Source organism: Streptomyces sp. NPDC015532, from assembly GCF_043078065.1.
In the GTDB taxonomy this organism is placed as follows: domain Bacteria; phylum Actinomycetota; class Actinomycetes; order Streptomycetales; family Streptomycetaceae; genus Streptomyces.
In genome coordinates this window covers 651,761-709,431 of the sequence record NZ_JBIBSY010000001.1, presented here as the reverse complement: position 1 = coordinate 709,431, position 57,671 = coordinate 651,761, and the positions used below count along the sequence as shown (strand labels likewise).

Annotated in this window: 42 protein-coding genes, 3 tRNA genes and 2 pseudogenes (1 of these 47 cut by a window edge); 27 read left to right on the top strand and 20 right to left on the bottom strand. The window is 72.4% G+C overall.

The genetic code is table 11. From position 1 onward, the window contains the following. Positions 1 to 404 carry the end of a beta-galactosidase gene (locus tag ACF07B_RS02955; RefSeq protein WP_392177532.1) on the top strand. 2,605 nt of this gene lie to the left of the window's left edge, so only the last 404 of its 3,009 coding nucleotides appear in the window; its start codon lies beyond the left edge, outside the window; it ends in the stop codon at positions 402 to 404. Here the strand turns inward: ACF07B_RS02955 and ACF07B_RS02950 are convergent. Further along, the gene (locus ACF07B_RS02950) at positions 391 to 1,893 is read right to left on the bottom strand and encodes an alpha-N-arabinofuranosidase (protein WP_392177531.1); all 1,503 of its coding nucleotides are present in this window, start codon (positions 1,891 to 1,893) and stop codon (positions 391 to 393) included. The genes ACF07B_RS02955 and ACF07B_RS02950 overlap by 14 nt on opposite strands. Positions 1,894 to 1,916: 23 nt before the next feature. On the opposite strand from ACF07B_RS02950, the pseudogene ACF07B_RS02945 reads away from it, so the two are divergent. Beyond that, positions 1,917 to 2,390: pseudogene (locus ACF07B_RS02945) on the top strand (IS200/IS605 family accessory protein TnpB-related protein); the annotation flags it as partial. Between the two features lie 18 nt (positions 2,391 to 2,408). Here the strand turns inward: ACF07B_RS02945 and ACF07B_RS02940 are convergent. From ACF07B_RS02940 to ACF07B_RS02930, 3 genes and pseudogenes are all read right to left on the bottom strand, one after another. Then, a pseudogene (locus ACF07B_RS02940) lies at positions 2,409 to 2,645 on the bottom strand (sugar transporter); the annotation flags it as partial. A 240-nt stretch (positions 2,646 to 2,885) separates the two neighbouring features. Further along, entirely contained in the window at positions 2,886 to 3,785 is a 900-nt protein-coding gene (locus tag ACF07B_RS02935) for an SMP-30/gluconolactonase/LRE family protein (protein WP_392177530.1), read from the bottom strand. After that, positions 3,782 to 4,555, bottom strand: a complete 774-nt coding sequence (locus ACF07B_RS02930; protein WP_362402563.1) for an IclR family transcriptional regulator — start codon at positions 4,553 to 4,555, stop codon at positions 3,782 to 3,784. The genes ACF07B_RS02935 and ACF07B_RS02930 overlap by 4 nt, the downstream gene beginning before the upstream one ends. Positions 4,556 to 4,910: 355 nt before the next feature. On the opposite strand from ACF07B_RS02930, the gene ACF07B_RS02925 reads away from it, so the two are divergent. Further along, positions 4,911 to 5,546, top strand: a complete 636-nt coding sequence (locus tag ACF07B_RS02925) for a hypothetical protein (protein WP_392177529.1) — start codon at positions 4,911 to 4,913, stop codon at positions 5,544 to 5,546. On the opposite strand, the gene ACF07B_RS02920 is transcribed toward ACF07B_RS02925, so the two are convergent. Further along, complete coding sequence (locus ACF07B_RS02920; RefSeq protein WP_392177950.1) at positions 5,536 to 6,411, bottom strand: RimK family alpha-L-glutamate ligase; 876 nt, start codon at positions 6,409 to 6,411, stop codon at positions 5,536 to 5,538. The genes ACF07B_RS02925 and ACF07B_RS02920 overlap by 11 nt on opposite strands. Before the next feature lie 252 nt (positions 6,412 to 6,663). On the opposite strand from ACF07B_RS02920, the gene ACF07B_RS02915 reads away from it, so the two are divergent. Next, the gene (locus tag ACF07B_RS02915; protein WP_392177949.1) at positions 6,664 to 7,764 is read left to right on the top strand and encodes a MerR family transcriptional regulator; all 1,101 of its coding nucleotides are present in this window, start codon (positions 6,664 to 6,666) and stop codon (positions 7,762 to 7,764) included. Between the two features lie 36 nt (positions 7,765 to 7,800). Here ACF07B_RS02915 and ACF07B_RS02910 read toward each other — a convergent pair whose 3' ends face one another. After that, positions 7,801 to 8,445 (bottom strand): toxin-antitoxin system, toxin component, encoded by a 645-nt coding sequence (locus ACF07B_RS02910; RefSeq protein ID WP_392177528.1) that lies wholly within the window; start codon positions 8,443 to 8,445, stop codon positions 7,801 to 7,803. 298 nt (positions 8,446 to 8,743) lie between these two features. Between ACF07B_RS02910 and ACF07B_RS02905 the strand changes: the two genes are divergently transcribed. Both ACF07B_RS02905 and ACF07B_RS02900 read left to right on the top strand, forming a co-directional pair. After that, a complete protein-coding gene (locus tag ACF07B_RS02905) occupies positions 8,744 to 10,315 on the top strand; it encodes an acyl-CoA synthetase (protein ID WP_392177527.1) in 1,572 nt (523 codons plus the stop codon). Beyond that, positions 10,308 to 11,699 (top strand): carboxyl transferase domain-containing protein, encoded by a 1,392-nt coding sequence (locus tag ACF07B_RS02900; RefSeq protein ID WP_392177526.1) that lies wholly within the window; start codon positions 10,308 to 10,310, stop codon positions 11,697 to 11,699. Before ACF07B_RS02905 ends, ACF07B_RS02900 begins: the two co-directional genes overlap by 8 nt. Before the next feature lie 241 nt (positions 11,700 to 11,940). On the opposite strand, the gene ACF07B_RS02895 is transcribed toward ACF07B_RS02900, so the two are convergent. Further along, positions 11,941 to 15,579 (bottom strand): S8 family serine peptidase, encoded by a 3,639-nt coding sequence (locus tag ACF07B_RS02895; RefSeq protein WP_392177525.1) that lies wholly within the window; start codon positions 15,577 to 15,579, stop codon positions 11,941 to 11,943. Between the two features lie 430 nt (positions 15,580 to 16,009). Here ACF07B_RS02895 and ACF07B_RS02890 point away from each other — a divergent pair, with 430 nt between their 5' ends. The 7 genes from ACF07B_RS02890 to fxsT all read left to right on the top strand — a co-directional run bounded on the left by ACF07B_RS02890 (position 16,010) and on the right by fxsT (position 27,511). Further along, the gene (locus tag ACF07B_RS02890; protein ID WP_369482129.1) at positions 16,010 to 17,047 is read left to right on the top strand and encodes a rod shape-determining protein; all 1,038 of its coding nucleotides are present in this window, start codon (positions 16,010 to 16,012) and stop codon (positions 17,045 to 17,047) included. A gap of 25 nt (positions 17,048 to 17,072) precedes the next feature. Next, entirely contained in the window at positions 17,073 to 18,722 is a 1,650-nt protein-coding gene (locus tag ACF07B_RS02885; protein ID WP_392177524.1) for a GAF domain-containing protein, read from the top strand. 173 nt (positions 18,723 to 18,895) lie between these two features. Next, positions 18,896 to 19,090 (top strand): hypothetical protein, encoded by a 195-nt coding sequence (locus ACF07B_RS02880; RefSeq protein WP_392177523.1) that lies wholly within the window; start codon positions 18,896 to 18,898, stop codon positions 19,088 to 19,090. Positions 19,091 to 19,233: 143 nt separating this feature from the next. Continuing rightward, positions 19,234 to 21,390 carry a radical SAM/SPASM protein FxsBH, inactivated beta-hydroxylase extension form gene (fxsBH, locus tag ACF07B_RS02875; protein WP_392177522.1) on the top strand — a complete coding sequence of 719 codons (2,157 nt, stop codon included), beginning with the start codon at positions 19,234 to 19,236 and terminating at the stop codon, positions 21,388 to 21,390. Continuing rightward, complete coding sequence (locus ACF07B_RS02870; protein ID WP_392177521.1) at positions 21,387 to 22,160, top strand: AAC(3) family N-acetyltransferase; 774 nt, start codon at positions 21,387 to 21,389, stop codon at positions 22,158 to 22,160. Before fxsBH ends, ACF07B_RS02870 begins: the two co-directional genes overlap by 4 nt. A gap of 108 nt (positions 22,161 to 22,268) precedes the next feature. Continuing rightward, positions 22,269 to 23,582 (top strand): TIR-like protein FxsC, encoded by a 1,314-nt coding sequence (locus ACF07B_RS02865; protein WP_392177520.1) that lies wholly within the window; start codon positions 22,269 to 22,271, stop codon positions 23,580 to 23,582. After that, the gene (fxsT, locus tag ACF07B_RS02860) at positions 23,579 to 27,511 is read left to right on the top strand and encodes an FxSxx-COOH system tetratricopeptide repeat protein (RefSeq protein WP_392177519.1); all 3,933 of its coding nucleotides are present in this window, start codon (positions 23,579 to 23,581) and stop codon (positions 27,509 to 27,511) included. Before ACF07B_RS02865 ends, fxsT begins: the two co-directional genes overlap by 4 nt. A gap of 111 nt (positions 27,512 to 27,622) precedes the next feature. On the opposite strand, the gene ACF07B_RS02855 is transcribed toward fxsT, so the two are convergent. After that, entirely contained in the window at positions 27,623 to 28,561 is a 939-nt protein-coding gene (locus ACF07B_RS02855) for an alpha/beta fold hydrolase (protein WP_392177518.1), read from the bottom strand. Between the two features lie 159 nt (positions 28,562 to 28,720). On the opposite strand from ACF07B_RS02855, the gene ACF07B_RS02850 reads away from it, so the two are divergent. From ACF07B_RS02850 to ACF07B_RS02820, 7 genes are all read left to right on the top strand, one after another. After that, entirely contained in the window at positions 28,721 to 29,515 is a 795-nt protein-coding gene (locus tag ACF07B_RS02850; RefSeq protein ID WP_392177517.1) for an SDR family NAD(P)-dependent oxidoreductase, read from the top strand. 202 nt (positions 29,516 to 29,717) lie between these two features. Continuing rightward, positions 29,718 to 31,013 (top strand): hypothetical protein, encoded by a 1,296-nt coding sequence (locus ACF07B_RS02845; protein ID WP_392177516.1) that lies wholly within the window; start codon positions 29,718 to 29,720, stop codon positions 31,011 to 31,013. 527 nt (positions 31,014 to 31,540) lie between these two features. Beyond that, positions 31,541 to 31,777, top strand: coding sequence for a hypothetical protein (locus tag ACF07B_RS02840; protein ID WP_392177515.1), 237 nt, complete (start codon positions 31,541 to 31,543; stop codon positions 31,775 to 31,777). Between the two features lie 321 nt (positions 31,778 to 32,098). Continuing rightward, positions 32,099 to 33,445: a GH25 family lysozyme gene (locus ACF07B_RS02835; RefSeq protein WP_392177514.1), complete on the top strand. Its 1,347-nt coding sequence runs from the start codon at positions 32,099 to 32,101 to the stop codon at positions 33,443 to 33,445. Positions 33,446 to 33,483: 38 nt separating this feature from the next. After that, a complete protein-coding gene (locus ACF07B_RS02830; RefSeq protein WP_392177513.1) occupies positions 33,484 to 33,873 on the top strand; it encodes a hypothetical protein in 390 nt (129 codons plus the stop codon). 33 nt (positions 33,874 to 33,906) lie between these two features. Further along, positions 33,907 to 34,320, top strand: a complete 414-nt coding sequence (locus tag ACF07B_RS02825) for a hypothetical protein (protein WP_392177512.1) — start codon at positions 33,907 to 33,909, stop codon at positions 34,318 to 34,320. Positions 34,321 to 34,364: 44 nt separating this feature from the next. Beyond that, positions 34,365 to 35,144, top strand: a complete 780-nt coding sequence (locus tag ACF07B_RS02820) for a D-Ala-D-Ala carboxypeptidase family metallohydrolase (RefSeq protein WP_392177511.1) — start codon at positions 34,365 to 34,367, stop codon at positions 35,142 to 35,144. Between the two features lie 325 nt (positions 35,145 to 35,469). Here ACF07B_RS02820 and ACF07B_RS02815 read toward each other — a convergent pair whose 3' ends face one another. From ACF07B_RS02815 to ACF07B_RS02800, 4 genes are all read right to left on the bottom strand, one after another. Continuing rightward, complete coding sequence (locus tag ACF07B_RS02815; RefSeq protein ID WP_392177510.1) at positions 35,470 to 36,555, bottom strand: helix-turn-helix domain-containing protein; 1,086 nt, start codon at positions 36,553 to 36,555, stop codon at positions 35,470 to 35,472. Between the two features lie 659 nt (positions 36,556 to 37,214). After that, positions 37,215 to 37,291, bottom strand: a tRNA-Ile gene (locus ACF07B_RS02810). Between the two features lie 165 nt (positions 37,292 to 37,456). Further along, a tRNA-Asn gene (locus ACF07B_RS02805) sits at positions 37,457 to 37,529 on the bottom strand. A gap of 5 nt (positions 37,530 to 37,534) precedes the next feature. Then, positions 37,535 to 37,607: transfer RNA gene (locus ACF07B_RS02800), tRNA-Asn, on the bottom strand. A gap of 144 nt (positions 37,608 to 37,751) precedes the next feature. Here ACF07B_RS02800 and ACF07B_RS02795 point away from each other — a divergent pair. The 4 genes from ACF07B_RS02795 to ACF07B_RS02780 all read left to right on the top strand — a co-directional run bounded on the left by ACF07B_RS02795 (position 37,752) and on the right by ACF07B_RS02780 (position 43,414). Continuing rightward, positions 37,752 to 38,057 carry a YtxH domain-containing protein gene (locus ACF07B_RS02795; RefSeq protein WP_329299508.1) on the top strand — a complete coding sequence of 102 codons (306 nt, stop codon included), beginning with the start codon at positions 37,752 to 37,754 and terminating at the stop codon, positions 38,055 to 38,057. Between the two features lie 71 nt (positions 38,058 to 38,128). After that, positions 38,129 to 39,583 (top strand): FGGY family carbohydrate kinase, encoded by a 1,455-nt coding sequence (locus ACF07B_RS02790; RefSeq protein WP_362402617.1) that lies wholly within the window; start codon positions 38,129 to 38,131, stop codon positions 39,581 to 39,583. 169 nt (positions 39,584 to 39,752) lie between these two features. Further along, complete coding sequence (locus ACF07B_RS02785) at positions 39,753 to 41,486, top strand: ABC transporter ATP-binding protein (RefSeq protein WP_392177509.1); 1,734 nt, start codon at positions 39,753 to 39,755, stop codon at positions 41,484 to 41,486. After that, positions 41,486 to 43,414 (top strand): ABC transporter ATP-binding protein, encoded by a 1,929-nt coding sequence (locus tag ACF07B_RS02780; protein WP_392177508.1) that lies wholly within the window; start codon positions 41,486 to 41,488, stop codon positions 43,412 to 43,414. The genes ACF07B_RS02785 and ACF07B_RS02780 overlap by 1 nt, the downstream gene beginning before the upstream one ends. A gap of 117 nt (positions 43,415 to 43,531) precedes the next feature. Here the strand turns inward: ACF07B_RS02780 and ACF07B_RS02775 are convergent, their stop codons facing one another. The 5 genes from ACF07B_RS02775 to ACF07B_RS02755 all read right to left on the bottom strand — a co-directional run bounded on the left by ACF07B_RS02775 (position 43,532) and on the right by ACF07B_RS02755 (position 50,945). Next, entirely contained in the window at positions 43,532 to 44,848 is a 1,317-nt protein-coding gene (locus tag ACF07B_RS02775; RefSeq protein WP_384233535.1) for an RNA polymerase sigma factor, read from the bottom strand. A gap of 225 nt (positions 44,849 to 45,073) precedes the next feature. Further along, the gene (gene dnaG / locus ACF07B_RS02770; RefSeq protein WP_392177507.1) at positions 45,074 to 46,978 is read right to left on the bottom strand and encodes a DNA primase; all 1,905 of its coding nucleotides are present in this window, start codon (positions 46,976 to 46,978) and stop codon (positions 45,074 to 45,076) included. A gap of 144 nt (positions 46,979 to 47,122) precedes the next feature. Next, positions 47,123 to 48,388, bottom strand: a complete 1,266-nt coding sequence (locus ACF07B_RS02765; protein WP_369482115.1) for an NAD(P)/FAD-dependent oxidoreductase — start codon at positions 48,386 to 48,388, stop codon at positions 47,123 to 47,125. A 93-nt stretch (positions 48,389 to 48,481) separates the two neighbouring features. Continuing rightward, entirely contained in the window at positions 48,482 to 49,942 is a 1,461-nt protein-coding gene (locus ACF07B_RS02760; protein ID WP_392177506.1) for a deoxyguanosinetriphosphate triphosphohydrolase, read from the bottom strand. Between the two features lie 82 nt (positions 49,943 to 50,024). Continuing rightward, complete coding sequence (locus ACF07B_RS02755; RefSeq protein WP_369482113.1) at positions 50,025 to 50,945, bottom strand: sirohydrochlorin chelatase; 921 nt, start codon at positions 50,943 to 50,945, stop codon at positions 50,025 to 50,027. Between the two features lie 283 nt (positions 50,946 to 51,228). Here ACF07B_RS02755 and ACF07B_RS02750 point away from each other — a divergent pair, with 283 nt between their 5' ends. Both ACF07B_RS02750 and ACF07B_RS02745 read left to right on the top strand, forming a co-directional pair. Beyond that, on the top strand, positions 51,229 to 51,942 hold the full coding sequence (locus ACF07B_RS02750; RefSeq protein WP_369482141.1) for a vancomycin high temperature exclusion protein: 714 nt from the start codon (positions 51,229 to 51,231) through the stop codon (positions 51,940 to 51,942). Between the two features lie 109 nt (positions 51,943 to 52,051). After that, on the top strand, positions 52,052 to 54,373 hold the full coding sequence (locus ACF07B_RS02745) for a molybdopterin oxidoreductase family protein (RefSeq protein ID WP_392177505.1): 2,322 nt from the start codon (positions 52,052 to 52,054) through the stop codon (positions 54,371 to 54,373). A gap of 85 nt (positions 54,374 to 54,458) precedes the next feature. On the opposite strand, the gene ACF07B_RS02740 is transcribed toward ACF07B_RS02745, so the two are convergent. The 3 genes from ACF07B_RS02740 to cutA all read right to left on the bottom strand — a co-directional run bounded on the left by ACF07B_RS02740 (position 54,459) and on the right by cutA (position 55,687). Then, positions 54,459 to 54,638 carry a hypothetical protein gene (locus tag ACF07B_RS02740; protein WP_392177504.1) on the bottom strand — a complete coding sequence of 60 codons (180 nt, stop codon included), beginning with the start codon at positions 54,636 to 54,638 and terminating at the stop codon, positions 54,459 to 54,461. 246 nt (positions 54,639 to 54,884) lie between these two features. Further along, entirely contained in the window at positions 54,885 to 55,364 is a 480-nt protein-coding gene (locus ACF07B_RS02735) for a gamma-glutamylcyclotransferase (protein ID WP_392177503.1), read from the bottom strand. Further along, on the bottom strand, positions 55,361 to 55,687 hold the full coding sequence (cutA, locus tag ACF07B_RS02730) for a divalent-cation tolerance protein CutA (RefSeq protein ID WP_369482109.1): 327 nt from the start codon (positions 55,685 to 55,687) through the stop codon (positions 55,361 to 55,363). The genes ACF07B_RS02735 and cutA overlap by 4 nt, the downstream gene beginning before the upstream one ends. A gap of 175 nt (positions 55,688 to 55,862) precedes the next feature. Here cutA and ACF07B_RS02725 point away from each other — a divergent pair, with 175 nt between their 5' ends. Continuing rightward, positions 55,863 to 57,506, top strand: a complete 1,644-nt coding sequence (locus ACF07B_RS02725) for a M4 family metallopeptidase (RefSeq protein WP_392177502.1) — start codon at positions 55,863 to 55,865, stop codon at positions 57,504 to 57,506. Positions 57,507 to 57,671 lie beyond the last annotated feature (165 nt).

Genomic DNA, 57,671 nt, shown 5'->3' with positions numbered 1-57,671 from the left:
CCGTCGGCCTCCCGCGAGCCGAGCGGCGCCAGGGTGTCACCTGGTACCGCACCGGATTCCGGCTCGGTGTGGACAGCGGGGTGGACGCGTCGATCGGGCTCACCCTCACGGACGATCCGTCCCGCGCCTATCGTGCCCAGATCTTCCTGAACGGCTGGAACATGGGCCAGTACATCAACGACGTGGGCCCGCAGCACACGTTCGTCCTCCCCAACGGGGTGCTGCGCACCCGGGGGCACAACACCCTGGCCCTCGCGGTGCTGTCGGACGGGACCACACCCGCCGGCCCCGGCCGGGTGGAACTGACGCTGCTGGGCAGCGCGGCCGGAGGAGTGCCGGTGACACCGGTCGCCTCCCCCGGCCCCACGACCGCGCGGGAGCGGGAGCGCCCTACACGAGCCTGATCACGTTCCAGGACAGCGGTTCCAGGACGGCGCCGAGCGTGCCGTCCCGGAGCGTGGTCCCCTCGACCGGGTGCGGGGTGACCCGCTCCGGGTCGTGCAGGCTGTTGACGGCGTCCGGGTCGGCGTCGGCGAGCGCGCTGTGCTCGACGACCGTCGTCAGCCCCATCCGGTTCAGGGCCACTTCGAGCGGCAGCGGCTCGGCCTGGCTGCGGTTGACGGCGAAGACGGTCACCGAGCCGTCCTCCGCGCGTACCGCGGTGGCGTGCAGCAGGTCCACCTCGCCGTGCTTGCGGGTCGCGTACGTCGGCGAGTCCACCCGGACGTCGAGGACCTGCCCGCGTCCGTGGGCCGAGGCCTGCGCGAACGGGTGGAACGTCGTCTGCCGCCAGGCGGGGCCGCCCGGTTCGGTCATGATCGGCGCGATGACGTTGACGAGCTGGGCCAGGCAGGCGACGCGCACCCGGTCCGCGTGCCGCAGCAGCGCGATGAGCAGCGAGCCGACGACCACCGCGTCGGTGACGGTGTAGACGTCCTCCAGCAGGCGCGGGGCCTCCTGCCAGTCCTCGACCGGATGCGGGTTGGGACGGCTCTGGTACCAGACGTTCCATTCGTCGAAGGAGAGGTTGATCTTCTTCGTGGACTTCAGCCGTGCGCCCACGTGGTCGCAGGTGGCCACCACGTTCTCGATGAACGACTCGGTGTCGACGGCGGAGGCGAGGAAGGAGTCCCGGTCGCCGTCGGTCTCCTCGTAGTAGGCGTGCAGGGAGATGTGGTCGACGAGGTCGTACGTCTCGGCGAGGACCGTCGCCTCCCACTCGGCGAAGGTCGCCATGCCCTGTCCGGACGAGCCGCACGCGACGAGTTCGAGGCCGGGCTCGATCTGCCGCATCGCTCGGGCGGTCTCGGCGGCGAGCCGGCCGTATTCCCGCGCGCTCTTGTGGCCGGTCTGCCAGGGGCCGTCCATCTCGTTACCGAGGCACCACAGCCGGATGCCGAAGGGGTCCTTGTCGCCGTGCGCGATCCGCCGGTCGGAACGGGCGGTCCCCGAGGGGTGGTTGGCGTACTCCTGGAGCGCCAGGGCCTCGGCGACCCCGCGGGTGCCGAGGTTGACGGCCATCATCGGCTCGGCCTGCGGGCCGATCTTCCGTACGAAGCCGATGAACTCGCTGAGCCCGAAGCGGTTGGACTCGGTGGAGCGCCAGGCGAGGTCGAGGCGGCGCGGCCGCTCCTCGGCGGGGCCCACCGAGTCCTCCCAGTCGTAACCGGAGACGAAGTTGCCGCCGGGGTAGCGGACGGCCGTGACACCGAGCTCGCGGACGAGCTCCAGCACGTCGGTCCGCAGGCCGTCGGCGTCGGCCGCCGGGTGGCCGGGTTCGAAGACGCCGGTGTAGACGCAGCGGCCGAGATGCTCGACGAAGGAACCGAAGAGACGGGGGTCGACCTCGCCGATGGTGAAGGCGGGGTCGAGGGCGAAGCGGGCGGTGCGCATGGTGTCCTTTCGGGGCGCCTTGGGTGGGGTTGGGTGGTGCGGGTGGGCTGCGGGCGGTGGGGGCGTCGTTCGTGGTGCCCGGCCCGTCGGGTGTGACGGTCCGGGACCGGCTCAGGTGCCTCACCGCCCAGGACGAGACGGTGCTGCGGCTGGTCGGCGACCACCTCGGTCCGCCGGCGTCCCGGGACCTCAAGTTGCGGTGTGCGGCCGGTCTGGAGCACGACAACGACGGGTGGGCGTCGCGCAAGCGGGAGCTGACCGGGCTGTCGTCGTCGCGGTGGGCGGGGTCGTTGACGAAAGCCACGCATGACCAGTGGGCGTTGGCCCGGCGCGGCCAGGCCGCGCACATCCAGCAGCTCGAAGCCGGGGTGAACACAATCCGGCACCGGCTGTCCCTCCCGCTCGGCGAGAAGGGCAGCAAGCGGCTTGCCGGTGGTTGTCGGAGTCGGCGGGAGTGGCACACCAAGACGCGTCGGCTGCGGGTACTGGAGGACCGGCGGGCATCCGGTTTTGGAAACGGCGGAGTCCTTGACCGCGATGTCCGGATGTTCCTTGCGGAAGGCGTCCGTCATCGCGACCTGATTGATTCCGTCGCCTCCCGTGAAGAGGTTCCAGTACCGGACCCGGGTGCTCGCGCCCGAGGCGAGCGCGTCCGCGCCGGTGCCCAGTGCGGCGAATCCGAGGCTGCCCGCGACCGTCAACCCGCCCACCGTGGACAGGAGTTGCCTGCGCGTCAAGCCAGGTCGTCCCATACCGTGGCCCCACTGTTCGACATTTCGGAGGATGACCGCATGTTCGAACGGGACCGTAGATAGGAAGCGCTTTCTCGTCAATGGTTCGCGCAAAAAACGGTGCGCTCGAAACGGCGGCGGCTGCGCGGGAGAGCGGGCACCGGAGAAGGCGGGCGCGAGAAGGACGAGTCCCCGCCCGGTGGTCGTCAACCGGGCGGGGACTCGGGGGCGTTCGGCTGTCGGGCGGACTCCGGCGTGCGGCTATCCGGCGAACTCCGGCTGCGGCAGACCCTTGCCCGCGCCGGGGACGACGAGCAGGGAGCCGGACATCGGGTGCGGTGCCGCGAGGCCCGTACGCGCGGTGGTGATGTAGAGATCGGTGAGGTCGGCGCCGCCGAACGCGCAGGCGGTGGGGCGCCGGACGGGCAGTTCGAGAACCCGGTCCAGCGCGCCGTCCGGCGTGTAGCGGCGGACCGCTCCGCCGTCCCAGAGGGCGACCCAGACGCCACCCTCCGCGTCCACCGTCAGACCGTCGGGGAATCCGTCCTCCACGGTGGCGAACGGACGCCTGTCGACCGGCAGTTGATCGTCCCCGATGTCGAACACGTCGATGCGGCGGGTCGGCGAGTCGATGTAGTAGACCCGGCGGCCGTCGGGGGCCCAGCCGATGCCGTTGCTGACGCTCACGTCATCGAGGAGGGGCCGGACCGTGCCGTCGGGGGCGATCCGTGCGAGCGTGCCGCCGCCGGGCGCCTCGTCGTAGCGCATGGTGCCGCACCACAGCGAGCCGTCGGGCGCGACGGCCGCGTCGTTGGCCCGCCGGCCGGGCACGGGCTCCCGGTGCAGCCAGCGGAACGAGCCGCCGGCCGGTGCCGTCCCGGTGGATCCCCCGGCCGCCGCGGCGGACTCGCCGGACTCCGCCGGACCGTACAGACCCACTCCGTCACGGAGGTTGACGACCAGTCCACCCCCGGCCCGGGGCTTGGCCGCACCCACGTGCTGTTTGGTGGCCAGCACCGTGCGGCGGCCGGAGACGGGGTCGTAGGTGTGGATCCGGGAGCCGAGGACGTCCACCCAGACGAGCCGCCCCGCCCGGGCGTCCCAGGTCGGGCCCTCGCCGAGCGCCGCGTGCGCCCGGACCGCGACCTCGACGGCACTCACCGCGCGTTCCGGTGGCCGAGCCGCTCGGACAGTTCCGCGGCGCCCTTCACCGCGAGCTGCTCCAGTTCGACGCGGCGCTCGTCGCTCCAGCGGATCATCGGCACGGAGATCGACAGCGCGGCGACGACCTGTCCGGCCCGGTCGCGCACGGGGGCGGCGACACAGCTCACGTCCGGGTTGGACTCGCGGCTCTCCACGGCGATCCCGCGCCGGCGGATCTCGACGAGGGCCTCGCGCAGGGCGCCCGGCTCGGTGATGCTGTTCGGGGTCATCGCCACGAGGTCGGCGTCGTCCGGGACGCGCGAGGTCAGCTCCGGCCCTGAGAGGGAGGCGAGCAGCATCTTGCCGACGGAGGTGCAGTGCGCGGGAAGCCTGCGGCCCGCCGCCGAGACCATGCGCACCGCGTGCGTGGAGTCGACCTTCGCGATGTAGATGACATCGGTGCCTTCGAGGATCGCCACGTGTACGGTCTCGTCACAGGTCTCGGCGACGGAACGGGCGACCTGCTGACCCTCGGCCGCGAGGTCGAGCTGCTCGGCGTAGCGGCTGCCGAGCTGGTACGGGCGCACGCCGAGCCGGTAGCGTCCCGGCTGGCCGGGCACCTGCACGATGTACGAGCGGGCGGCGAGCGTGGTCACCAGCTCGTGCACGGTCGTGCGCGGCAGCTGGAGCCTGCGCACGATGTCGGGGGCGGAGAGCGTCCCGTCCCCGTCGAGAAAGAGCTCCAGTATGTCCAGAGCCCGGGTCACGGCAGGTACGAGGCGTCCCACAACCGGCCCCTCTCTTTTGTTCGAAATTTCAACAGACGATCGGGATGACGAACACAGGCTAGTCATTCGCCCGGGGGCGGGCAATGGTTTGCGGTCCCCCCGCTCGCCCGCCCCCACGCCGGCTCACGACGATCCGCGCCCCGGCGACACGAACGGTTCCTGCCGGACCTGCCCGGGCCCGACCGTCCGGGCCCGGGCGGACCCGGGCCCGGGCGGCCGAGCGGCTTGGGCCCGGCCGAGCCGGTCGAGCTTGACCGAACCTGGTCAGGCCTGACCGGGTCAGGCCTGACCTGGCCGGCCATGCGGGGGCCTTCGCGTTCCCTCCCCGGCCCCGACGGGGGACGGGTGCGCGACCATGGAGCGCATGCCGGCCAAACGCCCCGCCACCCCCTTCACCCCGCTCTCATTCCAGCTCGTCCTGCTGCGCCGCATGGCCGACCACAATCCCGACCTGGTCGAGGACGCCCGTCACGAACTGGGGGTGTCCATCGCGGACATGCGCGAGGCCAACCGGCGCTGGCAGGCGATGCTGCGCACCCCGCACGCACGGTCCGCCGCCTCGCGCTACCGCTCGGTCCTCGGGGCCCCCGAGTCCGCGCGCGAGCGCCGGATCGGCGATCTGACCTGCGAGGCCCTGCAATGGCCGGTGCCGCTGTGGCCCGGTCTGCGCTTCGAGGTCCTGCTCGCCCCGAACGGCGTCGCCTGGAACGAATGGCTGGTCCGGGCCCCGGGCGCCCCCGCCCCGGCGCTGGAGACCCTGGAGGACCTGGCCCCGTGGTGCTGCACGGTCGACGAGGCGGCCCGCGCCTTCGCCCCCGCCCGGCCCCTGGAGGGCACGGCCCCCACCCGGTGGGGTCTGGCGTTCACAGCGCCCGACGCCTCGGGCGTACCGCACGCGTGCGCGGCGGAGTTCACCTGGGGGCTGCTGCAACGGGTGGGCGTCAAGGGCCCCGTGGACGAGGGTTCCGGGACGAGCCCCCTCAGAGGGTGACGGCCTCGATGATCCGGTCCACGACGACGGGCAGCGATCCGGGGTGGAGCCACAGGAAGAGGTTCGGCTCGACGAGCTCCAACTCCATCAGCCAGGGCTCGCCGTCGGCGCCGTCGACAAGGTCGACCCGGGCGTAGAGCACGCTGTCCGCGCCTCCCGGAACGGCGGCCAACGCCCTTTCGGCGACGGCCAGTTCGGCTGCGGTCGGCTCCCAGACCTCCAGGCGCGGGTGCGGCGTCTTGTCCCCGTCGTACGGCGTCCCCGGCTCCAGCACGGCCCCCTTGCGACTGGCGTGCAGCAGCCGTCCGCCGAAGAACTGGAGCGCCCGCTCGCCCCGGGTGTCGATGTCCGTCACGTACGGCTGGACCATGGCGGTCAGCCCTTCGGCGTGCATCCGCGCGAGCTGCGCGAGGGCCGTCTCCCGCTCCTTCGGCGTGTACCGGGCGGCATAGCGCGCCCCCGCCCCCGCCGTGGGCTTCACGACGAAGTCGTGCTCGCCGGGCAGGTCGACCGGGTCCCCCGGCGCGAGATACCGCGTCGGCACGACCGGCACCCCCGCGTCCGCCAGCTCGCCGAGGTACCGCTTGTCCGTGTTCCAGCGCACGACCGGCGCCGGATTCATCAGCCGCGTGAGCCCCGCGCACCGCTCCGCCCACCCCACGAACTCCGCCACACGCCGGCTGTAGTCCCAGGTCGACCGGATCAGCGCCAGATCGAACCGCGCCCAGTCGACCGCGGGATCGTCCCAGTGCACGATCTCCGCCGCCGCCCCGGCGTCCTCCAGGGCTTCCCTCAGCACCGGCAGATCCCGGTCCGCGCCGGGCTCCGCGCCCGGGTCGTAGGTGACGAGCGCGATACGGGCCACTACGGACTCCTCCTCGTACGGCACCGGCACCTGCGCACGGCGACGGTGCACGGCATCGGGCGCACCCCGTCGGTACGCCGTCCCGGGGCAACCCCGCCGCAGCGTAACAACCGCCCGCGCCCCCCGACGGGCCGCACTTGACCTTCACCATGGGGCAGGGCCCAGCATCGGTGACGCAACGACGAGGAACCAGAATCAGGGCCGGGACCAGGTACGACCCGGACACGGGAACGACGGGGTGGACGTGTGGACATGCTGACGATCGGTGCCTTCGCGAAGGCCTCCCGGCTGTCGCCCAAGGCGCTGCGGCTCTACGACGAGCTGGAGCTGCTGCGCCCCGCCCGGGTGGACCCCGAGACCGGTTACCGCTACTACGCGGCCGAGCAGCTCCACCGGGCCCGGCTGGTCGCGTGGCTGCGGCGGCTCGGCATGCCGCTCGCCCGCATCCGGCGGGTGTGCGCCCTGGAACCGGGGCCGGCCGCGCGGGAGATCACGGCGTACTGGGCAGAGGTCGAGGCCGAGACGGCCGCCCGCCGGGATCTGGCCGCGTTCCTCGTGAACCATCTGTCACCGTCCCCAGGAAAGGACACCAGCATGCTGGAACTCCGCTACTCCGCACACTCCGACACCGGTCTGGTCCGTGCGGCGAACCAGGACAGCGTCCACGCGGGCGCCCGTGTCCTCGCGGTCGCCGACGGCTGCGGGCCGGGCGGCGCCCCCGCGAGCACGGCGGCGGTACGGGCCCTCACGTTCCTGGACGACGAGCCGCTGTCGGCCGGCGGCGTGCTCAACCTGCTGGAGGACGCCGTGGAGGGCGCGGCACAGGCCGTGGCGGACCTGGTGCCGCGACACGCCACGGACGGGACCCCGGACGGAGACGGCACCGGCAGCACGCTCACCGCCCTGGTGTGGACCGGCTCCCAGCTCGCGCTCGTCCACATCGGGGACTCCCGGGCCTATCTCCTGCGCGAGGGCGGGCTGCTCCGGATCACCCACGACCACACGGTGGTCCAGTCGATGATCGACGAGGGCCGCCTCACCCCGGAGGAGGCGACCACGCATCCGCAGCGCGCCATCCTGCTCAAGGCGCTGGGCAGCGACGCGAACGTACCCGATCTGCGGCTGCACGACGTCCGGCCGGGCGACCGCTACCTGCTCTGCTCGGACGGCCTGTCCACCGTCGTGCCGGACGAGGGGATCGAGCGGCTTCTCGCCTCCGCCACCGATCCCGACGCGGCCGTCCGGGCCCTGATCGGGGCGGCGAACGACGCCGGCGGCCCGGACAACGTCAGCTGCGTCGTCGCGGACGTGGTCGAGGCGGCGGCCCGTCCGGGCGGACTCCGGTTCAGCTAGGACCTGCCGGACCGGACAGGTACGGGGACCCGTGGGTCAGTCCTGGGGCCTGCGGTAACCGAGGGAGGTCTCGATGGCGCGGCCCACCGGGTCGACGGGGGCGCTGTCGCCGGGGCCGGTCACCCAGGTGCGGAAGACGCTCGCCAGTTGCAGGCCGAAGGCCTCGGCCTGAGCCTCGTCCGCCTGACGTGATCCGTCGCGGGCGGCGACGGCGCGGGCGACCTCCTGCCGGAACGGCGTCGCCCGGGGACCGGAGTCGTGCCAGCCGGAACGGTCCGAGAGGGCCGCCCGTGCGACGGCCCTGGCGCCGTCCACGTGGTGGTCTCGGTGGCCTTCCTTCATGTGCCACAACTCGTGCCCCAGGATGACGAGTTGCTGCACCGTCTCGGCGCGCTCCTCGACGACGACGAGGTCGAAGTCGCCGAACTCCATCCACAGACCGGTGACTTCGATCTCGTCGGGGAAGCGCTCGAAGCGGAGCTGGACCGGACGGCCGCCCCGGCGCCGGCTCATCTCCTCGCAGAGGGCCTGCGCCAGCTCCCGCATGTCGACGGGCGTATCGATCCTTCTGCGCAGTACCCGGCCGAGCTCCACCGCGAGCGCCCGCATCTCGGAGCGGGCTCCGCGCGGACGCAGCGCCGCCACGAACCTTCCGACGGAGCCGGACGGCCTCGTCGTCATCGCTCCGCCCCCTCGCCGTCGGGCAGGACGCCGGGAAGGTGCGACGGGGACTCACTCACCAAAGGTCTCCCGGCAGTTGACTCGTCAAGTTGTGACGCGAGGCCGACCCTACGTGTCCGGGTCCGTCCACGCCACGGTTCCCCGGCGATCGTTCCCGGTTTGGGAACGATCCTTACGGCGCCTGCGCGCCCCCTCCACGTCCTCGGCGCGATCGTGCGGCAGGCAGCCCGAACCCGGAGCCCGATCGTGTAGGAAGAGCCTGTCCCTCCCGGTGAAGTCCTCTCGGCAAGGAGTCCTCGTGTTCTCCCTCTTCCCGGCCCTGGTGGGCGGTTCGGTCGCGGACCGGTCCGCGCTGCGCTTCGGCGACCGGTCCCTGACGTACGCGGAACTGGCCGCCTCCGCTCAAGCGCTGGCCGCAGGGCTCGGCGGTGCCGGGAGGGTCGCCGTCTGGGCGACGCCGACCCTGGAGACGGCCGTCGGCGTCGTCGCGGCGCTGCTCGCCGGGGTGCCGGCCGTGCCGCTGAACCCGAAGTCGGGGGAGACGGAACTCGGCCACATCGTGGGGGACAGCAGGCCGTCCCTGGTGCTCGCGGCTCCGGGGGACGTCCTTCCCGCTCCGCTCGGGACGCTGGACCGTATCGACGTCGAGGTGAACGCGAAGGCCGATGGGAAGGCGGACACGGGGGCGGCGGCCGGGGTAGCGGGTGGCGCGGGGACCCGGGGCTCCTCCGCGCCCGCCGGGCCCATCGCCTCCGCCGCGGCCCCCGGGACCGTCACCGACCCCGCCGCCCCCGCCCTGGTCGTCTACACCTCCGGCACCACCGGTCCGCCCAAGGGCGCGGTCATCCCGCGCCGGGCGATCGCCGCGACCCTGGACGCCCTGGCCGACGCCTGGCAGTGGACCGGCGACGACGTGCTGGTGCACGGCCTGCCGCTGTTCCATGTGCACGGGCTGATCATCGGCATCCTGGGCCCGCTGCGGCGCGGCGGGTCCGTGCGGCATCTGGGCCGGTTCAGCGCGGAGGGCGTGGCGCGGGAACTGGACGCCGGGGCGACCATGCTGTTCGGGGTGCCGACGATGTACCACCGGCTCGCCGAGGCGCTCGGCGATGACCCCGGGCTCGCCGGGGCGCTGGGCCGGGCGCGGCTGCTGGTGTCGGGCTCCGCGGCGCTGCCCCCGCACGACCACGAGCGGATCAGGGCCGCGACCGGTCGCGGGGTCGTCGAGCGGTACGGCATGACGGAGACCCTGATGAACACCAGCGTGCGGGCGGACGGGGAGGTCCGCCCCGGGACGGTCGGTGTGCCGCTGCCCGGCGTCGGTCTGCGGCTCGTCGAGGAGGACGGGACGACGATCGCCTGGTACGAGGCCGACGGGACCCCGGCCGGGGCGTACGACGGCGGGAGTGTCGGCGAGATCCAGGTACGCGGGCCGAATCTCTTCACCGAGTACCTGAACCGGCCCGACGCCACCGCCGCCGCGTACACGGCGGACGGCTGGTTCCGCACGGGTGACATGGCGGTCCTCGACCCCGACGGCTCGGTCCGTATCGTCGGCCGCAAGGCCACCGACCTGATCAAGAGCGGCGGCTACAAGATCGGCGCGGGCGAGATCGAGAACGCGCTCCTCGAACACCCCGGGGTGCGCGAGGCCGCCGTCGCCGGCGAACCGGACGCCGACCTCGGTGAGCGGGTCGCGGCCTGGATCGTCCCGGTGGACCCGCACGCGCCGCCGTCCGCGGACGCGCTGGCCGATCACGTCGCCCGCCGGCTGGCCCCGCACAAACGGCCCCGCACCGTGCGTTTCCTGGACGAGCTGCCCCGCAACGACATGGGCAAGATCCTGAAGCGGGAGCTGCCGCGTGACTGAACGGATCTCGGCCCGTGAGGCCATCGCCCTGGTCACCGACAGCTTCGCCGAACTCCCCTCGCCCGAGGGCACGTTCCCGCCCGACGGCCCGCTCTCCTGGCAGGGGTACGGCGAGGCGCGGGCGTACGCGGCGGACCGCACCGGCGAGGAGGAGTCCGTCGTCTGCGGCACCGCGACCTTCGGGACGGCGAGTTTCGGCACGACGATCGACGGCAGGCCTCCGCTCGGTCCGGTCACCGCCGTCCTCGTCGCCTTCGAGTTCGGCTTCCTCGGCGGTTCCCTCGGAGAGCGCACCGGGGACCGGCTGGAGGCGGCCTACGACCATGCCCGTACGCACCGGCTGCCCGTCGTCGCGCTCGTCGCCACGGGCGGCAGCCGGATGCAGGAGGGCATGCTCGCGCTGACCCAGCTCCAGCGGGTGGCACGGCAGTCGGCGCTCACCAGGGAAGCGGGACTCGCGCAGATCGCGGTCCTGCGCGACCCCACGACGGGCGGCGGCTGGGCCACGCTCGGCGCGGGCGCCGATGTGACCCTGGCGCTGCCGGGCGCCCAGGTCGCCTTCGCGGGTTCCCGGGTCCGCCCGCCCGACGCGGACCCGGCCGCGTACACGGCCGAGGCGCAGGTCGCGGCGGGCTCGGTCGACGCCCTCGTACCGCAGGACGGGCTGCGGGAGGCGCTCGCCCTGTGGCTGGACCTGCTCACCCGGCCCTCCACCGGGGCGGCGCCGGTCCCGGCCGCGCTGGGCGAGACGACCGATCCGCCCGCGACCGGCTGGGACGCGGTACAGCGCGCCAGGGCCGCCGAACGCCCGCGCGCCGAGGCCTACTTGGATGCCTATTTCACCCGCCGGGCGGCGATCGGCGGCGACCGCTGCGGCGGCACGGACGACGGCGTGCTGTGCGGCTTCGGCCGCGCGTACGACGGGCGGACCGTCGCGTACGCCGCACAGCGCGGGACCCCGACCCGTCCCGCCGGGTACCGTACGGCCGCCCGGCTGATCCGGATGGCCGGGCGGCTCGGCATCCCGGTCCTGACGCTGGTGGACACCCCGGGCGCCGCGAACGACGCGCTCGCGGAGCGGCAGGGGGCCGGCGCGGCGATCGCGGACCTGTTCGCGGCGGTCGCCACGGCCCGGACGCCCGTCACCACGCTGGTGATCGGCGAGGGCGGTTCGGGCGGTGCGCTGGCGCTGGCCGCTCCGGGCAGCACCTGGGCCACACCGGACAGTTACTTCTCCGTCATCGCGCCGGAGTCGGCGGCCGCCATCCTCAAGCGTCCCGCCGCCGAGGTCCGGGCCACGGCGGCTCAACTCCGGCTGCGGCCGCAGGATCTGCTGGACCTGGGAGTGATCCGGGGCATCTCGCCACACCTCCCGGGAGGCTGAACCGCACCTCCCGGGAGGCCGAGCCGCACTGTCCAGGAGGCTGAGCCGCAACCCCCCGGGAGGCTGAACGGACGGCCGCCGTCGGCTCCTCCCTCCCAAGAGGAACCGACGGCGGCCTGCTCGACGGGCCGTCATCACCGGTGACGGCCTGGTGCGGGGCGAGCGCGCGGCGGCCCACCCGTTCGCGGTGGTGTGCCGGACGGCGGGCTCTCCCCCGGGGAACCCGCCGCCCGGCGGCCGGTCACCGGACGCCCACCGCCCGGACGGTCTCCTGGCCGACCGTGCCGCCCCGGTCGTCCCGGGCAAAGGCCCGCAGCGACACGAACGCGGCGTCGCGCGGCACGTTCAGCGTGCCGTTCCAGCGGGCCTTGCCGCCGCCGGTGAGCGGGACGCTCTTCCAGGTCGTCCCGTCGTCGTAGGACACCTCCAGCTTTCCGCCGCCGATCGTTCCGGTGTCCGGCGCGCCCTTCACGTACTCGGCGTAGACGCTCACCGGGACGCGGCCGCCGCGCACGTCGCCCGCGAGGTCCGTGTCGAGGTCGTAGCCGAGGTTGATGAGCGGGAGGAAGGTGTAGTGGTCCTCGGGGGTGGCCGCCGACCGGACGGTCCACTCGGTGTGGCCCTTCGTGGAGAGCCTCCAGCGCTCCGGGTCGAGGGTCGTGTCCGTGACGACCTTGTAGGTGTGCTCGTCGGCGGGCGCGTCCCAGACGTATCCGGCGGAGCTCTTCCCCTGATCGACCAGGACACCGTCCTGATAGACCTCGGTGAACTGGGTCATCCCGGTGTCCTCGCTCCACACGTCGCCGAAGCCGGTGTGGTCGGGGCCGGAGTCGCCCCAGCCGGGCGTGTTGAACTGGATCTGGTTGCCCGCGCGTTGCTGGCCCCAGCCCAGTCCGGTGCCGAGCCAGGGGTGCCAGACCGGCTTGAACCAGTTCAGGGTCTCGTGGGTGCCGCCCCGGTAGGGGACCAGGCCGCTGCGCTCCTCCAGCGCGCCCTCCCCGACGTTGACGGACTCCATCCAGGTCTGTCCGGGGCCGGTGGAGACGTAGTCGGTCCGCTCGGCCGGGTAGTCGATCCGCTCCTGGAAGCCGAGGCCGACGGGGAACGGGTCGGCGATCGAGTAGCGGAACTCGCTGCCCGAGACGGGCTTCGCGGCGTGGAACCTGGTGTCCAGCACGGCCAGTTCACCGCGCTTGGGTTCGTAGGTGAGACTGCGGTCCGGCACGGCGTTCCGGTAACCGTGCGAAAGGTCGTACACGTAGGGCGTGTTGCGCGTGCCGGTCATGTCGACGGTCCGGGTCGCGCGCAGCCGTGCCGCGTCCGCCGCGTTCACGGTGGCGATCTGCAGCGGCCGGTCCGCGTTGTCGTCCGTGCCGAACCAGGCGTTGAGGCGTCCCGGCGTGTCGTCGGTGACGAACAGGGCCTTGGCGCCCGCGTCCTGGGCCGCCTGGGCGAGCGCGGCCGGATCGACGCCGTCGGCGAGCCGAGCGAGGACGGCCTTGCCGCTCACCCCGGTGAACGGCCCGTCCCCGACGTCGACCAGCGGCAGCCTGCTGCGGCCCTCGATCAGGGTGCCGCCCGGCTGGGCGAGCGCCGCCTTGACGCCCACGACGTCGAGGAGCGGCTTCCCGAGCCGCCACACGGTCCGGTAGTCGAAGGTGCCCTCGGTGACCCTCGGGGTCGGCGCGGCGAAGACGCTGTCGTACTTGACGGGTACCTGGACCGCGCCGAACAGGTCGGAGCCACCACCCTTGCGGTCGTACTCCATGAGCAGCTGCCGGGTCTCGGTGCGCCGGTCGACCTTCGCGCTGATCTCCCGCAACGCCCGCCCGTCCAGGGTGACTTCGCGGTCCTGGTCGAGGGTGATCTGAGGTGCGGCGAGGAAACCGATGCCGAGGGAGTCGGCGCCATGGCTGCCGCGTACGTCGAGGAAGGACGTGAGGCTGTACGTGCCGGGCCTGAGGCGCAGTTCGAGGGTGCCGGAGTCCCCTACGGAGGCGGAGTACGCGTCGACGTCCGCCGCCAGTTGCTGCACGGCGAGGTAGGCCGCGGTCGGGTCGCCGTCCCGGTCCTTCACATGGACGGTGAGCGTGTACCGCTCCTCCTCCTTGACCAGCCCGAACGCGGTGTGCGCGACGGGCGTGCCGTCCGCCGACGCCACGATCCGCCCCGACGTCTGGCCCACGGGCGCCTTCGAGCCGTCGCCGGTGAGCGTGGTGGACGCGGTGCCGTGCGCGGGCACCGTGAGCGTGGTGTCGGCGAGGGTGGCGACACCCTCGCCGGCCCCCTCCGCGGCGAGCGTCAACCGCACCGCCGCGTCCGAGGAGTTGGTGTAGGTGAGCGTCCTGGTGACCGGCTTGTCCTCCTCGTAGGGCCAGCTGTGGAAGCCGAGGTCGGCGCTGCCCGTGGCGGTGACCTTCGCGTCGACGGCGTCCGGGACGCTCACCCGGCCGGCGCCCAACGCGTAGACGGAGGCGTCGAGTCGCTTCGACGTCGACATCAGCGCGTCCTTGAGCTGAGCACCGGTCCAGTCGGGGTGTTCCTGGGCGAGCAGCGCGGCCACGCCCGCGACGTGCGGTGTCGCCATCGACGTACCGCTCATGGAGGTGTAGTAGCCGCTGCCGCTCACGAGCTGGGAGCGGGCGGCGAGGATGTCGACGCCCGGCGCGGACAGGTCGGGCTTGAGCGCGTTGTCGCCGTAGCGGGGCCCGGTGCTGGTGAAGTAGGCGGCCTCGTCGGCGGAGTCGACCGCGCCGACGGTCAGGGCGGAGTCGGCGGCACCCGGTGAGCCGATGGAGGAGGGGGCGCCGGTGTTGCCGGCGGCGATGACGAAGAGGGCGCCGGTCTCCTTCGAGAGGGTGTCGACGGCCGCGGCCATGGGGTCGGTGCCGTCGCTGGGCTCGGTCGAACCGAGGCTCATCGAGACGACCTTGGCGTGCACGTCGCGCGCGGCCCACTCCATGCCGGCGATGATCTGGGACTCGCTGCCCGAACCCTGGTCGCTGAGCACCTTGCCGACGGCGAGCGTGGCCTCGGGCGCGACGCCCTTCTCCTGCCCGTCGGAGGCCGCGCCGGTGCCGCCCACGGTGGAGGTGACGTGTGTGCCGTGCCCGTTGCGGTCGGCGACCTCCTCCCCGTCGATGAAGCTCCGGGTCCGCGTGACCCGGCCGGCCAGGTCGGGGTGGCTCGTGTCGACTCCGGTGTCGAGGACGGCGACGGTCACGCCCTTGCCGGTGAGCCCGGCCTCCCAGGCCTTCGGGGTGCCGATCTGTGCGTTGCTCTCGGCCATGTCGGCCTCGACCCGCCCGTCGAGCCAGACCTTGCCGATCCCCTCCTGCCGGGTCAGCGCCTTCCAGAAGGTCCGTCCCTTGTCCGCGTCGACGGCCGCGCCGCGGATGCTCGGCAGCGACCGTGTCCGTTCGGCTCCGCCCGGGACCGTGGTCCGCGCCTTCGGGTCGTACGTCACGATCAGCGGCAGCTCACCGGTCTGCCGGTCGGTGAGCCCCTGGCGTATCAGCTCGCTCACGTCGAACAGCCGCCGGTCGAGGGTGCCGGCCCGCAGATACGGCAGCGCCTCGTCCGGTACGACGGTGACGGTGCCGTCGGCGACCTGGGTGCGCACGGCCCCGGTGGCCCCCCGGGGGCGCACGACCGAGACCGTCCTCTTTCCGCCGCCGAGGTCGGTGACGGTCACCTTGTCGCCGGTCACGAGGGTGACGGTGTGCGCGGCACCGGCGGCTCTCGCCTTCGCCGGGGCGGCGGTCCCGGAGTCCGCGGTGCCCGCGGCGGCGAGGGCGCCGGCCCGCCCCGTGGGCAGCAGGGCGAGCACGAGCCCGGCCGACAGCAGCGCCGCCGGACGGCTCAGTGGTCCTCTGGTCATTCATGGCCTCTCTTCGTCGGGCCGTGCGCGCGCCGGGCAGGGGGTGGCACCCGGTACGTGCGATGAGTGTCGGGGGGCCCGTGCCGCGAAGGCGCCGACGAAGCCTGGCGGGAAGGCGCCCTGGCGGCTTCCCGCCAGGACATGCCGGTAGGAGCCGCAGAAACCGGGACACCCGCCGAGGGGCGAGACCGAGTTCAGAGATCGAGGGGGCGGACCCGGGGATCAGACCGGGGCCGGGTTCGGGGACCGGTTCGGGGATCGGGCCGGGGCCGGGTTCGGAAACGAGTCCAGGGATCGGGCCGGACCACCCGTCCGGCGGCGCCTCGCCCGGCCGTCCAAAAGGGGCGCCGCCCGCCCCGCGCCCGCAGGATGCGAGAGAGGACCGCCGCCCGGCGGAGCCCCACGGTCTGCGCTCTCGGGAGGACCTGCCATGACCGCCAGTCTGGAGCAGCTGCGCCGCTGTCACTTCGCCGTCGACCTGGGCGCGTCGCGGACCCGTGTCTGGGTGCGGGGCGCGGGTCTGGTCGTCGATCAGCCGAGTGTCGCCGCGATCAACACGAAGACGGGCGCGCTGATCGCGGTCGGGGAGTTCGCGGAGAGGATGACGGGCCGCACCCCCGACTACATCCGGGTGGTGCGCCCGGTGTCCGGCGGCACGGTCGTCGACATCGACATGGCCCAGCGGATGCTGCGCAATCTGCTGGGCGACAAGGTCCGGCGCACCCTGCGCCGCAAGCCGCGGCTGCGGGCCGCGGCCTGCACGCCGCACGACGCGGACCCGCTGGCGCAGCGCGCCACGATCGAGACGCTGGTCGGGCTGGGGGCGCGGCGGGTCGAGCTCGTCGACACGCTGATCGCGGCGGCGGTCGGCTGCGGACTGCCCGTCGAGCGGCCCGAAGCCACCATGATCATGGTCTGCGGGGCCGCCGCGACCCAGCTCGCCGTGCTGTCGCTGGGTTCGATCGTCACCGCCGAACGCATCCCGGTCGGCGGTGAGGCCGTGGACCACGCGATCGTCCAGCACCTGCGCCACCAGCACGAGCTGATGCTGCCGAGCCAGGCCGTACGGCCCCTTCAGCTCGCCCTCTCCGGGAACGGGCTGACCCCGCAGGGACCGGCCCTGACCGAGATCCACGGGCGGGACGTGGCGACCGGGCTGGCGCGTTCCGTGAAGGTCGACACCGCCGCCGTACGCATGGCGATCGAGACACCGCTGACCGCCGTGCTGGACGGCGTCGGCAAGGTTCTGCGGTCCTGCCCGCCCGATCTGGTGGCCGATGTCGCCGACCGCGGGATCATGATGGTCGGCGGCAGCGCGCTGCTCCCCGGGCTCGACCAGATGCTCCGGCAGGCGACCGGCGTACCCGTCCACATCGCCGAGCGGCCCGATGTCTGTGCCGTCCAGGGGCTCGGTTACATGCTGGAGGGCAAGATCGAACCGATGATCCTGAACCCGCTGGCGAACTGACGAACCGGCGTCCGGGGGGCCTCCGGTGTCCGAACCCGCGCCCGGTCTCACGCCTCTTCTGGAGGCGGTCCTCAGCGTCGGCACCGAGCTCGAACTGCGGGCGACCCTCCAGCGGATCGTGGACGCCGCCGCCGAGCTGACCGGGGCCCGGTACGCGGCGCTGGGGATGCGGGACCCGGGCCGGGACGGGCTGGTACGGATCCGCACGGCGGGGCCGCACCCCCCGGAGCCGGGCCCTCGGCCCGAGGAGCCGGAGGCGCCCGGCTCTTCCGGGCCCCCCGCGGCTCCCGGACACTCCGTCACTTCCGGGTCCCACGCCACTTCCGGGCTCCCGGCCACTCCCGGACACCCTGTCGCTCCCGGGCACCCCGGCTCCCCCGAGCCCGACATCTGTCTGGACGTTCCCATCCGGGTCGACGACGAGGTGTTCGGCAACCTCTACCTGGCGGACAAGTCCGGCGGGCCGGTGACCCGTGAGGACGAGCAGTTGGTGCGCCTGCTCGCCACGCAGGCCGGTATCGCGATCGCCAACGCCCGGCTGTACGAGACGGCCCGGCAGCGGGAGCGCTGGATCGAGGGTGCCGCCGCCGTCACCACCGCCCTGCTCAGCGGCGGGACCGGGGCCGACGCGCTGACGACGGTCGCCGAACGCGCCCGGATCCTCGCGGGAGCCGCGGCGGGGATCATCCTCAAGCCCACGGACGAGGGGGGCATGGAGATCGTGGTCGCCTCCACTCCCGAGGACCCCGCCGGCATCGTGGGGACGACCATCGCGCCCGGCAGCCCCGTCCTCAAACAACTCCTGGGTGGGGAACCGGTGTTCATCGAAGACTCGGCGACCGACCCGCGGATGACGACCCCTGTGCGGACCCGGTTCGGGCCGAGCATGATGCTGCCCCTCCAGACCGAGGGCCGGCTCATCGGCACGCTGGCCCTGCCGCGCGGGCGGGGCGACCGCCCGTACACGGAGGTCGAACGCCTGCTGGCCACTCAGTTCGCCTCCCAGGCCGCGCTGGCCCTGGTCCTGGCCGACGCCCGGCACGGCCGTGAGCTCCTCGCGGTGTACCAGGACCGGGACCGCATCGCCCGTGACCTGCACGATCTGGTCGTGCAGCGCCTCTTCGCGACCGGGATGATGCTGGAGTCGACCCAGCGCAGGAACGCCGCGCACGGGGACGGCGGTGACGGCGAGGCCGAGGAGGTGTCGGCGACCCTCGGCCGGGCGGTCGACGAACTCGAGGCCACGGTCCAGGAGGTACGCACCGCGATCTTCGCCCTGCAGCAGCCGCCGGCCGACGCCCCCACCACGTTGCGCGGCAGGGTCCTGCGCGAGACGGCCGGCGCGGCGGCGGTCCTCGGCGTCCGGCCGTCGACCCGGTTCACGGGCCCGGTGGAGAACCGGATCACCGAGCCGGTGGCGGGCCGGCTCCTCGCCGTCCTGCGGCGCGCCCTGGCCGCCGCCTCGCGGCGCCCCGGGGTGTCGCGGATCGAGGTCGTCGTCGACGCGACGGTGACCCTGCCGGACGGCCGCCCCGGCGTCCGCCTGACGGTCCACGACGACGGCATCCCGAACGGCGCCTCCGAGACCTCGCAGCCCACGGCCGCGAGCGCGCCCGACGGCGGGGACGACACGGGCACCCCCGGCACGAACGTCGTCTGGCAGTCACCGGCTTAGCGGGCGGGCGATTCAAGACGAGTGTCCTGTACTTCCGGACAAGTGCCGAGGACCCTCGTCACGCGGCCCGCAGCCTCCGGTACAGTCCGTCGCGAGCATCGCTACCCCCGCAGAGGTCGAACCCGACATTGTCCACAGATGTCACCATCGCGGATAGAATAGACATTCCTCCCATGGATGATTCGATGATGCCGGAGATGCGCCGCTCCGTCACCCGTCGGCAGCACACCCGCCTTTCGGCCATCGACCCTCTCGGGACGGCCGCGACGCGAGCGGCGGAACGTTCCGCCCCCGCACCCGCCGAGCTCCCTCCCGGGTGGCCCCCGGCGAAGCCGGTCAAGCCGATCACCTTCGACTCGGCCCTGTGAGGCCCGCCCGAGCCACGCGACCGCACCCGGCGGCCCACAGGGCGGCAGCCGGGCTCCGTACGGGTACGAGCTTCGTCAACCATGCGAAAAAGTACGGGCGTTGACGGTCCGATCACCGCACTCGCGCCGCTAGCCTTCACCGGGTGACGCTTCGGCAACTGGTCCTGAAGATCCACGGTCGATGCGATCTCGCCTGCGATCACTGCTATGTGTACGAGCACGCCGACCAGAGCTGGCGAGACCGTCCCGCCTTCATGTCCGACGGAACGATCAAAGAGGTCGCCCGGAAACTCGCCGACCACGCGAGGACCCGGCGGCTCCCCTCCGTCTCCGTGATCCTCCACGGCGGCGAACCCCTGCTGGTGCGGCCCGCCCGTATGCGGACCATCTGCGCGGAGATCGCCGGCGCCGTCGAACCGGTCACCGAGCTCGATCTGCGTATTCACACCAACGGCATCCGGCTGGACACGCGATACCTCGACGTCTTCAAGGAATTCGGCGTCAGCGTCAGTGTCTCGCTCGACGGAGACCGCGCGGCGAACGACCGGCACCGGCGCGACCGGCGGGGAGGCAGCTCCCACGACCGGGTCCTGCGGGCCCTCGACCTGCTGCGCGCGCCCGAGTACCGGCACCTCTACAGCGGGCTGCTGTGCACGGTGGACGTGGCCAACGATCCCGTCGCGGTGCACGACGCCCTCGTCGCACAGGACCCGCCCCGCATCGACTACCTGCTGCCGCACTCGACCTGGGACACCCCTCCGCCGAGACCCGCCGGCTCCCCCACCGCGTACGCGCTATGGCTGCTCAAGGTCTTCGACCGCTGGGACGCACAGGGCCGCGCCGTGCCGGTGCGGACCTTCGATTCGGTCCTCAGCACCCTGCGCGGCGGCCCGAGCCTGACGGAGGCGATGGGGCTCGCGCCGAGCGACCTGGCCGTGATCGAGACCGACGGAAGTCTCGAACAGGCGGACTCGCTCAAGACGGCGTACCCCGGGGCCCCGGCGACCGGCTACGCCATAGCGAGCGACGGCTTCGAGGAGTTCGCCCGGCATCCCGGTGTCCTCGCCCGCCGATCGGGCCTCGCCGGGCTCAGCCCGACCTGCCGGAGCTGCGAGGTGGTCACGTCCTGCGGCGGCGGGCTGTACGCCCACCGGTACAGCGCCGCCTCGCACGGCTTCGGGAATCCGTCCGTCTTCTGCTCGGACCTGCGCGCGCTCGTCGACGGGATCGCGGAGCGGATCACCGACCGTACGTTCAGCCCGGCCGTGCTCAGCATGGACGAACTGCTCTTTGCCGAGGGCGAGTTGATCCGCCACCTGCTGTCCCGCTCCCTGGCCCGCCATCACGGGGAAGAGTCCTGGGACGCGGTCCGGCGGGCGCTGCTGGACCTGGACGGCAGCCCGGAGACCGCGGACCACGTCGCCGATGTCCTCGCCCACCCCTACCTGTTCACCCTGCTGAGAGAACAGCCGCACCACCGCCCGCTCGACCCGGCGCCCCTCGCCTCCGCGGTCACCGCCGCGGCCGTCCGTGCCCGCGCCGATCTCGCGCTCACCTGGGACCACCCCACCGCCGGCCTCCATCTGCCCGCCCTGGGCACCCTCTTCCTCCCCGGGCCGGGCCGCATCACGGCCACCGTCACGGCTGGACGGCTCCGGGTGCGGACACACAGCGGCGAGGAGCGCGCCATGGACGATCCGGCCCGGTGGCGCCCGCTGCGGACGGCCGTCCCGGCCGGCGGCACCGCCCTGCTCCTCGACGACGCCGACCCCTTTCGTGCCCGCTACCCCGCCCCCGTCACCCCGCCGCTCGGTACCGCCGGTCTCGACGCGTTCACGAAACGGCTGCTCGCGGCGCTCCGTCTGATGGACGAGCGGGCGCCGGACTGGCGCACCGGCCCCAACGCCCCGTTCCTCACCACCGTCACACCACTTCGGGCGGGGGCGGGAGTTCGCCTCGGATCCCATGGCCTCGGCGCCCTCGGAATGGCCGTCGACGTCGATCCGGAGGAGTTCGTCCGGGACCTGCCGCGCACCGGGCGCCGGGCACGGTTCAGGGCACTCCTCGCGACCACCGACCTCAACGTGCCCGGCACGCCCGCCGGGCGGCTGTTCGACAGGGCCGATCTCGCACTCGCGGACGCCGTCCGCTTCACCGGTGATCCGCCCCGGCTGAATGCGGCGCTGGCCCGGGCCGATGACGCGCTCACCCGGCTGGCAGACCGGCCGAAGGGTGAAGTCACCGAAACCGGGGCGGAGTTCGCGCGGCAACTGCGCGGCGACTGGGCGGACCTGAGGTGACCGACCGCACGCGACTGTCCGGATTCTTCACGCGGATGGGCGTCCGCCGGAACGGCGTCCTCATGGTCCACGCCTCGCTGGGCGGTTCGGGGCTGCGCCCCGCCGACGTACGCGACGCGCTCCTCGACGCGCTCGGCGCGGAGGGCACTCTCGTCGTGCCCACCTTCACTCCGGAGAAGTCCGTCACGTCACGGGCGTACAAGGCGCTCACCGCGGCCATGGACGAGCGGGAGGAGGCCGCGTACCGGGCCTCGGTCGAACCCTTCGATCCCCGCAGGACGCACTGCCCGACCATGGGCGTGCTCGCGACGTGTGTGTGGACCACGCCCGGCGCCGTGCGCAGCGGACATCCGCTGACCTCGCTGGCCGGACTCGGTCCGCGCGCGCGGGAGCTGCTGGGCGATCACGACCCGCGCTGCCACCTCGGCGAACGCTCCCCGCTGGCCGGACTGTACGCGGCGAACGCGCAGGTCCTGCTGCTGCGCGTGGGCTTCGAGGTGTGCACGGCCTTCCATCTCGCCGAGTACCGGCTGCGCCCGCCGCCCTCCCTGAGGAAGTACCCGAGCGTGGTGGGGGCGAAGGGCCGATGGAAGGCGTACGAGGACATCGCGCTGAGCGACGCGGACTTCGGGGACATCGGGGCCCGGCTGCCGCGTGACCTCGTGACCGAACGGCGGCTGGCCGGGCGGGCGGTACGGCTGTTCGGAATGCGCGAGGCCGTCGACCTGGCCGTCGTCCAGATGTCCGGATATCGCCAGGGAATGACGTGAAAGTGATGACTGGTTCGAGCCGCGATCCGGAAGATTGTGGTCTCGGCCAGGCGAACGTCCCGTGGAGGTCTCCTCCAGGGACACGGGGACGCATGGACAGGGGGATGCATGGACCCAGCTGAACCGGAATCGACCGACCGGCCCTGTTTCTTCCTGAGTTACGCCCGGACGCCGGCCTGGGGTTCCGAGGTGGGCCGCGCCGATCACTGGGTGCGCGTCCTGTTCACGGATCTGTGCGACCACGTCACCGCGCTCACGGATCTTCCCCTGGGCGCTCGGGCGGGCTTCATGGACCGGGAGGACGGTGCGGGGGACGGCTGGTCGGACCGGGCCGGCCAGAGTCTCGCGACGTGCTCCGTGTTCGTGGCGCTGTTCTCTCCGCGGTACTTCAGCAGTGAGCTCTGCGGCCGGGAGTGGTTCGCGTTCAACGAGCGGGTCCTGCGCGCACGAGCCGTCGGTTCCGGGGCTCCTCCCGCCGTCGTCCCCGTGCTGTGGACGCCGGTCGACCCCGCCCAGCTGCCCGATTCGGTCAAGCACGTCCCCATCGGCGCGGAACCGGGCGGAGACCGCTACGCGACCCAGGGGATCTACGGCCTGATCAAGCTCAGCCGGCTGCGCGAGGAGTACGACGAAGCGGTCCTCCGACTGGCGCAGCGGATCGTGCGGGCCGCGCGCGAGGCTCCGCCGCCGCCCGAACGCCCGCGCAGGTACGAGGACACCCCGAGCGCGTTCAAGCCACGCGGCACGGAACCCCGGCGGATCCATCTGACGGTCGCGGCACCCACCCTGCGGACCCTCCCGGAGCATCGGGACACCCGGCCCTACGGCGAGGACGCCCAGGACTGGAACCCGTACCACGAGGAGTCCGCCCGGCCCCTTCCCGCGCTCGCCGAAGAGCTGATCCGCTCCCTCGACTACCAGACATCCGTGTCGTCCCTCGACGCCGAGGACACGGACGAGTCCCCCGGCGGGGACGGTGCCGGTCAGGCCACGCCCAGCCGGCCCGGCATCCTGCTCGTCGACCGGTGGGCGCTCACCGACGAGGCGCGCCGCCGCAGGCTCAGGACGTTCGACGACGAGGCACGGCCCTGGGTCGGCGCGATCGTCCCCTGGGACCCGGCCGATCCCCAGGGCCACGGTGAGGAGGGCCGCAGACTGGCCGCCGACCTGGAGCAGACCCTGCCGCTGATCCTGGACCGGGGCAGGCGGGCCGGCTGCCGGACCGCCGTCGACGGTGTCCCCACCCTGAGGGCCTTCACCGACGCACTGCCCGCCGTCGTCGCGCACGCGACCCGGCAGTACCTCAAGCACGCCGAGGCGCATCCGCCCGTCGGCCCGTCGATCCGCCGGCCCCGTCTGCTGGGTCCCGCTCACCCCTCGCGTCCCGCGGGCGGATCCGACCACGGAGGAGACGAGACATGACAGCCGTGCGGGACGGACGGATCATCACCTTCTACTCGTACAAGGGAGGCACGGGCCGCACGATGGCCCTGGCCAACACGGCCTGGATCCTCGCCGCCGGCGGCAAGCGCGTTCTCGCCGTCGACTGGGACCTGGAAGCCCCCGGCCTGCACCGCTTCTTCCATCCCTTTCTCGACGCGAACGCGCTCGCGGCCACCACCGGCGTCATCGACATCATCAACGAGTACGCGTGGGCGGCGACCTCCGGGCCCCAGCGCTCCGGCCAGTGGCACCTCGACTACGCGCGCGTCGAGCAGCACGCCATCTCCCTGACGCCGGAGCGGCTCGGGCTGCGTTTCCAGGAGGGCGGCTCGCTCGATTTCCTCGGTGCCGGCCGGCTGGACCGCTCGTACTCGGCGAGCGTGTCGTCCTTCGAGTGGGACAACTTCTACGAACGCCTCGGCGGGGGGCTCTTCCTCGACGCGCTGCGCGACGACATGAAGGCCGCCTACGACTACGTCCTCATCGACAGCCGGACCGGACTGTCCGACAACGCCGACATCTGCACCATCCACATGCCCGACGTGCTCGTGGACTGCTTCACCCTCAGCGACCAGTCGCTGGACGGCGCCGCGGCCGTGGCCCGCGACGTCGGAGAGGCCTACCGCCGGCGCTGGATCCGGGTGCTGCCCGTCCTGATGCGCGTCGACGAGAACGAGAAGGAGAAGGTGGACGCCGGGCGCTCCCTCGCCCGCGCGAAGTTCGACGGGTTCCCGAAGGCGCCCGACGGCGGCGACCTGAACGGCGAGGAGCTGAGCTCGTACTGGGGGAAGGTCGAGATCCCGTACCGCCCCTACTACGCGTACGAGGAGACGCTCGCCACCGTCGGCGACGAGAGCGGGATCTCCAACTCCCTGCTGTCCGCCTTCGAACGGCTCACCGCGGTCGTCTCCGACGGCGAGGTCACCGCTCTGCCGCCGGTGCCCGAGCCCGTGCGGCTGCGCTGCCGGGACGCGTTCATGAGGCGGCGGCCCTCGTACGGCTTCGAGGTGGTGATCGCGTACGCGCCGGAGAACCGTGTCTGGGCCGACTGGATCACCTCGCTCCTGACCCGGTCCGGATGCCGGGTCACCGCGCACGACATCGCGGACGGACCCGTCGCACACCGGGACCCGAAGGCCCGCACGCTCGTACTCCTCTCGAAGGCGTTCCGCAGGTCCCGGCACGCCGAGGCCGTCTGGCGTGCCCTGACCGACGCGGACAGCCACGCGGGGCGCGGCACCGTCGTACCGGTACGGGTGGACGAGGTCCATCTGCCGCGTTACTACCTCGACCACAACCCGCTCGATCTGCACCGGCTCGACGAGGCCCGGTGCGTCGGCGCGCTCATGGAGGCCCTGGACCTGAGGGGCGGGCACCTGGAGGGCGGCACGTCCGGGCCGCGCTTCGCCGGCGGCACCCCGTCGGTGTGGAACGCACCCCAGCGCAACAGCTCCTTCACCGGTCGCGATGCCATTCTCGACCGGGTCCGCGACCAGTTGGGCAGCGGTGTCTCGGTCCTCCTGCCGCAGCCGCAGGCCCTGTACGGGCTCGGTGGCGTCGGCAAGACCCAGGTGGCGCTGGAGTACGTGCACCGGTTCATGGCCGACTACGACCTGGTGTGGTGGATCTCCGCCGAGGACCCGGACAACGTCGTCTCCTCGCTGGCCGAACTCGCCTCCCGCATCGGCGCCTCCAGCGCCGAGGACATCAACGTGGCCGGCCAGGAGGCCTTGCGGATGCTGGGCCGCGGGGAGCCGACCGGGCGCTGGATCCTGGTCTTCGACAACGCCGACGACCCCGCGCAGATCCGGCACTTCTTCCCGGAGGGCGGCGGCGGACACATCCTGGTCACCTCACGCAACCAGGCCTGGACGCAGCAGGGCGCCTCACTGCCGATCGACGTCTTCCGGCGCGAGGAGAGTGTCGAGCACCTCACCCTGCGCGCCTCGGGACTGAGTCCGGACGAGGCGGAACAGGTGGCGATCGCGGTCGGTGATCTGCCGCTCGCGGTGGAGCAGGCCGCGGCCTGGCTCGCGGAGACGGCCACCCCGATCCAGGAGTATCTGCGGCAGCTCGCCGAGCAGACGACCGAGGTGCTGGACCTCAACCAGCCCGCGGACTACCCGATGACGGTGGCCGCGACCTGGAGCATCTCCATAGCGCGGCTGCGCGAACGCTCCCCCGCCTCCGTCCGGCTGCTGCAGGTGTGCGCGTTCATGGGGGCCGAACCGATCTCCTCGCATCTCGTCTACAGCAAGGAGATGATCGACGCCCTCAGGCCCTACGACCCCGCTCTCCAGGAGCGTCTGCTGCTCGGCCGGGTGATCCGCGAGATCGGCCGGTTCGCACTCGCCAAGATCGACCAGGTCAGCAACAGCATCCAGGTCCACCGTCTGGTTCAGGCCGTGATCCGCTCACAGCTCAGCGAGGAGGAGCAGCGGCATGCCCGGCATGTGGTGCACACGGTTCTCGCGGGCTGCCGGCCCGACGGCGACGAACCGATCGACGACCCGGAGACCTGGCCGCGCTTCGCGGTCATCTGGCCGCACCTGGCGGCCTCGGACGCCCGCGACTGCAGCGAGCCCGAGACCCGCCGACTGCTCATCGACCGCGTCCGCTACCTGTGGAAGCGCGGTGATTTCTCCGGCGCCCTCGCGCTGGCCCAGGACCTCCTCTCCCACTGGGAGCCGATCCTCGGAGAGGACAACGTCCAGTATCTGTACCTGCGCGCCCAGCTCGGCAACGTCCTGCGCTCCCAGGGGCGTTACATCGAGGCCCGTGATATCAACACCGAACTCCTGGAACGGCAGAGGCGAGTCCTCGGGCCCTCACACCCTCACACCTACGTCACCATGTCCGGCCTCGCCAGCGATCTCGCGGCGCTCGGTGTGTACGAGTCGGCGGTGGAGTTCGCCCGCGAGGCGCACGAGGGGTTCAGGCAGATCTTCCACGAGTCGCACCGGCGCACCCTCAGCGCCGCCAACAACCTCGCGCTGGCGCTGCGCACGGTCGGCCGCTACGGCGAGGCCCGCGCCCTCGACCAGGAGACATTCGACCGCCGTGTCGAGGTCCTCGGCCCCGACCACCCGTACACCCTCGCCTCGGCGGCCCGCCTCGGCCGCGATCTGCGCGAGGTCGGCCGGTACGCCGAGTCGGTCACCCTTCTGTCGCGCGCCTACGACGCCCACAAACGCATCCTCGGCAAGGACTTCCCGGGCACGCTGAGCTGCGCCAAGTCCCTCGCCGTGTCGCTGCGCCGGGCGGGCGAGCTGGAGGACGCCCGGCGGCTCACGACGGCGACGCGCGGCGAGTACCGGCGGCAGTACAGGGCCCCGACGCCCGACTCGCTGGCCTGCGATCTCAACATGGCCGCCGACCTGTTCGCGGCGGACGAGCGGGAGGCGGCGCGCGAGGTCGCCCGCGAGGCCCTGGCGGAGTACATGAAGGGGCCGGGCGAAGCCCATCCGTACACCCAGGCCGCGCTGAACAACCTGGGGATCTTCCACTGGGGCTGCGGTGACGCCGAGAAGGCGGAGAACGTGTTCCGGGGAGTGCTGAGCCGGATGGGCCAGACGCTCGGCGACCGGCATCCGCACACGTTGTTCAGCCTCACCAACTTCGCCAACGTCCTGGCCGACCAGCGTCGTTTCACGGAGGCGCACGAACTGGAGGCGAAGGCGCTCCAGGGTCTCCGCGGGGCTCTCGGGGCCCATCATCCGGAGACGCTCGCCGTGGCGGTGAACTCCGGGCTGACCCTGGCCGCCCTGGGCCGTGACGAGGAGGCCCGCCGCCTCCGCGCCGAGTCCCTCTCGGAGTTGCGTTCCCTCCTCGGCGACGACAACAGGATGACCCGCGACGGCACGGAGGAGCGCCGGATGTACCGGGACCTGGAACCGCTGACGGTGTGAGCGGCGGGCGCGCTCCCTGCCGGGGCCTTTGGCGAGTGGCCGGCCGGTCGCCGCGTGGCCGCCCGCCGGCCGGTGGCGCGTGCTCGGTCCGGTGACCCGATGCCGCCCGGGCTACGGCACCGGCAGGGTCGGTGAGGACGGTCCGGCGGGTGCGGGACCGCGCCGGCCGGCGGGCCAGGACAGCGTTTCGGCGAGCAGCCAGCCCAGCACCTGGGGCAGGGCGCGCAGCGCCGCGAAGTGCCCTGCCCCGGGTTCGAGCACGGCGGTCGCGCGGGGAATCCGCGCGGCGAGCCACGACGAGTGCGACGCCGGGGAGAACGCGTCCTCCGCGCCGTGCCACAGCAGGACCGGCACCTGGATGTCCGCGGGATCGAAGCCCCAGTCCCCGGTGAGCGCCAGGGCGTCGTCGATCCAGCCGTACGGGGATGTCCGCAGCGCCTCCTGGTAGTTGCGGAGCAGCATCGAGCGAATCGTTTTGTCGGAGACGATCTGCCGGTCGTCGTCACTGAGTTCCTGCCGCAGTTCGTCCAGCAGCCGCACCGGATCGCTGCGGATCGCGTCGGACCTCGGGATCAGCCGGGCCACGAACCGCTCCGGATCGCTGAACGCGGTCCGGAACTCGTCGACGTTCGAGGGCGTCATTCCCTTGAACCAGTCGAGCCCCTGCGCGTCACGCGGCGCGAGGCCGACGAGCGCGGCGGCCCGGCTGACCCGGTCCGGCATCAGCGCGGCACAGGCCAGCGCGTGCGGAGCCCCTCCGGAGCGTCCGGCCACCGCGAACCGGTCGAGGCCCAGCGCGTCGGCGACATCGGCCACGTCCCGCGCGACGTCGATGACCCGCCGCCCCTGATGCCGGTCCGACCCTCCGTAACCGGGCCGGTCGTAGCTGATGAGCCGGGTGCCTCGCTGGTAGAGGAACATGGCACGCGGTCTGGGTCCGACCCTGCTGCCCGGCATCCCGTGCATCAGGAACACAGGGCGGCCGCGCGGGTCTCCCGTGACCTCGACGCGCAGCAGACGCCCGTCCGCCGTCCGCACATGATCGTGCACAGCGTCTCCCTTCCTCGGCCCGCGGACCTGGGGCAAACGATGCCCGATCCCTGCCCTGTGGGCCATTCCACGAAACGAATCCGCAGGTCAACCGGGTGAACAACCGCATCACTTGACGTCGCCTCAGACCGTCCGTAGCCTCCCGACCGATATCTGTACATGACCGAGATTCATATCCAGGAATACCGGGACGGGTGGGCGGACATGGGTGGACGGCGTGTGGTGGTCTCCGGCGGGGGTACGGGGATCGGGCTGGCGACGGCGGAGATGTTCGCCGCGGACGGGGACCGGGTGGTCCTGCTGGGCCGCCGCGAGGACGTTCTGCGCAAGGCCGCCGACGCACTGAACGAGCGGTTCGGACCCGAGGCCGCGTCCTGGCACGCGGTGGATCTGGCGGACCCCGATCAGGTCGGCGCGGCCCGGGACTCCATCGTCGCGGACGGCGCTCCGGTCGACGTGCTGGTCGCCAACGCGGGCGGGAACGTCGCCGTGTCGCACGACGGCGGCCTCGCCTCCGTCGCCGACAGCTACCGGCGCAACTTCGACGCCAACGTGCTGACCGCCGTCCTGCTCACCGAGGCGCTGCTCCCCCACGTGCGCCGCCCCGGAGGCCGCATCGTGCAGCTCTCCTCGATCGCCTCGCTGCGCGGCCCCGGCTCGTACGGCGGCTCGAAGGGCTGGATCAACACGTACACCTACGATCTCGCCCAGCGCGTGGGCTCCGAGGGCATCACCGTGAACGCGGTCGCCCCCGGCTTCGTCGGCGACACCGAGTTCTTCGGGGACCGCACCACCCCGGACTTCGTCGCCGCCCGCGTGGCCCAGTCGCTCACCGGACAGCCCGGCCGTCCCGCGCAGATCGCGGCCGCGATCCGGTACGTCGCGTCCCCGGAGGCCGCGTACGTGACGGGCCAGCTGCTGCACATCAACGGCGGTGCGGCACTGGGCCGTTAGGGCCTGCGGCCGGCCCGGCGCGGAGGACGGCGGAGCGGGTTCCGCGGTGGCGGGCGGGCCCCTGCCTCCCGTCGTCTCCCGTTTCCCGTTTCCGGTCGGAGTCGTACAACCGTCCGACGGCGGAAGACGTCTGACGTTCGGGAATCACCGTTCCCGTGCAGTTCACCCGTGCACATCCGTCGATCCATCGAGGAATCCCCCCATGCTCCGGACCTCACTCGACCGCCGCCTGTCTCGCAGGACCGCGGCCACGGTGGCCGCCACCGCGATCGGCGTCGTCGGCCTGATCCCCCTGGCCGCCGCGCCCGCCTCCGCCGACGGCTCCCCCACCGGTCTGGCGCTGGCTCCGCTGACCTCGATCGACGGGGTGAAGCCCGGCGGCAGTTTCCAGCTGCCCGGCACCTTCGCGAACAAGGGCGCCACGGATCTCGACAAGGTCTACCTGTCCTACACCGTCACCCGCGGGCTGGCCCCCCAGGAACTGCCGTCCAACTGCACCCGCTACGAGATCGCCGCCTTCGACGAGAACCCGAGCCACTCCACCGTGGTGTGCGAGTTCGACCAGACGGTGAAGGCCGGTTCGGTCTACGCGCCCGAGAAGACGCTGAAGCTGAACGTCCTCGGTCACGCGCTGTACGAAGCCCTCCACGTGACGGTGGCCACGTACGACTCCGGCGGCGAGGACGGTACCGAGGAGACCGTCCGGGGCACCGGGCCCGCGGTGAAGCTGACCGAGCTGCCCTCGACCACGCCGGTGCGTGACGGCAACGTGGACCACCCGGACTGGGACGGGGCCGGCGTGCCGGTCACCGTGGACAACACGGCCGACTTCCAGGCGACGGACGTCCGGCTGAAGGGCCGCGTCGGGGACACGGTCGCCCTGGACGCCGGGTTCACCAACGCGGGTCCGGCCTGGGTGAGGTCGGACCTGGGCAACCCTGTCGCCAAGGTCCTGGTCAAGATGCCCGCCGGTACGACGGTGACCAAGGCGTCCCGTGCCTGCTCGAAGGTGGCCGCCGGGAGCTACCGCTGCGACCTCGCCAACTACTGGATCGAGGAGAAAGGCGGCGTCGCCTACACGTTCAAGCTGCGGATCGACAAGGCCGTCCCCGGCGCCGAGGGTTCGGTGACGCTGGTCGGCGAGGAGCGCCCGTACGACAGGAACAAGAAGAACGACTCGGCCGCGATCCTGCTCGACGTCGACGGTGCCGGCGGCTCCACCGGTGGTTCCGGCTCCTCGGGCGGCGGCTCGACCGGCGGATCCGGTTCGACGTCCACCACGGGCGGTTCCGGCACCGCCTCCACCGGCGGCTCCGGGTCCACGGGCGGTTCCGGTACCACCGGCGGCTCGGCGACGACCGGTTCCTCGACCACCGGCGGCGACCTCGCGAGCACGGGCTCGGGTTCCGCCCTCCCCCTCGCGGGCGCGGCCGCCGCGGCCCTCGCCGCCGGTGCGGGCACGGTCCTTCTCGTACGCCGCCGCACGGCCCGGAACTGACGACCGGACCACACCCCCGGACATGACACGGCCCGCCGGGCATCCGCCCGGCGGGCCGTACCGTCCGCACGGACAGGTGGGTCGGCGCGGGTGGGTCAGGGCGCGTGGGTCAGTACGGCAGGAGACGTCCCGACGGGGTCCTGCGGTCGATCGGCGTCTCGCGCGGAGCGGCGGGCCGACGGTTGACGCGAATCCGGATCTGACGGTTCATGACCCCTCCTCATGACTGATGAGACCGGCGTCCTCGTCGACGCGCATAGACGCATGGTGCCCACGGATGCGCCCCTCCTACCCTCCGAGCAGGATGTTCCGTCACCGTTCTGGATCGCCACGTGCGCAGAGCGGTTCCGCGGGTTCCCAGGTGACCGCCGTGGACCTCGACCCGGCCAACGGCACCGGTGCCGGAGCGCGGTGGCTCCTCCCCTCCCCCGAAGCCGGGAGAGCGGCAGGGCTTCGGCGTGAACGACCGGCTGCCGACCGGCGTTTTCGATTGTTCCCAGCCGTTTGTCCGTGTTCACCTGGGGCGCATGAACAGCACACACAGCGCGCGCGTCACGCAGTGGTGGGACGCACAGGATCCTTCCGAGCGGAAGGCCCTCCTCGATCTCCACCTGGCCGAGGGCGACAGGCTGCCCGAGCGGTTCGTGCGGGGGCTCGCGGCCCACGGCATTCATCCCGTCCAGCACGAGGAGCCGGAAGCCGGTCACCTCGTGCCCGGAGAACTGGTGGAGTTCCTCACCGAGAAGCGGTCCGCGAACACCTGACCGTCCGCCCCACGGGCCGCGCCGCCCACAGTCCGAGAGCACGCGACGACGCCGTCCGGCGGTCCCCGAGGACCACGAAGCCCCCTCCTCCCTGCGGGGGCCGCCGGACGGCGCCGATCGGCGTGCCCGCGCCCCAACCGCGTTCCGGCGCCACCGTCCGTGTCCCATGCCCGTCCCAGAGGTGACGCGTTCCCGCAGGTCACATGCGTGGGACTGTCCCGACGTCCCGATCCCGATCAAGAGGATCCGCCGCGGGAACAGTCGCTGCCAGCATGGCCGACGGCCGGGGATTCCCGGCTCTCATCAGAGGGGGAACACCACATGGGAAAAAGGACGCTTCTGCGGGGTCTGACCCTCGCCGTGGCAGCGGTCCTGCCCCTGTGCGGGCCGGCGGCGGTGCAGGCAGCGCCTGCCACGGCCGCCGCGGTCGCGGTCTGCGGGCACACGAGCGCGCAGCCCACGCTGCAACAGGGATCGACGGGGGACGCGACGGTCGAGGCGCAGTGCGAACTCGACCTGGCGACGAAGCCGAGCAGGTACACCCCGATCACGGCGGACGGCTCGTTCGGATCGGGAACGGAGACGCGGGTCAAGGAGTTCCAGCGGTGTGCCGGGCTGGACGCGGACGGCGTACTCGGCCCGCAGACCTGGGCGGCGCTGAACACCTGGGCCGCTCAACCGCACACCTGCGCGACCCAGGGCACGGCGGGCACGGCGCAGGCGACCGTGTGCGGCCACACCGACGCGCGCCCGACCCTGAAGAAGGGCGCGAAGAGCGAGGAGGTCAAGGAGGTCCAGTGCCGGCTGAACCTGGCCATGGAGCCCTTCCACTATCCGCCGCTGACCATCGACGGCGACTTCGGGGGCGGCACCGAGGACCGGGTCATCGAGCTCCAGCACTGCGCCAACCTCAGTGCCGACGGCACCGTGGGCCCGAACACCTGGGCGAAGCTGGTGGACTGGTCCAGCCGTAACGCGTACTGCACGCCGCCCCACCCGGCCGGTCACCCGATCGACGGCCTGGACACGGCCAAGTACCAGCACCCCGGCGGGGCGCCGATCGACTGGAAGGCCGTACGGGCCTCCGGTGCCGAGTTCGCGACGGTCAAGGCCACGCGGGGCACGAACGTCACCGACGAATACCTCACCGCCGACCTCACGGGGGCCAGGACGGCGGGGCTGGCCGTGGCGCCGTACCACTTCTACACGGGCACGGCGGCCGACACGGGTGCCGCGCAGGCCGACCGGTTCATCGCCGCCGTGAAGGCGACCGGCTACACGGGGAAGCGGGCGGGTGACCTGCCGCCGATCTTCGACCTGGAGCGCATGGACGACGGCAGCGGGCGTTGTCCCACCTACGGCACGGTGGCCGACGCCAAGGCCTGGCTCGACCGGGTGGAGAGTGCCTTCGGCCGGGTCCCGATGATCTACACCCAGAAGTCCTTCCTGGACGACTGCATGGGGTCGACCACCGCCTTCGCCCGGTATCCGCTGCAACTCGCGGACTACCGCCAGTCGATCACCCAGCCGCCGGTGCCGAACGGCTCGACGACCTGGTCGATGTGGCAGTACACCGACGCCGCGATCTTCCCGGGCGTCCGGGCGCCGGCGACCGGGGACGTGTTCAACGGCACCCAGGCCGATCTGGACCGGCTGGCCAACCGGTGATCCCGGCCGTGGACATCGCCGTACCGAGGAGGATCCCCATGACCGGCCGCTTCGCACGCGCGGCCCTCGTGGCCCTGCTCGCCACCCTGGGCTTGACCGTCCCGGCGCCCGCCTCGGCCGCCCCCGCCGCCGCCGCCACGAGCTGTTACGGCGGAGCGGTCACGGTGCACTACGGGGAGGTGCGCGACTTCGGCCCGTACGTGACCACGAGCCGCTGCACGGACATCAACATGCGGATGACCGGCGGCGACGCCGAGTTCGGCTGGGCCTGCGTGCAGTTCGCGAGGGCCGGCGCCTGCAACTACTGGACCAAGATCGGCCGGAGCTGGACGACCATCGCCACCGACGTCCTGAACGGAACCAGGTTCACCGTGCCCAACGGCGTCGACCTGGAAGGCAGTTCCGCCACCTTCCAGATCGCCTTCTGACCCTCTCACCCACCTCACCGAACGGAGACCACCATGATCAAGACCAGGGCGTTCGCCTCGGCTCTCGTCACCGTGGCCGCACTGCTGGGAGCGGGTGCCGCGCCCGCCGCCGCACAGTCCTCGGCCGCGGCGACCAGTTGCTACGGCGGCGCGAAGAACCTGAACTACCGCTACCAGGTGGGACCCAAGGAGTTCGGCCCCTTCACCACGTCCTCGCGCTGCGGTGACATCAACATGCGGCTCACCACGGACGACGGAGGGTTCCTGTACGCCTGCGTGGTGTTCGTCGACCACACCGACAAGTGCAACCACGACAACAAGTACTCCCTCCACGGCACCCCGTGGGCGACCGTCGCCACCGAAGTCAAGGACGGCACCCGCTTCGTCCTGCGCGTCGGCCCCTATGACACCGACGCGCAGAACGTGGACTTCCAGCTCGCCTACTGACCTCTTTCCGCTCCTTCTCGCACCACCGTTCCGAAAGGACGACGATGACCTTCCTCTTCCGTTCCGCCGGCGGCCGCTCCGTCGACAGCCGCCCGCTCGACCGCCGCAGCATGCTGCGCGGCACGCTGGCTGTCGGCGCCGGCCTGGCGTTCGGCCCGCTGCTGCTCTCCGGTACCGCGCAGGCCTATTCGTGGTCGCGCACCATGAAGCAGGGCGACAGCGGCGCCGACGTGCTGGAGCTGCAGATCCGGGTCTCGGGCTGGGCGGCCAACAGCGCCAGCCAGACCCGGGTCGGCCTCGACGGCGACTTCGGCCCCGGCACGGCCGCGGCCGTCAAGCGGTTCCAGGCCGCCTACGGTCTCGACGACGACGGGGTCGCCGGTCCCAACACCCACGCCAAGCTCAACGCGCTGGAGCAGTCGGACGGCTCCACGACCCACTTCAACTGGAGCGAGTTCTACGACCAGGCGAGCGGCAACTTCAACGGCGGCAAGGTGAGCGCGACGCAGGTGAAGGAGAACGCCCGACGCTGCATGTACAAGCTGGAGGCGCTGCGCAAGAAGCTCGGCGACAAGCCGATCACGGTCAACTCCGGCTTCCGCAGCATCGCGCACAACGCCGACATCGGCGGGGCCAGCGACAGCATGCACCTGTACGGCACCGCGGCGGATCTCGACGTTCCCGGCGTGGCCACCAAGACCGTCTACCAGAAGGCGGAGACCTGCGGGTTCTCCGGCCTGGAGCGGTACACCGTCGACCACCAGCACGTCGACAGCCGGGCGGACCTCGGCCGCGACTGGTGGTGGGAGAGCGGCACGGTCTGACACCGTCCCGGATGATCCGGAGCCGGAGGTCCCGGGTGTCGCGGCGGCGATACCCGGGACCTCCGGGCTTCCGCGTCTCCGGGCCTCCGGGCCACCGGGGTTCCGGGGTTCCGGGCCTCCGGGGTTCCGGGGTTCCGGGCTTCCCGGGTTCCCGGCTTCCGGGCTTCCCGGGTTCCCGGGTTCCCGGGTTCCCGGGTTCCCGGGTTCCCGGGTTCCCGGCTTCCGGGCTTCCCGGGTTCCCGGCTTCCGGGCTTCCCGGGTTCCCGGCTTCCGGGCTTCCCGGGTTCCCGGCTTCCGGGGTTCCGGGCCTCCGGGGTTCCGGGGTTCAGCCTTTCGGCACGTCCTTCGTGTCCTTCGTGTCCTTCGTGTCCTTCAGCGCCGCCTCGCAGGAGGGCCAGTCGTGGAAGTCGTGCCGTGCGCTCCACAGCCGGTGGGCCGCCCGGATGTTCCAGTCCGGGTCGAACGCCCGCAGCGGTGTGCCGCCGAGCTCCCGCAGGCGGACGTCGGAGATCTGGAACACGCCCCAGTTGCGGCTGCCGTTGGTGTTGGGCAGCACCCACAGCGGGTCGAGGAACGAGGCGCAGCGGGCGACGGCCACGGCGGTGCCGGGATCCTCGGCGAACACCTCGCGGATCCGCTTCGCCACCTTGTCCGGCGACCAGGTCGCCATGCTCACCTCCTGCGCGTAGAGCGCCTTCTTCGTCCCCTCGTCGACGACGCTGCTGGCCGGCATGCCCGCCAGCACCTGGAACGCGGTGAGCCTGCGCAGGGTCTCGGGCCCGAAGTCACCGTCGACGGCGAGCCTGCCCTTGGCCCGTACCAGCAGGGTCTGGACCTCGCGCACGCACTCGTCGTGCTGTCCCATGCTCACCGACTTGCACGCGGAGGAGTACAGCAGCCCGTCGTCGGCCGACGGCGGGGCATCGGCGGGCATCCACACGAAACCGGCCACCAGACCCATCACGACCACGACCGCGGCGGCCAGTACCGCGAAGCGGGAGGACAGCTTCTCGGGCACCCGGGGCCGTCGCGGCCTCCCGGCCCCGGCGGAGGCGGTCTCCGGCAGTGCGGAGGCGCCGGGTCCGGGGACTGTCCGGGCGGTCACGGCAGGACCGTCCGGTGCCGGATCCGGGTCGTCCTCGGCGGTCACGGCCGGTGCGTTCCGTTCGGTGTCCGCCAGCGCCCACAGCCGGTGGAGTTCGCGGAGTTCCTCCGGACTGGCCCCGCACACCTTGCCGAAGGAGTGCACGACCCGGTAGTCCGTCGGGACGCCGAGGCCTGAGCAGTAGCGATGCAGACTGGAGCCGCCGACGCCCGCTTCCTTTCCGAGGCGGTCATAACCCCGGCCACTGCGGTCCTTCAGCATCCGAAGGCAGGCGGCGAACTTTTCGGTTTGCGAAGGGGCAGCCACGCATCCACCCTTGCTCAAGCCTCTACTGACGGGTAGAAGCTACACCGCGGAATCTGTGCCCGCCCTTTGAGTGCCGGAATGCGATCGTCAACGGCCTTGCGAATGACCGTATGTGACAGATCGTCAACCTCTGGGCCCGCCCGCGGCGCCGGAAGAGCGCGTCAACGCGTGTCCCGCAACATCACCTTCCCGTCGGCGCGGCCCCCGTCGGCGCCCGCGGGGTGGCTCACCCCTGGAGCCTCATGCCCTCGGGGGAGGTGAGGCCCCTGGCGGGGTGGGCGCGGAAGGTCGCCGTCCGGACGGTGGGCGGGCAGGACGTGCCGTTGGGGTGATCCTCCGCCAGCCCGGCCCGGACACTGTCCTCGACGACCGTGTCACCGCAGGCCCTGGCCGAGGAGCGGACGCCCGGTCAGGGCGGGCCGGCGGGGGTACGAGAAGAGTCGTCGCATGTCGGCGCCACGCCACCGTTCCGGGAATCGCGCTCCGCCGCGCGTGTCGGGCCGGACGGCGCGGATGCAGCCGCTTCCGTGCCCCGCGTCCTGTCGGCGCCCAGTCGCCCACCGAGGCCGCCTGCGGCCCTGCTCCCGGCCGCGGGACCAGCGGTCCGTGCGGGTCGAGGCCGTTCTCACTGCCGGCCGCTCACGGGTCTGACGCCTGCGTGGTGGGGCGGGTGGGACTCGAACCCACGGCCGACGGATTATGAGTCCGCTGCTCTAACCGGCTGAGCTACCGCCCCGTTACGGCGCGCCGCGCACATTTGTGCGCGCCGTCTGCCGCAGCATAGCCGCTCATACGATCTCCTGCTCCGGCTGGTCGGCTTCACGCGACCATGACGCCTTCGGCATGCCCTGGGCGGTTCCTGCGGACATGAAAAAGGACCCCGAAGGGCCCTCTTTCGTTGCTCTCCCGACTGGACTCGAACCAGTAACCTGCCGGTTAACAGCCGGCTGCTCTGCCAATTGAGCTACAGGAGATCGAGCTCCCCCGACTGGACTCGAACCAGTAACCTGCCGGTTAACAGCCGGCTGCTCTGCCAATTGAGCTACAGGGGATTGATCTTTGCATCGAACGCACCCACCTGGGTATTCGCCAGGGGGCGTGCGCTTGCTGCGACACATACATTAGCGCAAGCAGGGGGGTGCTCCGCCAATCGGTTCCCCCCGCACCGATGCCGACGCAAGGGAAGGGTGGCCATCATGCGCTACCGGCTCACGTTCGTCGCCGGACTGGCCCTGGGATACGTGCTCGGCACGCGGGCCGGGCGCGAGCGCTACGAACAGCTGAAAAAGTCCATGCGCCAGGTCGCGCAGAACCCCGCGGTGCGCAACACCGCCGAGACCGCGGCCCACCAGGGCCGCGAGATCGCGGGCAAGGCGCTGCACACCGTGAGCGAGAAGGTGGGCGACCGCGTCCCCGACTCGGTCACGGACCGGGTGCGTTCCCTGCGCGAGCGGAACGCGGCCGGAACCGGCGAGGACGACTGGGGCACCAGCAACACCTAGCGAGGCCGGTGGCGCCGGTCCTTGGGGCGGCCCGGCGCCACCGGCTCCCGCCGTACGGCAGAATTCCCGCCATGGGGATAGTCGCCGGGCTGGACAGTGCGCCCGATTTCACTCGCATCGTCGTCTGCGATTCAGACACGGGTGCCGTGCTGAGGCAGGGCTATGCGCCGCATCCGGTCGACAGCGGCGAGGGTGGCGGCCGTCCTTCCGACGTGGACCCGCAGGCCTGGCTGCTGTCCCTGGGCGAGGCCGCGGGGGGCGGGCTGCTCGAAGGCGTCCAGGCCATCGGCGTGTCCGCCCAGCAGAACGGGCTCGTCCCGCTGGACCCGCAGGGCAACACCGTGCGCCCCGCGATGGTCGGCGGCGACAAGCGGGCACAGGTCTCGGCGGCCGATCTGATCGACGCGCTCGGCGGTCGTGAGGCGTGGGCGCAGGCGGTGGGCAGTGTCCCGCAGGCCGCGCAGCCGGTGACCAAGCTGCGCTGGCTGAGCAAGACCGAACCCGAGGCCGCCCGGCGCACCAGCATGCTGCTCCAGGCCCACGACTGGCTGGTGTGGCAGCTCCTCGGACGGCCCGTGCGCAGGACCACGGACCGGGGCGGCGCCTCGGCGACCGGGTACTGGTCGGCGGCGACCGGCGCGTACCGGCAGGACCTCGTCGAACTGGCCCTCGGGCACCAGGCCGGACTGCCGGACGTGCTCGGCCCCTCCGAGGCCGCGGGGACCACGCCCGAGGGCCTGCTGATATCCGCCGGGACCGGCGAGACCATGGCGGCGGCGTTCGGGCTCGGCATCGGGCTCGGCGACGCGGTGGTGTCGCTGGGCGCCTCGGGCTCCGTGATGGCGGTCCACGTCGAGGCGCTCGCGGACTCCACCGGCATGATCACCTCCCTGGCGGACGCGACCGGCATGCACCTTCCGGTCGTCACCACGCTCAACGCCGTACGGGCCCTGCGCGGGGCCGCGGAGCTCCTCGGCGTGCCCGACCTGGAGGGACTGTCCGAGCTGGCGATGAAGTCGACGCCGGGCTCGCACGGGCTCGTCCTGCTGCCGTACCTGGAGGGCGAGCGGACGCCGAACCTGCCGCACACGGCGGGAACGCTGGCCGGCCTGCGCCGGGAGTCGATGAAGGCCGAGCACCTGGCACGTGCGGCCTTCGAGGGCATGCTGTGCGGGCTCGCCGACGCGCTGGACGTCCTGCGCGGCCGGGGTGTCGACGTACGCCGGATCTTCCTGCTCGGCCAGGCCGCCGAGCTGCCCGCCGTCCAGGCCATGGCGCCCGCGCTGTTCGGCGCCCAGGTCGTCGTACCGCAGCCCGCGGACTACGCGGCGCTCGGTGCCGCCCGCCAGGCCGCCTGGGCCCTCGGCGTCGCCCGGGGCACCCTCGACCCGCGGACCCCGCCCGTGTGGCAGGGTCCGGTCGCCCAGGTGCTGGAGCCCGGTGACGACCTCGCCGTCGGACAGGCCGTACGGCAGCAGTACGTCACCGTGCGCGAACAGACACATCCCGGGGCGTTCCGGGCGTAACCCCTCCGAGGGCGTACGACCGAAGGCGGAGGCGGAGTCCATTTTTGGACCGCACTTGGGTTAATCGGTTGAGGTAACGCGGGGGGAGTGTCCGACGATAGGGGGTGGTGCGTGCACCATGCACAGCCCGTCGGTCACCCCCGCCGTCCACGATTCCGAGAGACCCCGCGTGCTCATACGACTCCTGCGGACCCACCTCAGTCCGTACAAGAAACCCATCGCCCTGCTGGTGCTGCTGCAGTTCCTGCAGACCTGCGCCACGCTCTACCTGCCCACCCTCAACGCGCACATCATCGACAACGGTGTCGTGAAGGGGGACACGGGTTACATCCTGACCTTCGGCGCCCTGATGATCGGCATCTCGCTGACCCAGGTCGTCTGCAACATCGGGGCCGTCTACTACGGAGCCCGTACGGCGTCCGCGGTGGGCCGGGACATCCGGGGTGCCGTCTTCGACCGCGTGCAGTCGTTCTCCGCACGTGAGATGGGCCACTTCGGCGCGCCGTCGCTGATCACCCGCACCACCAATGACGTCCAGCAGGTGCAGATGCTCGCGCTGATGACGTTCACCCTGCTGGTGTCGGCGCCGATCATGTGTGTGGGCGGCATCGTCCTGGCCCTCGGCCTGGACGTGCCGCTGTCCGCGGTGCTCGTCGCCGTGGTCCCGACGCTCGGCATCTGCGTGACGCTCATCGTGCGCCGGCTGCGCCCGCTGTTCCGCACCATGCAGGTACGCCTGGACACCGTGAACCGGGTGCTGCGCGAGCAGATCACCGGCAACCGCGTGATCCGCGCGTTCGTGCGCGACGGCTACGAGAAGGACCGCTTCAAGGGCGCCAACACCGACCTCACGGAGACGTCCCTGGCCACCGGCCGGATGCTGGCCCTGATGTTCCCGATCGTCATGACGGTGGTGAACCTGTCGTCCATCGCGGTGGTCTGGTTCGGTGCCCACCGCATCGACAGCGGCGGTATGCAGATCGGCGATCTGACCGCGTTCCTGGCCTACCTCATGCAGATCGTGATGTCCGTGATGATGGCCACCTTCATGTTCATGATGGTGCCGCGCGCGGAGGTCTGCGCGGAGCGCATCCAGGAGGTCCTGGGCACCGAGAGCAGTGTGGTCCCGCCCGTCGCGCCCGTCCTGGAGCTGCGCCGGCACGGCCACCTGGAGATCCGCGCGGCCGGGTTCCGCTACCCGGGCGCCGAGGAGCCGGTCCTGCGGTCCGTCGACCTGGTCGCGCGGCCCGGTGAGGTCACCGCGGTCATCGGTTCGACCGGCAGCGGCAAATCGACGCTGCTCGGCATGATCCCCCGCCTGTTCGACGCCACCGACGGCCAGGTGCTCGTCGACGGCGTGGACGTCGCGACCATCGACCCGAAGCTGCTGGCCAGGACGGTCGGACTGGTCCCGCAGAAGCCCTACCTGTTCGCGGGGACGGTCGCCACGAACCTGCGGTACGGCAACCCGGAGGCGAGTGACGAGGAGCTGTGGCACGCGCTGGAGGTGGCGCAGGCCAAGGGCTTCGTGGAACAGCTCGAGAACGGGCTGGACTCGCCGATCGCGCAGGGCGGCACGAACGTGTCCGGCGGCCAGCGCCAGCGCCTGGCGATCGCCCGCACCCTGGTGCAGCGCCCCGAGATCTACCTGTTCGACGACTCCTTCTCGGCCCTCGACTACGCGACCGACGCGGCGTTGCGCGCGGCCCTCACCGCGGAGACCGCGGAGGCGACCGTGGTGATCGTCGCCCAGCGGGTGTCGACCATCAGGGAGGCCGACCGGATCGTGGTCCTCGACGAGGGCCGGGTCGTCGGCACCGGACGCCACCACGAACTCATGGCGGACAACGAGACCTACCGGGAGATCGTGCTCTCCCAGCTGACGGAAGCGGAGGCCGCCTGATGGCCGGGCCTATGGGGCGCATGATGGCCGGGGGCGGCCCTGACCAGCGCTCGATGGATTTCAAGGTGTCGGGCCGACGGCTCCTCACCCACTTCAAGCCCGAGCGGGCCACGCTGTACGTGATGCTCGTCGCCGTCGTGCTGAGCGTCGGGCTCTCGGTGGTCGGCCCGAAGATCCTCGGCAGGGCCACCGACCTGGTCTTCGCGGGGATCGTCGGCCGCCAGATGCCGGCCGGGGCCACCAAGGCCCAGGCTCTCGACTCGCTGCGCGCGCACGGCAAGGGCGCCGTCGCCGACATGCTCTCGGGGACGGACTTCACTCCCGGCCAGGGCATCGACTTCGACGCCGTCGGCAGGGTCCTGCTGGTCGCGCTCGGCACGTTCCTGCTGGCCGGACTGCTGATGGCGGTGGCGACGCGGCTCGTGAACCGGGCCGTCAACAAGACGGTCTACCGCATGCGCGAGGACCTCCAGGCGAAGCTGTCGCGGCTGCCGCTGTCGTACTTCGACAAGCGCCAGCGCGGTGAGGTGCTCAGCCGCGCGACGAACGACATGGACAACATCCAGCAGACCCTCCAGCAGTCGATGGGCCAGCTCGTCAACTCGCTGCTGACCATCGTGGGTGTCCTCGCGATGATGTTCTGGGTGTCGCCCCTGCTGGCGCTCGTCGCGCTGGTCACGGTGCCGCTGTCGTTCGTCGTGGCCACCCGGGTCGGCAAGCGCTCGCAGCCGCACTTCGTGCAGCAGTGGCGCACGACCGGCAAGCTCAACGCCCACATCGAGGAGATGTACACCGGCCACAACCTGGTGAAGGTGTTCGGGCGGGCGGAGGAGTCGGCGGCGCAGTTCGCCGAGCAGAACGACAAGCTGTACGAGGCCGGTTTCCGGGCGCAGTTCAACAGCGGCGTCATGCAGCCGCTGATGATGTTCGTGTCGAACCTGAACTACGTGCTGGTGGCGGTGGTCGGCGGGCTGCGGGTGGCCTCGGGCTCGCTGTCGATCGGCGACGTACAGGCGTTCATCCAGTACTCCCGCCAGTTCTCGATGCCGCTGACGCAGGTCGCGTCGATGGCGAACCTGGTGCAGTCGGGTGTCGCGTCGGCGGAGCGGATCTTCGAGGTCCTGGACGCGGACGAGCAGGAGGCGGACCCGACGGTGTCGGCCCGTCCCGAGGAGCTGCGCGGGCGCGTGGCGCTGGAGCACGTCTCCTTCCGGTACGACCCGGAGAAGCCGCTCATCGAGGATCTCTCGCTGAAGGTGGAGCCGGGCCACACGGTGGCCATCGTCGGCCCGACGGGCGCCGGCAAGACGACGCTGGTGAACCTGCTCATGCGGTTCTACGACGTCACGGGCGGCCGGATCACCCTCGACGGGGTCGATGTGACCTCCATGTCCCGGGACGACCTGCGGTCGGGGATCGGCATGGTGCTCCAGGACACCTGGCTGTTCGGGGGCACGATCGCCGACAACATCGCGTACGGGGCCTCGCGGGACGTCACCCGCGGGGAGATCGAGGAGGCGGCGCGCGCGGCGCACGCCGACCGGTTCATCCGCACGCTGCCCCAGGGCTACGACACGGTGATCGACGACGAGGGAACGGGGGTCAGCGCGGGCGAGAAGCAGCTGATCACCATCGCCCGTGCGTTCCTGTCGGACCCGGTGATCCTGGTGCTCGACGAGGCGACCAGCTCCGTCGACACCCGCACCGAGGTGCTGATCCAGAAGGCGATGGCCAAGCTGGCGCACGGGCGGACGTCGTTCGTGATCGCCCACCGTCTGTCGACCATCCGGGACGCGGACACGATCCTCGTGATGGAGGACGGGGCCATCGTGGAGCAGGGCGCCCACACGGACCTGCTGGAGTCCGACGGCGCCTACGCCCGCCTCTACCAGGCCCAGTTCGCCCAGGCGGTGGCCGAGGTCGACTGACCCACCGCATCCCGCTGAGGTGACCACCTCCTGGACCCCCGCTGGAACACCCTTCCGGCGAGAAAATCAGCCCCTCCGGCGTTCGAGGAGCGGGGGTCCGGGGGCAGCGCCCCCGGGTCAGTCCAGATAGCCCCGGAGCTGATCCGCAAAGGCATGGTCCCTGAGCTTGTTCAGGGTCTTGGACTCGATCTGCCGGATGCGCTCGCGCGTGACCCCGAAGATCCGCCCGATCTCCTCCAGCGTGCGCGGACGCCCGTCCGCCAGCCCGTACCGAAGCTGGACGACCTTGCGCTCCCGCTCACCGAGCGTGGAGAGCACCGCCTCCAGATGCTGCCGGAGCAGCAGGAACGCGGCGGACTCCACCGGAGACGTCGCGTCGCCGTCCTCGATGAGGTCACCGAGGGCCACGTCGTCCTCCTCGCCCACAGGAGCGTGCAGGGACACCGGTTCCTGGGCCAGCCGCAGGACTTCGCTCACCCGCTCGCCGGGCAGGTCGAGCTGGGCCGCGACCTCTTCGGGCGTGGGCTCGTAGCCGCGTTCCTGGAGCATCCGCCGCTGGACCCGGACGACCCGGTTGATCAGCTCGACCACGTGCACGGGGACGCGGATGGTGCGCGCCTGGTCGGCGAGGGCGCGCGACATGGCCTGCCGGATCCACCAGGTGGCGTACGTGGAGAACTTGTAGCCGCGGGCGTAGTCGAACTTCTCGACGGCCCTGATCAGGCCGAGGTTGCCCTCCTGGACCAGGTCGAGCATGGTCAGACCGCGGCCCACGTACCTCTTGGCCACGGAGACGACGAGCCGCAGGTTCGCCTCGATGAGCCGGCGCTTCGCCATCCGGCCCATGACGACGATCTTGTCGAGGTCCAGGGCGAGCTGGCTGTCCAGGTCGGGGGCGACCCGGAGCTTCTCCTCGGCGAACAGCCCGGCCTCGACGCGGCGGGCGAGGTCGACCTCCTCGGCCGCCGTGAGCAGCGGGATCCGCCCGATCTCCCGCAGATACTGGCGGAACAGGTCGGACGAGGGGCCACCCGTGTCGGCGGCGCGGGTCCGGGCCGGCTCCACCGGTTCGGGGGACTCGGTCTCCACCTCGACCTCCGCCTCCGCCTCCGTCTCCACCTCCGGAGCCTCTCCGAGGGGCTCGGGAGGGCTTTCCGGCCCGCCCTCCGGATGGTGCGCGGCACGCCGCTGCGCGGGGACCGCCCCGACGACGCCGGGGTCCGCGTCCGTGTCGGTGGTGTTGTCGGTCTGGGCGAGGGTCTGGGTCTGCACGGGGGCGACCTCCAGGAATGTCGCTGCTGAGGCGTGCGGCAGCGGTACGTCGGGGATGGGGTCGACGGCCTCGCCGATGTCCATCCCGCAGTCGTTTGGCGGAACCGCGGGGATCGGGAACCCGTCGCGTGCGGGTCGGCCGCGCTCCGAGGACTCAGGCACCGGAACCCAGTGTGGAGTACGACACATCGCTGCCACGAGGGGCGTGCGGTGACTTTTTGCGTCCGGTCCGTGACCGCGTGGTTACTGTCCAGGACGAGTGCGCAGCTCAGCGAAGACGAAACCTTCAAAGTCCGCCACGGGATTGGCATGTGCGCCGGCCGCTTCAACCGCCCGTCACGCCCCGCCGGGCCGCTCCCGGAACATCCCGAAGGCCGTCCTGCGGCCTCAGAGGGCTTCGGCGCCCCGTTCGCGCAGTGCCTGACCGTACTGCTGGAGCACCCACAACTCGTTCTGCACGGCGGCCAGCCGGGCGGGGTCGCCGCCCGCGCTGAGCCGGGACAGGGAGCCCTGGACGTCACGGATGCGGCGGTCGACGGCACGGCGGCGGACCGCGACGAGCTGGTCGCCCGCGTACGTCTCGTCGACGGTCTTGCGCAGGATCGCCTCGACGGCCAGCTCGGTGACCATCGCGCGCACCGCGTCGTCCGGGGCGGCGTCGCGGACCCGGATCAGGAATTCCTGGGGGTCCTGGACGCCGTACTCGGTGCCACCCGCGTCCATGACGGCCTGGCGCACGGCCGCGTAGGGCGGGGCGGTGAACTCGTCCATGCCGTAGGCGTCGAACGCCGGGGCGACCAACTCCGGCCGCTGGAGGGCGAGTTTGAGCAGTTCACGCTCGGTGGCGAAGACGGGGTTGCGCAGCGTGAGAGCCGGGCCGCCGCCGGTGGGCGCCTGGGTCGCGGCATAGGTCTGCTGGGGGCGGCCGCCGGCCGGGGCCGGTCCCATGCCACCTCGGTCACGGGCCCAACGGGCGAGCTGGGAAACCCTCTTGACGACGAACTGGGTGTCGAGGATGCCGAGCATGCCGGCGAGCTGCACGGCGACCTCGTGCTGCGCGCCGCTGTTCTTGATGCGGGCGACGACCGGGGCGGCCTCGTCGAGCGCGGCCGCGCGTCCGGCGGGGGTCTCCAGGTCGTAGCGCAGGACGATCTGGCGCAGCGCGAACTCGAAGAGCGGGGTGCGGGGTTCGACCAGGTCCGCGACGGCCTCGTCGCCCTTGGCCAGACGCAGCTCGCAGGGGTCCATGCCGTCGGGCGCGATGGCGATGTAGGTCTCGGCGGCGAACTTCTGGTCGTCCTCGAAGGCGCGCAGCGCGGCCTTCTGTCCGGCCGCGTCGCCGTCGAAGGTGAAGATCACCCGGGCCGAGCCGTTGTCCATCAGGAGACGGCGGAGGATCTTGATGTGGTCGCCGCCGAACGCCGTGCCGCAGGTCGCGATGGCGGTGGTGATCCCGGCCAGGTGGCAGGCCATGACGTCGGTGTAGCCCTCGACGACGACCGCCCGGCTGCTCTTGGCGATGTCCTTCTTGGCGAGGTCGATGCCGTACAGGACCTGGGACTTCCTGTAGATCGGGGTGTCGGGCGTGTTCAGGTACTTCGGTCCGTTGTCGGACTCGTACAGCTTGCGGGCGCCGAAGCCGACGACCTCGCCGCCGATGTCGCGGATCGGCCACATGAGACGGCCGCGGAAGCGGTCGATGGGGCCGCGGCGGCCCTCCTGGGCGAGGCCGGAGAGGACCAGTTCCTTGTCGGTGAAGCCCTTGCCGCGCAGATGGCGGGTGAGGTGGTCCCAGCCCTGGGGGCTGTAGCCGACTCCGAAGTGGGCGGCGGCGGCCTGGTCGAAGCCGCGCTCGGCGAGGAACGAGCGGCCCGCGTCGGCCTCGGGGCTGGTGCCGAGCTGCGCGGTGTAGAACTGGGCGGCCGCCTTGTGCGCCTCGACCAGCCGGATGCGCTCGCCGCGCTGGTGGGCGGGGTTGTACCCGCCCTCCTCGTAGCGCAGGGTGATGCCGGCCTGGGCGGCGAGGCGCTCGACCGACTCGGAGAAGGTGAGGTGGTCGACCTTCATCACGAACGTGATGGTGTCGCCGCCTTCCTGGCAGCCGAAGCAGTGGAAGAGGCCCTTGCTGGGGCTGACCTGGAACGACGGTGACTTCTCGTCGTGGAAGGGGCACAGGCCCTTGAGGTTTCCGCCGCCCGCGTTGCGCAGCTGGAGGTACTCGGACACCACGGCGTCGATCGGGACCGCGTCCCGAACCGCCTTCACGTCCTCGTCATTGATCCTGCCTGCCACGAGGTGAGTCTACGGGGCGGCGCCGACACTCCCGGGGCAGGTGGACGGCCACCGTGCCGGGGTCCGGGGCGTACCCCCGGAAATCCCCGGCACGGCGGACGGCGCGGAAGCCGCCCGGCCCGGCCCCGGAGCCGTCCGGCGGCCTCACGGGGCGAGGCTCTCCAGCGGGACGTGCGGGTCGGCGAGCGCCTCGGTGTCCACCTGGGACCGGGAGCGGATGAGCCGCTGGATGGGATCGGTGACATCCCACACGTTCACGTTCATCCCGGCGAGCAGCCGGCCCTCCTTCACCCAGAAGGCGATGAACTCCCGCTTGCCCGCGTCCCCGCGGATCACCACCTGGTCGTACGTCCCCGGGGGCGCCCAGCCCGAGTACTCCAGGCCGAGGTCGTACTGGTCGGAGAAGAAGTAGGGCACGCGGTCGTACACCGCCCCGCGGCCCAGCATCGAGCGGGCGGCGGCCGGTCCGCCGTTGAGGGCGTTGGCCCAGTGCTCGACGCGCAGCCGGGTGTCGAAGAGGCCGTGGGGGAAGGAGGCGACGTCACCGGCGGCGTACACATCGGGGTCGGAGGTGCGCAGCTGTTCGTCGACGGAGATGCCGCCGCCGTGCGCGCGGTCGGCCATCTCCAGGCCGGCGGCCTCGGCGAGGCCGGTGCGCGGGGCGGCGCCGATGGCCGCGAGGACGGCGTGCGCGGGGTGCTCCTCGCCGTCGTCGGTGCGGGCGGCCAGGACCACGCCGTCCTGGCCGACGATCTCGGTGAGCTGGGCGCCGAAATGGAAGCGGACGCCGTGCTCGCCGTGCAGTTCGGCGAAGAGCTGGCCCAGCTCGGGACCGAGGACGTTGTGCAGGGGGGTCTCCGCCGGTTCGACGACGGTGACCTCCGCGCCGTACTCGCGGGCCGCGGCGGCGACCTCCAGGCCGATCCAGCCGGCTCCGGCGATCACGAGGTGGCCGTTGTCCCGGCCCAGCGCGGCGAGGGCGCCCTTGAGGCGTTCGGCGTGGGCGAGGCGGCGCAGGTGGTGGACGCCCAGGAGGCCCGTGCCCGGGATGTCGAGGCGGCGCGGCTCGGCACCGGTCACGATGAGCAGTTTGTCGTAGTGGACGAGGGTGCCGTCGTCACCGAAGCGGACGGTCCTGGCCGCGCGGTCGATCGCGTCGACGGTCTGGCCGAGGTGCAGCTCGATGTCGTTCTGCGCGTACCACGCGGGTTCGTGCACGAAGACGCTGTCGCGCCCCTCTTTGCCGAGGAGGTAGCCCTTGGACAGCGGCGGACGTTCGTAGGGGTGGTCGCGCTCGTCGCAGATCAGTATCACGCGGCCGGTGAAGCCCTCCGCTCGGAGCGTCTCGGCCGCCTTGGCGCCTGCCAGGCCTCCTCCGACGATGACGAATGTCTGATCCGCGTCGACCACTTGATGCCTCCTCGTAAGGATGTCGCCATGTGCGAGCCTCCCGCACGGAGCGTGATGCGGGAAGGGGTAGTGGCCCGATCAGGCCACGCAGGGTCACACCTGTGCGCCCCCATGGGAACGCGTGGTGAGCCTGAGGTGCAGGGAACGCGCCGAGGCATCGGTGAGCGATGCGATCTGGTCCACGATCACGCGCTTGCGGGCACGGTCGTCGGCCGCGTGGTCGAACAACGCCCGGAACTGCGGATCCAGGATCTCGGGGGCGCGGGCGGTGAGCGCCTCGGCCAGTTCGGCGACGACGACCCGCTGGTCGGCGCGGAGCAGTTCCTGCTCCGCGCGCTGCATCACGTAGCGGTCGGCGACCGCCTTGATGACGGCGCACTCCAGCCTGGCGGCCCGCGGGACGACGAGTTCCGCCGCGTACCGGGTGAGGCGTCCGCTGCCGTACCGGGCGCGGGTGGCGCCCTCCGCGGCCAGGCAGAATCGGCCGATGAGCTGGCTGGTGGCGTCCTTCAGGCGGGCCTGCGCGACGGCCGATCCGTCGTACCCGTGCGGCCACCACTCCTGGCATAGGAGCCGGTCGAGGGCCTCGGCCAGCTCGGCGGGATCGGTGTCCCCGGGCACGTAGCGCCCGACGGCCACGGCGAAGATCTCCCGGCGTTCCGGTCCGGAATGCAGGCTGGCGGGGTCGATGTGGCCCGCGTGCAGACCGTCCTCGATGTCGTGCACCGAGTACGCGACGTCGTCGGCCCAGTCCATCACCTGGGCCTCGAAGCACGTACGGGTGCCGGGGGCGCCCTCGCGGATCCAGTCGAACACCGGCCGGTCGTCCTCGTAGACCCCGAATTTCGGCGACTTCGGATCGGTGGGACGGGCGCCTCTCGGCCACGGGTACTTGGTGGCGGCGTCGAGGGCGGCGCGGGTGAGGTTGAGGCCGACGCTGACGAGGTCGTCGCCCGCGTCGGCGGCGGCCGAGGTGACCATGTGGCTGCGCACGAAGCGCTTGGGCTCGATCCGGGTGAGCAGGCGCAGCGACTGGGCGTTGCCCTCGAATCCGCCGCAGTCCTCGGCGAATTCGTTGAGCGCCTGTTCGCCGTTGTGTCCGAAGGGAGGGTGGCCCAGGTCGTGCGAGAGGCAGGCCGCCTCGACCAGGTCCGGGTCGCAGCCCAGGGCGGCGCCGAGTTCGCGGCCCACCTGGGCGCACTCCAGGGAGTGGGTCAGCCGGGTGCGCGGACTGGCGTCCCACACCTGGATGGGCGCTCCGCCGGATCCGGCGGCGCCGAGCACCTGGGGAAGGGTTCCGGGCGTGACGACCTGGGTCTTGCCCGCGAGGCGGCGCAGGGCCGCGGAGTGCAGCACGCGTGCCCGGTCACGCTGGAAGGCGGTGCGGCCGGGCCGTTTGTCGGGCTCGGCGGCCCAGCGCTCGACGGCCGACGGATCGTACGCGTCGTGGGCCGTGGGGTTCTCGTGAGCCGTGTGGTTCTCGTGGGCCTGTGGTGCGGTCTCTTCGGGTGCCTGTCGCGCGGTGTCTTCGGTCCTCGGTGCCATGCCTTCCATGCACCGACAGTAGACGCAGGCGGTGACAATCGGGGCGGGGCGCCGATCGGCGCGGTGCCGGGTGCGGAGTGGAGCGCCGGGTTCAGGCCGGGATCAAGGTGCGCTCCGGGGCGGACTCGGGGGCCGCTACGGCCTGGTCGTAGCGGTGCAGGACGAGGCGGGCCATCGCCGGGTGGTCGCCCAGCGGCCGGGCGCAGATCCCGGGGGCCTCCTCGGCGCACTGCGTGGCGAAGCGGCCGGGGGCGGTGAAGTACGAGGCGACGGCGATCCGGTGGCGGCCCCGGGCGGCCAGCGAGCGCACGGCGGCGGGGACGGTGGGCGCGGCGGCGGAGGCGTAGGCCGGGACGACCGGGACGCCGAGGCGTTCGGCGAGGAGCTGGGCGGTGCGGCGCGTGTCGGCGGCCGAGTCCGGGGCGCGGGACCCGGCGGACGCGAGGACGACGGCGCTCGCGCGGCGGGCCGCGTCGCTCATCCGCGTGCGCCATCCGGCCTCCACGAGACGGGCGTAGAGGGTCTCCACGAGCAGCGGGTGCGGACCGAGCGGGCCGGCGACACGGGCGTTCAGACCGGGGACGGCGGCGGCCGTCCCGGGAATGTCGCGCCGGACGTGGTAGCCGCGGCCGAGCAGCAGCGGTACGAGGACGGCGTCCTGCCGGCCGGCCAGGGAGGCGAGCGTGTCGCCGAGGAGGGGCTCGTTCAGCTCGATGTGGCCCAGGTGCACGGGCAGGTGCGGGCGCAGCTCGCGGACGCGTTCCATCAGGGTCCGTACGGTGGCGAGCGCGCGCGGGTCACGGCTGCCGTGGGCGACCAGGACCAGGGCGGGCGGCGGCGGACGGCGGGTGCCGTCGGGCGAGACGAGGGCGAGCCGGCTGCCGAGCTGCCCGGCGATCCGGTTCAGGAGCTGCGCCGTGCTGCCGAGGTGGCCTTCGAGGCCGGCGCCGCGGGGCGGCGGGCCGCCGAGGCCGTGGGAGAACGCGTCGCGAGCGGGGTTCGAGGCCGTCATACGTCGATCCTGGCGGGAGGAAGTTGCCGGGCCGTTGCGTGGGCATGTCGGTCGTTTTCCAGCGGTTCACCGCACGGCGGCGGTGCGGTGTGAGGGCCTCCACCTGCGGCTCTCTCCTGCCGGACGGCCCAGGTCGGGACATCCGGGCGAACCGAACGGCCTTACGATGCGTCTTCATCTGCTGAACGGGCACGCGGGACCCGGCGCGGGACCCGGCGCCTGCCCTCCCGGGGACACGGGCCCGCGCGCCGTCGCGAGTGACGACACCTGGGGGACATCGATCATGCCGCGTCTGCCGCGCCCGAAGCGCCCGAGCTTCCGCAGGCCCCGTCTGCCGCGCCTGCCGCGTACGCGCAAGGGGCAACGGCGGGCCGTGCAGGCGCTGATGCTCCTGTGCGTGCTGGCGCTGCTCCCGGCGGCCTGGCTGCACGTGTCCACGGGTGACCGGCTGCGGACGACGGCGGACGCCCCGCGCACCGACGTCGCGATCGTGTTCGGCGCGGGCCTGTGGGACGGCGAACCGTCCCCGTATCTCGCCCACCGCCTGGACGCCGCCGCGAAGCTGTACCGGGCCGGCCGGATCGAGGTCGTCCTCGTCACCGGCGACAACAGCCGCGAGGACTACGACGAGCCCGACGCGATGCGCGCCTACCTCACCGCGCACGGGGTGCCCGGCCGGCGGATCGTCAGCGACTACGCCGGCTTCGACACCTGGGACTCCTGTGTCCGGGCCCGGAAGATCTTCGGTGTCCACGAGGCCGTCCTGATCAGCCAGGACTTCCACATCCGCCGGGCTCTCGCCCTGTGCCGGGCGGCGGGGGTGCGCTCGTACGGCATCGGCGTGGCCGCCAAGCACGACGCCACCTGGTACTACGGCAACACGCGGGAGATCTTCGCGGCGGGCAAGGCCGCGCTGGACGCGGTGTTCGAGCCGGATCCGCATTTCCTCGGCCCGAAGGAGCACGGGGTGACCCGGGCCCTGGCGGCGGCCCCCTGACGAGCGCGGGAGACCTCACCGCGTGCCCGGCGCCGCCGGGAGGTCTCCGCACCGGCCGTGTAACGCCCGCCTCCCCGGCGCGTAACACGTCCGCCGCAGGCTGGGGGCCATGACGGCCTCCGTGACGCCCACCCACTGCCCGTACTGCGCCCTGCAGTGCGGGATGAACCTGACGCCCGCGCCGGGCGGAGGCGTCGCGGTGACCGAGCGCGCGGACTTCCCGGTGAACCGGGGCGCGCTGTGCGGCAAGGGACGCACGGCGCCCGCGCTGCTGTCGTCCCGGGTGCGGCTCACCTCGCCGCTCGTGCGCACCGGGGGCGTCCTGCGGCCCGCGGGCTGGGACGAGGCCCTGTCCCGGATCGCCGGGGGCCTGGCCCGCACGCGCGCGGACCACGGGCCGGACGCCTGCGGGGTGTTCGGCGGCGGCGGACTGACGAACGAGAAGGCCTACGCCCTCGGGAAGTTCGCCCGCGTCGTCCTCGGCACCTCTCAGATCGACTACAACGGCCGCTTCTGCATGTCGTCCGCGGCGGCGGCCGGCCTCAGGGCCTTCGGCCTCGACCGGGGGCTGCCCTTTCCGCTGGAGGACGTTCCGCGGACCGGATGTGTGATCCTCGTCGGCTCCAACCTCGCCGAGACGATGCCGCCCGCGCTGCGGTTCGTCACCGAGCTGAGGGAGAACGGCGGCACCCTGATCGTCATCGACCCGCGCCGCACCCGCACGGCCGAACAGGCGGACCTGCACCTGGCGCCGCGCCCGGGGACGGATCTGGCGCTCGCGCTCGGGATGCTGCATCTGGTCGTCGCCGAGGGGCGTACGGACGAGGAGTACATCCGGGACCGGACGAGCGGCTGGGAGGAGGCGCGGGCGGCGGCGATGGCGCACTGGCCGGAGTACGTGGAACGGATCACGGGGGTGTCCGTTCCACAACTCCGCGACGCCGTGCGGATGTTCTGCGAGCCCGAGAACGCGATGGTCCTGACCGCGCGCGGGCCCGAGCAGCACTCCAAGGGCACCGACACGGTGGGCGCCTGGATCAACCTGTGCCTGGCCACCGGGCGTCCGGGCCGGCCGCTGTCGGGGTACGGCTGTCTCACCGGGCAGGGCAACGGGCAGGGTGGGCGTGAACACGGCCAGAAGGCCGACCAGTTGCCCGGCTACCGCAAGCTCACCGATCCGGCCGCACGACGGCATGTGGCCGAGGTGTGGGGCGTCGACCCCGCCACGCTGCCCGGACCCGGGCGCAGCGCGTACGAGCTCCTCGACGCGATGGGGACGGACATCCGTTCCCTGCTGCTGATGGGATCGAACCCGGTGGTGTCCGCGCCCCACGCCGGGCACATCGAGGAACGTCTGAAGTCGCTGGACTTCCTCGCGGTCGCCGATGTCGTCCTCTCCGAGACCGCCGCCCTCGCGGACGTCGTCCTGCCGGTCACCCAGTGGGCCGAGGAGACCGGCACGACGACGAACCTGGAGGGCCGGGTGCTGCTCCGCCGGCGCGCGCTCAGCCCTCCCGAGGGGATCCGCAGCGATCTTGAGGTGCTGCACGGACTCGCCGCGCTCCTCGGCGTGGAGAAGGGCTTTCCCACCGACCCGGAGGAGGTCTTCGAGGAACTGCGCCGGGCGAGTGCGGGTGGCCCGGCGGACTACTCGGGGATCACCTACCGCCGGCTGGCCGAGGAGAACGGGGTGTTCTGGCCCTGCCCGGCCCAGTTGGCACCGGACGCGGGCGCGGAATCCCCCGGCGCGGGCCCAGCAACTCCGGACGCCTCCCGGAAGTCCCCGAACGGGAATCCGGCAGTCGCGGCCCCCTCAGCGGCTGGCGGCGACGGCCCGGGCCCCGGCCCTGGTCCCGGTCCCGGCTCCAGCCCCGGCTCCGGCTCCGGTCCCGGTCCCGGTCCCGGCTCTGGCCCCGGTCCCGGCTCCAGCCCCGGCTCCGGCTCCGGCTCCGGGCCAGGGCCGCACCCGGGCACGCCCCGCCTCTTCCTCGAACGGTTCGCCACCGAGGACGGCCGGGCGCGGTTCGTTCCCGTGTCGCACCGGCCCGCCGCCGAGGAGCCGGACGACGAGTACCCGGTGCTGCTGACCACCGGACGGGTGGTGGCCCAGTACCAGTCGGGGGCGCAGACCCGGCGCGTCGACGAACTGAACGCCGCCGCGCCCGGCCCGTACGTGGAGATGCATCCGCGGCTGGCCGAACGGCTCGGCGCGGCGGACGGGGACGCCGTGGCGGTGGTGTCGCGGCGCGGCCGGGCCGTCGCACCGGCCCGGCTCACGACGGCCATCCGCCCCGACACCGTGTTCATGCCCTTCCACTGGCCCGGAGAGGGCCGCGCCAACACCCTCACCAACCCGGCCCTGGATCCGGTCTCCCGGATGCCGGAGTTCAAGGCGTGCGCGGTACGGGTGGAAGCGGCGCGGGAGGACTGACGGGGTGGGCCGGCGCGGGGGCCGGCATCACCAGCGGGGCCGCTCCCGGGGGTGGGCGCGCCACCGCTCGGCTCCTCAAGGGCGCTCAGGCCTTCCGGCCCGGGCTTCCCGACGGTCCGGGTGATTCCGTCGGGCCCGGACCGGAAGGCTTGCCCCGCTCGGGGGCCTGCGCCGAGCAGGAGCTGAGCCCGATGCCCAGGGCGGCGCCGACGGCCGCCCCGCCGAGCGCGAGCAGGCGTCGTCGGTTCATGTCGCGGTCGGCCATGGCCGAACCCTAGGGCCGGGAACGGCCCCGGCTCCGGGGGCGCACGGAACGGCCACCCACACGGACGCACCTGACACCAGCGGCCACACTCCGGACCCACCCGCCCGCGCGGGGTGCGCCAGGACATCGCGAGCGCATCCCGGCCCCCGCCCACCGCACCCGTGCGCCGGACGGCGAGCACACCCCAGGTCCCGGGCCAAAACGCGGCGAGCACGCCTCAGGCCCTCCCCGCCGCACGGGCGCGCCTCAGCCGATCCCGCCCGGCGGCCCGGCTCCCCCGCCCGCCGAACCGTCCCCGTGCCAGTCCCCGTTCTCGATCAGCTTGCCGCCCGACCTCAGGCGGGCCGCCACCGCGGGCGCGGCGACGTACACCCAGGTCCGCACGACGGTGACGCCGTCCGCCCGCACGGCGTCACGTGCGACCCGTTCGTACAGGCTGCGCGCGTCGCCCGGCACGTACTCCTCCAACTCGTCGAGCTCCTCCAGGAGTCGCTCGTACGCCTCCGGCCGGGCGGTCACGATCTCGCCGCACACCGCACCCCCGGGTTCATCGACGGCGTACGGGTATCCGGGCCCCGCGTACAGCGCGAGCCCGCGCATCCGCCCCGGCTCCTCGGAACGGGTGCGGCCGCGCAGGAACAGGTCGTGGTTGTGCTCGCCGGGCCGCAGGGTGCCGTAGACGAAGAAGGGCAACTCCGCTGCGCCGAGGGGGCCGACCGGGCTCAAGGGGCCGTCTCCTCCTCCACCCAGCGCAGATAGTCCGCGCTTCCCGCCACGACCGGGGTCGCGATGATCTCGGGTGTGTCGTAGTCGTGGGCACCCAGGAGATACGCCTCCAGCGCCGGGTAGCGCGCCGCGGTCGTCTTGAACTGGATCCGCCACTCGGAGGCCGTCTCCACGGCGCCCTCCCAGCGGTAGACGGAGGTGACCGGCCCCGAGATCTGGGCACAGGCCGCGACCCGCGCCGCCACCGCCCCCCGGGCCAGCGCGTCGGCCTTCGCCGCCGCGTCCGTCGTGGTCAGGACGGCCAGGCAGGCCGGCAGTTCCATGATCGCCTCCATTGGTGAGGGTACGGAAACGATTCTCGCCGCATCCCGCACGCACCAGGTAGGCGCTATGGACATGACATGTCATGCACCTTTAAATCGGAGACAGCTCCCAGCGCCTGCCCCACAGGCCCCTCCCCCCACACGCCCTCCCCAAGGCACCTTTCCTAGGAGACCGATGAGTCGAATACGGCACATCCGAGGTTCCTCTCTCGCCACCGCCGGCGCCGTCGTGACCACGGCCACCCTGCTGGCCGCCGCGCTCGCCCCGGCCGCGAACGCCGACAGCCGGCCGACCCGGGCGACCGCGATCGAGAACGCGGCCTCGGTACTGGCGGCCCACGCCACGAACCTGGGTCTCACACCGGCTCAGCGCACGACCGTCCGGGACGTCGTCGTCGACAAGGACGGCACCCAGCACGTGCGCTACGACCGGACCTATCGCGAACTGCCCGTCCTGGGCGGCGACTTCGTGGTCCACCTGGCTCCGGACGGTTCGTACCGAGGCGCGAACCGCGCGACGGGCAAGGCCATTTCGCTGGCCGACGTCACCCCGGAACTCTCCGGAGCGAAAGCGGCCGGCCTGGCGGCGGACGCGCTGCGCGCCGCCAACCCCGGTGAGACGCTGAAGAAGGTGACGGCGAGACCGCGGCTGATCGTCGACGCCCTGCACGGAACTCCGAGGCTCACCTGGCGCACCGACGCGGTGGCCCAGGACCGGCTCGGCAACCCGGTCGCGCGCACGGTGCTGACCGACGCCCGCACCGGTGCGCGCATCGACGCGTGGGACAGCGTCGAGACGGCGACGGGCGACGGCAACTCGCTCTACAGCGGCACGGTTCCGCTGGAGACGACACAGTCCGGATCGGCGTACCAGCTGAAGGACCCGACGCGCGGGAACACGTACACGGGCGACGCGGCGAACAAGACGGACCTGTGTATCTTCGGGATCTGCATCAGCCGGGCGCCGGCGACGCTCTTCACCGACGCCGACAACCACTGGGGCACGGGCGCGACGTCGGACCGCTCCTCCGCGGCGGTGGACGCGCAGTACGGCACCGACGCGACCTGGGACTACTACAAGAACGTCCACGGCCGCAACGGCATCGCGGGCGACGGCAAGGGCTCGTACAACCGCGTCCACTACGGCAAGAACTACAACAACGCCTTCTGGGACGACAGTTGCTTCTGCATGACGTACGGCGACGGTGACGGCTCGACGTTCGGGCCGCTGGTGGCACTCGACGTCGCCGGGCACGAGATGTCGCACGGGGTGACCTCGAAGACGGCCGCGCTGACGTACTCGGGCGAGTCCGGCGGCCTGAACGAGGCGACGTCCGACATCTTCGGGACGATGGTGGAGTGGTACGCGAACAACGCCTCGGACCCCGGTGACTACCTGATCGGCGAGGAGATCGTCCGCCCCGGCTTCGGCAAACCCGCCCTCCGCTTCATGGACAAGCCCTCCAAGGACGGCAACTCGGCCGACTGCTGGAGCGGTTCGGTCGGCAACCTGGACGTCCACTACTCCTCCGGCGTCGCCAACCACTTCGCCTATCTGCTCTCGGAGGGCAGCGGGGCGAAGACCGTGGGCGGCGTCGGCTACGACTCCCCCACCTGCGACGGCTCCACGGTGTCCGGCATCGGGCACGACAAGGTGGGCAAGATCTGGTACCGCGCGCTGACGGTCTACATGACCTCGTCGACGAACTACGCGGGAGCGCGCACCGCCACGCTGAACGCGGCCAAGGACCTCTACGGAGCGGGCAGCGCCGAGTACACCGCCGTGGCGGCGGCCTGGTCGGCGGTCGCCGTGGGCTGACCCGCACCGGACGCCTTCGGGCCCCGAGGAGTCGAGAGTCGAGGAGTCTCCCCGGTCGCCGGGGGGGCGCCCCCCCCCGCGGGGGACGCCCCCCCGGCCGGGCGGGGGGGAGCGGGGGCGGCCCCCCCCGCGCCCCCCCCACCCCCCGGGACCCCACACCCACCC

Coding starts and splice junctions, on each gene's coding strand:
- ACF07B_RS02890 (WP_369482129.1), top strand. CDS start 16,010: ATGACCGCCAGTCTGGAGCAGCTGCGCCGCTGTCACTTCGCCGTCGAC.
- ACF07B_RS02825 (WP_392177512.1), top strand. CDS start 33,907: ATGATCAAGACCAGGGCGTTCGCCTCGGCTCTCGTCACCGTGGCCGCA.
- ACF07B_RS02835 (WP_392177514.1), top strand. CDS start 32,099: ATGGGAAAAAGGACGCTTCTGCGGGGTCTGACCCTCGCCGTGGCAGCG.
- ACF07B_RS02895 (WP_392177525.1), bottom strand. CDS start 15,579: ATGACCAGAGGACCACTGAGCCGTCCGGCGGCGCTGCTGTCGGCCGGG.
- ACF07B_RS02795 (WP_329299508.1), top strand. CDS start 37,752: ATGCGCTACCGGCTCACGTTCGTCGCCGGACTGGCCCTGGGATACGTG.
- ACF07B_RS02845 (WP_392177516.1), top strand. CDS start 29,718: ATGCTCCGGACCTCACTCGACCGCCGCCTGTCTCGCAGGACCGCGGCC.
- ACF07B_RS02880 (WP_392177523.1), top strand. CDS start 18,896: ATGGATGATTCGATGATGCCGGAGATGCGCCGCTCCGTCACCCGTCGG.
- cutA (WP_369482109.1), bottom strand. CDS start 55,687: ATGGAACTGCCGGCCTGCCTGGCCGTCCTGACCACGACGGACGCGGCG.
- ACF07B_RS02740 (WP_392177504.1), bottom strand. CDS start 54,638: ATGGCCGACCGCGACATGAACCGACGACGCCTGCTCGCGCTCGGCGGG.
- ACF07B_RS02820 (WP_392177511.1), top strand. CDS start 34,365: ATGACCTTCCTCTTCCGTTCCGCCGGCGGCCGCTCCGTCGACAGCCGC.
- ACF07B_RS02830 (WP_392177513.1), top strand. CDS start 33,484: ATGACCGGCCGCTTCGCACGCGCGGCCCTCGTGGCCCTGCTCGCCACC.
- ACF07B_RS02915 (WP_392177949.1), top strand. CDS start 6,664: ATGCTGACGATCGGTGCCTTCGCGAAGGCCTCCCGGCTGTCGCCCAAG.
- ACF07B_RS02745 (WP_392177505.1), top strand. CDS start 52,052: ATGACGGCCTCCGTGACGCCCACCCACTGCCCGTACTGCGCCCTGCAG.
- ACF07B_RS02850 (WP_392177517.1), top strand. CDS start 28,721: ATGACCGAGATTCATATCCAGGAATACCGGGACGGGTGGGCGGACATG.
- ACF07B_RS02755 (WP_369482113.1), bottom strand. CDS start 50,945: ATGACGGCCTCGAACCCCGCTCGCGACGCGTTCTCCCACGGCCTCGGC.
- ACF07B_RS02725 (WP_392177502.1), top strand. CDS start 55,863: ATGAGTCGAATACGGCACATCCGAGGTTCCTCTCTCGCCACCGCCGGC.
- ACF07B_RS02925 (WP_392177529.1), top strand. CDS start 4,911: ATGGAGCGCATGCCGGCCAAACGCCCCGCCACCCCCTTCACCCCGCTC.
- ACF07B_RS02790 (WP_362402617.1), top strand. CDS start 38,129: ATGGGGATAGTCGCCGGGCTGGACAGTGCGCCCGATTTCACTCGCATC.
- ACF07B_RS02840 (WP_392177515.1), top strand. CDS start 31,541: ATGAACAGCACACACAGCGCGCGCGTCACGCAGTGGTGGGACGCACAG.
- ACF07B_RS02910 (WP_392177528.1), bottom strand. CDS start 8,445: ATGACGACGAGGCCGTCCGGCTCCGTCGGAAGGTTCGTGGCGGCGCTG.
- ACF07B_RS02780 (WP_392177508.1), top strand. CDS start 41,486: ATGGCCGGGCCTATGGGGCGCATGATGGCCGGGGGCGGCCCTGACCAG.
- ACF07B_RS02950 (WP_392177531.1), bottom strand. CDS start 1,893: ATGCGCACCGCCCGCTTCGCCCTCGACCCCGCCTTCACCATCGGCGAG.
- ACF07B_RS02760 (WP_392177506.1), bottom strand. CDS start 49,942: ATGGAAGGCATGGCACCGAGGACCGAAGACACCGCGCGACAGGCACCC.
- ACF07B_RS02750 (WP_369482141.1), top strand. CDS start 51,229: ATGCCGCGTCTGCCGCGCCCGAAGCGCCCGAGCTTCCGCAGGCCCCGT.
- ACF07B_RS02865 (WP_392177520.1), top strand. CDS start 22,269: ATGGACCCAGCTGAACCGGAATCGACCGACCGGCCCTGTTTCTTCCTG.
- fxsT (WP_392177519.1), top strand. CDS start 23,579: ATGACAGCCGTGCGGGACGGACGGATCATCACCTTCTACTCGTACAAG.